The sequence below is a fragment of the Legionella fallonii LLAP-10 genome (genome assembly GCF_000953135.1).
Classification (GTDB): Bacteria; Pseudomonadota; Gammaproteobacteria; order Legionellales; family Legionellaceae; genus Legionella; species Legionella fallonii.
The window spans coordinates 288,358-346,028 of record NZ_LN614827.1 but is presented as its reverse complement, the minus strand read 5'-3'; the positions used below and the strand labels follow the sequence as shown (position 1 = coordinate 346,028).

Sequence of the window (57,671 nt, the reverse complement as noted above, 5' to 3'; positions counted from 1 at the left end):
AGGAACATCCCTTCAAAGAAGGCATCATTACAGACTAATGAAATATCTGCCAAAAAAATGAAATGAATAAAATAATAATAATCAATGCTGGAAGTAAAAAAGACGTAGAGCCGCGATTTATTGGTTTTGCTCCGCGGTTAACATCTACGGTTAGGCTGTCCACATTAGTTGAATCATAAAACGTATCTTTATCGACAACAATAGCTTGAGGAGTAAGTTGTTCTGACTCGGTTTTAATGCGAGAAGATTTTTTTACTGCAGTACCAATAGCTAAGAATTCGACAAGACCATTGCCCAATTGATACACATAGGTTTTTACCCCAATAATGTCATCCGCGCCTATGGCTTTGGCCTCATCGGTGATTAAACCTAAGGCATGTTCTCGTGCAGCATAAATCATTCGCGTTAACTCGTTAATTTCTCCTCTAAAAAAAGATTTTAAAGCAGAGGTAATGCCACCAACCAGCCCCAGTGAATATACGGAAGTACCTAATAGTAACTTCATTGGCGCATATCCCATATTCGCCATATTCCACATTTCAATATTAGTCATATCGCTGCTGACTATATAATCTTTAGCAGTATTAAAATCATCATCACTATCCACACTGCCAATAGTTAATTTCAACTGAGGGTTATAAGAAGCAGTGCCTATCATCAGCATCTCGCTGACCCCACCGAATGGGAGTACCGTAGTTTTTATTCCCAGTACAGCATTAGCTTTATATTGCTTGGCATGAGCAATAATACGGTTTAAAGCCAAATGCCTCGTTCTATTGAAAATATCAGAATACTCTTTTATTTCACCACGGCCAAAGGTTTTTAGAGCACCTAAAATTCCACGCCCTAAGCCCATGGAGTATGCAACGTTACCAAAGGAAAAACAAATAGGTTTATACCCTGCATCTAATTGCGCATAGAGTTCTTGACCATCATCGGAAGTTGAAAATTTCTCTTTGCTTGCGGTACTGCCAGCATTAATTCCAGAGCCTATCGATAAAAATTCAATATTGGAGCCATGAATAATCAATTGACTGGTAACACCAGTAATGCCTGTTACCCCATTCGTAGTCGCCTCCTCTAACATCCGTTTATAGGCTGTTTCTCGCCCCTCTTCAATAAGTGTGGTGATTTGTTGCAGCTCTCCTCCCAGCATAGCTTTTAATCCCGAGCCAACGCTACCAATAATGCCTAAGGAGTGAACACTATTACCAACAACAATAGAACCAGGGGTATAATTTTTCTTTGCGAGACAATAGACTTCATTCCCAGATAAACCCGTAGTGATGGTCATGCTCGACTCCCTTGTCATTTTATATCTAAAGTGTAGACAATAACTTTTAAACCGCAAAAAAGCTTCTTGGATTCTTGTATATTAATAAGAACTAGATATGGGCCTAATGGTACTGCCATTAGGCCAAGAACCCAATGGCGCTACCTTAAGTTTTTGTAGCCTGGATGAGCGCAGCGTAATCCGGGATTTCAGTGCACTGAGCTAGGGTATTCCCGTATTATGCTGCACTAATACGGGCTACGATTTTTTCTTCCTTTTCTTAAGGTAGCGCCATTGGGCCAAGAACCCGACCAACAATAGATTGACTTCATTTAAATAGAAACCGCTACACATCTACACCTATAGTGGTATTACCCTCACTATAAGAATGGGCTCCTACTCCAGCTAAATGACCATGTTGCATAATCAAGTACTCATTTCTTATTGGCTTATTGGTAAACCAACACTCCAATATTTCTCTTACCCCGGCGGCATACCGTGCTTGAGCGGATAATGAGGTGCCTGAAGTATGAGGAGTCATTGCGTGATGGGGCATAAAACGCCAGGGGTGACTACTTGATGGAGGTTGAGGAAACCAAACATCGCCAGCGTAACCAGCTAATTGTCCGGACTCCAGTGCCTTAGCAATAGCATCTCTATCACAGATTTTGCCGCGCGCCGTATTAATCAAATAAGCACCACGTTTCATTTTTTTGATTAATTGATCATCAAATAAATGTTCTGTCTCTGGGTGTAGGGGACAATGAATGGAAACTACATCACAGCGTGTCACTAAAGACTCTACCGTTGGATGGAAGGTAAGATTTAACTCTTGCTCTACTTGAATAGGAAGTCGATGCTTGTCTGTATAATGTAATCCCACATCAAAAGGTTTTAACCGTTTTAAAACAGCCAAGCCAATACGTCCAGCAGCCACACATCCGACTTGCATTCCTTCGAGATCATAAGAGCGGCTTACGCAGTCAGCAATATCCCATCCCCCATCAACTACCGTCTTATATTGAGGTATAAAATCACGTACTAAGGCTAAAATCATCATGACCGCGTGTTCTGCAACACTAATGCTATTACAAAAAGTAACTTCACATACAGTAATGTTATGTTCTTTGGCTGCCTCTAAATCAACGTGATCGGAACCTATACCAGCGGTAATAGCCAGTCGCAAATTAGGGGCTTGCTCTATTCGTTCGCGAGTTAAATAAGCAGGCCAAAAAGGTTGAGAAATCACTATATTGGCATCTTTTAATTCTTGTGCAAAAACTGATTGAGGCCCTTCTTTATCACTGGTCACGACAAAATCATGCCCTAATCCTTCAAGAAAAGATCTTAAACCTAAACCGCCACTAACCGAGCCTAACAGTTCTCCTGGTTTAAAATCTATTGCCTTTGGACTTGGTAGAGACTGGCCATCCGGATAGCGCATCAATTCAGGAATGGAATCACGAGCATAACGTGGTGGAAAACCATTTTTAGGATCGTCATAAAGCACACAGACTATTTTTTGTTTTGACTGATTTAACATGCAATTCTCCTTAATGCAGTTCTCTAAGTTTGATTTGGTCTATTCCGCCATAAACCATAAACCTATTCTATACTTTCATCAAATATGCGCAGAAAAAGTGCCCCAAGAAACCAACAATATCTGCCTCGAAAGAGATATGAAAAACTATATCTGAACCATTAATAATCAAGCTTAGCTCGATATGAGGCCGATAATGGCTTCTCCAAATAAACGAGTAGAATTAGTGTTTATTAATAAAACTGGAATGGCGCACCCAATGAACCTCCATGGACATTTTTTTGAAATCACTGAAATTGATGGCATGCTGCACTAGGCCTTGCCCATTACTAATGAGCCCTTCCGATTTAACTCCCCCTCGACCGTATTGATTAAATTCCTAGGATTGGGGGCTGGGAATAAACCTAATTGTTCCGCATAATCACGTGCGGAAGTGTATTCCTCACTCAATACCAATGCTTCGGAAGGTTCTAGATGGAATCGTTCAACTAAAATTTGCTGCAGCTCTTGTACACTATAATGGACTAGCTCCTGCAATATCAGTCGATTATCAAGAGCATCTGACAAAGGAGTCCTATCCATAAATTTATGATGCGGATTTTGCGCCCCCAGTAAGCAAAAACCTGAAACCTTAGGGGGATTGCCATCAAGATCATATCCAGAAAGCAATGCATTCATCAGTTTCTCATTAACCTTGGTATTGAATTCATCACAAAAAGCCACTAGCCCGTGATGAAAGGCATCCAGAAGTTGTGCTTCTAAGTCTTTAGGCTCCGTTGCTTTAATCACAACATAATCGATACTTTTAGCCCGTAATAATGAAAAAATCAATTGACTCTTACCATGCCCAGGATCGCTCTCAAGAAGCATACCATTGATGCCAAGCTCTTGTGCTAACTCACCTTTTATTTTCTTTTCTCTGAGCTTCATTAAGATGTCGATAGTAAATACAGCACTAACTCGCGAAGACGTCCAGACATACAGTTTATTCTCTGTTTGCGGTAATGACTGCAATGCCATCGCTTTTATCTGTTTTTTATTCCCTTTCCAGCCTGTTATCTGTTTGATGTCTTTGCGTAGTTCCTGGCTTCGTTTTTGATCTAAGGCTAAGGTTTTAATTTCACTTAATAGAGCATAACGCATTAAAAAATCATCTTGCATCATCTTAGTTTGCGGAGACTCTTTTAAGATTAAAAAGCGCAAGCAACTCATTTGGGCATTGCGTGAAGAAATATTCAATCCTGCTTCTTGCGCTTTAGTATAATAATGTTTTATAAGCGCCATTAATTGCTTACTCTGTTCATAATGACTCAGTAATGGACCTATTATTTTTTCTATGGATTCTCCCTGAAAAGGAAAATAATTAGGGAATCGTTTTAACAAATCAGGAGCAAAACGCCCTTCATAGTGAGTAGGATTACCCGCAAAGATAATTTTATGCCCCCTTAATGGATAACACTCTCCCTCAAACCAAAATTCTTTATCACCCCGCACTATAGCCTCGAGTAACAAATAATGTTCGTTAGACAAATTAGCTTCATCGAGAAATAAAATGGGTTGGCTGGTTTCCTGGTGAGCAAGAAACGCTTTCAACGAAGTTAATTCATAATAAATTTTAATCGGCCTATTAATTGATTTTCCATAATTAAACAGTGTTTTTTGCACAAAATGACTTTTCCCAGCCCCCGTTTTGCTGATTAAAAAGGCCATATTCTTTTGCTCTAAATAATCAAATAGCTCTTGCGGTGTTGTCGGCTCAGCCTTATTAGGGAGTGCTCCCGAGCCCCATTGCAAACGTTTGATCAAGCAGTTAACCCAGCTCTCTTGTTGTGCCTCATCTTCGGGCAAATCAAGAAAATGGCTATGACAAGGTGCCCACTTCAACTCTTGATAGGTTTGTTGCAAACGTTGAGCTAATTGCTTCTCTAATCGACGAAAATCATCTTCAGGTTTATAGACATGAGCAATAGGACTAATCGCTTTAAAAGGAGTTGCATCATCAGTGATAATCGTCATATTACTTACAGAAACGGGCTCCCCATTAATCCATAAAAAAGGTGGATTGATAAAAAGTGATTGCAACTGCTGGGCAAGAAGGGGAGAAAACTGTCCTTTAAGAATAATAGGTCGCGCCGATCTAATCGCTGCTAATAATTGAGTTTCCTGCCCTGTGAACTTCCTATTCTTTAAATCAACATGGTAAAACAAACTGTTAAAACTGGTTTTTGTATCCACGTTAATGGTAAGAGCCCCTTTTTTCTTTCTACGCTCTTCTTCATCGTCTTTATCGGTGGAAAGAATCAAAAGATTAGAAGATTCTAACGCAACGATGGGCATCACCTTCTCTCTTAATGGCTCAGGAACAAAAACCTTGGGTGTTGCTTTGATAGTTAAAGCACATTGATGCTCTTGAGCTTCTTTCAACAAGCTATACCACTGGATTTCAGATAAATTATCGGTGACAACTAACTCAAGTGAATGATGTGATGCAAAAAAACCGGGTAAAGGCTTCAATGTCTGCTTGTTCGTAATTTTGTATTGCTTAAAAAACAAGGTCAACGTCGCTTGATTCAGCACACGGACTTGCTCTGGTTCTGCCTTGGGCGGTTGAATGGCAGGATAAACACTTAAATCTGGCATGGCAAAATCAATATGAAAACCGTTAGGTACTTTTTGCCACTCGCCATTAAAGAAAAAACGTTTTTTTACTAATAACTCATTGATAAAAAAACGAAATTTAGGATCATCCAAAGGGGCATTATGTAACGTTAATTTGCAAATTTCTTTTTGAGCAGCGTTCATTAGAGCACCAGGGACTATTCCCAAAACGCCATCATCAAAAATAGGTCGTCCTATTAAAGTAGACTCCCAACCCAAAGAATAAGGGAACAAAACATCATGCTCCTGTATTGGTTGATTTAACTTCACTTCAGGCCAGTTTAACAAAGGAAGCTCTGGTGCTTGGCTTATCGCATCAAAACGAGAATAAAAATCATCACCCATTTTATAAGCTGAGCTTTGATTTGATACCACCACTATATGTACATTAGGCGGAATATCCAAACCATGTAGATTACGACGATCATTATCAATAATGCTATTTAACCCCACATGCCTCGCCTTGGGATCTGACCAATCAACAAACCAGGTATAAGATTGCTTAGGATTTAAAACTGCTTCTTTTAAAAATAAACTCACGGGACTATCTACCCATTGTTCTTTACCTTGGTCTATACGGAGATTTTGCAGACGCAAAGAATCTAGATCACGTGAGAAAAAGGTATTTTGGGCGGCTAATGAAAGATGATGTAGTGTTTCAATTTCCTTGCGTTCTTTGAAAATAAGCCACCGTCTGGCAAAAGCATCTTTAGCCGTGAGCAGTGTCACTAAGTCCTCTGGATTATTCGTAGCAATAGGGACGCTATTCCATGTTTGAAATCTATTGTTAGTAGATAAAGGAAGAACCTGTTTTTTAGCTTTCACCTGTTTTTTTGGCTGTTGCACCCCGTTAGTAGTCACTGCAGGCATGGGTAGCTCCAGAACATCGGCCTCACCGCCACCTAAATCTATGGTAAACGTAGCCTCATGATAATGTACCCGGACAAATTGATGTACATCATTATCGATTAAACTAGCATCTATTCCTAATTCACTCGCTAGAGCAACAAATAATTGCGCCCTATGTCGGCATACCCCAGCTTGTACTTGAAGCAAGCCATTAAGAATATCAACAGTATCTCCGCTAAGATCTTCGGGGGCTGAAGTTTTTTGAAACTGGCAAAATGATGCTAAAACACGGATACGTGATGAAACATCAAGCTGTAACAAGTTGTGATAAGATTCTGAATCGATTAAATTTCCCTGGGGGGCAAATGACAGCTGGGCTATCCATTCAAGATGTTCTTTTGCAATTTTTTCACAAAGAACCTCGTCCTGATCCGAGCCTGGTTTAAGAAGGTAATTTACAATACAAGATTTAATAGGCTGATGAAACTTAATGAAATAATAACCTGAACTCTTATCTCGCTTTAACTCATAATCAGGATGCTCCACTGCATAATGCACTAGTTCATCTCTCGTGCTTAAAGCAGGTAATTGCATCCATTGATTAATTGCTGGTTTTAAAAAGTTAATTTGCCCATAGACCTGTTTAGAGGTCGCTTCTTGCGTCTCAAATGCTTTTTCTAATTGTTGATTGGTTAAATTTAATGATTCATCAACTGACTCCAGATTTATAGACTTAGGATATATGGGGGTAAAGATTCCATAAGACGAATTCCAAGACAAAGAATGAAGGTGATAACTAGAAACAGGGGGTTGCGTTGCTCCTTTTGTTTTAAATAACGTTCTAGCCGGTAAAGTGGGAACTCCCTCCTCCTTACCAATTTTCCCATCGAGTGACTGGAAACTGCTAGGAGAATTATAAGTATTGCTTTGTTCTGCGTGAGCCAACCATGCAACCCAGTCAATGGAAATATGAGGGTAGCTTTGCCTAAATAGATTAAGGGTGTTTAACTCTTTATCATTTGTTGGAGCGATAAAGACAATTCTTTGCAGATTGGGTGCTATCCTAATTAATTGGGTTAATTCCGCAGAAGTTAACCTGGACGATGGGAAATCAATAAATGTTAAAGAAGGCAAAAAATCCGATGGTAAACTCTTGAGAAATTCAAAAAAATTATCAGGCTTATGAATGGTAATTTTACTTAAATTGGGCGCTGCATCCCAAATATTTTTTAATTGCTCGCAAGTAAAATAAGTGTAGGTTCCATCAAATTCAGTTAAAAAAGGAAGAGAGTTAGCTTGCAAATTCAGCTCATTATTAATAATACAACTATGAAATGTCAGCTTATTTAAGAACGGGGCCGATTGTAACAGAGAAAAAAGTTGCTCTGCATCAAATGTAGATGTTGTTATTTCAAGATTCTTGAGCTTGTTTAATTTATTTTTTATGGTCAACAGCGAGGGATCAAATAGGTTATTATTTATTTCCGAAATCGATAAATCTTCAAGATTAGGCGCTGCATCAATGAGTCGGCTTAACATCTCAAATGAAAAAGTCTTATTCCGGATATCAATCTTCGTTAGGTAAGGCCTGGAAGGCATTTGAAAGGATTCATCTTCATCTGTTATATAAATACGACTAAGCTCTAGTTCATTTATATTATGAGCCGCTTGCAATAAATCTTTTAAATTTTGCGTTGTTATGCCTACTCCGCTTCCCAAAACAAGCTTTTTTAAATTGGCTAAGCTTTTTTCATATAAAGTAAATTCATTTTCATATAACCCTGCTAAGTAAATACATAAAGTATGCAACTCGGGCGAACTATTCAGTAGCGTTGATAGCAATTTTGCAGATAATGTTTCTGCTTGAATGCTTAAATATCGTAATGAAGTTTTATGAAGTTTAATATCCTCTTCTTCAGGGAGCGGATCACAATTCTCTACAGAGAGCGCCTTCAAATTTTCTGCTTTATTCAGAAAGGAAATTACTGGCAATGCTCGATTAGTTGATTTTAAGTGACGTAATTTTTTTACTAAGTCAGGATGCTGACTTAATACATAATTGAAATAGAGCCCCTCTCTTATCTCTCCAGAAAGTGGAGAATTATTAGTTGCTGGTAAGAAACAGGGTGGGAATTGATATTTATCGTGTACTTCTTTAATTTTTTTCTCGAATTTCTCTCGCTGTTTTGACCAATCGTCAACCTCCCTTTCATTTTCAGATGAAGCAAAATCCCATTCAATGCCACTTTTATCTTCAGTGTTTATTGCTTCTGAATAGCCCATCTCCTGATAAAGAGCATTAAGATCTTCCAAAAAGAGAAAATTCACAAAATGAAAATAGACATCAGGAGACTCTAAAATTTTAGAGCTTAACTGACTTAACCGAGATTCATCTAAAAAATCAACGCGCTCGCGGCTTGTATTTAATTTTTTTACGACGTCGCTTTCTTGCGCAGGAAGAACAGGCATCACACAAGGAAAAATGGCATCAATATCCGTTGATTCTGTTATAGGTTGCAATCCATCCGCTGTTGGATAGTACATGATAAAGCCATCATCAATTAATTTACTGACGATTCTCTTTTTCAGATACAGCCCATCTGGCTCATCAGACCCGTTATAGTTGAGAACAATCGTTTTCTTTTCCGGGTGGGCGGCACCTATTTTAATAGTCTCCCAACACTCAGGATTATCGCTCAATGCCTTTTCTACATTGAGAGCACCCCCATTAGGCTCAACAGAAGACTCAATAACAGGTAATTGATTTTTTTCATAACATAAATCCAATTCCTGAAGAATATTAATCGTACTTGTCATTTAAAGATCCACAATATAAAATGAAGTTAGCCGTTTAATTAATAGCTTTTTACATCCATATTGCACGTTTAATATTCATTTCCTTGTTTAATAAAAATCAATTTATGGCCAACCAGTATGGCCGCTCATTATACTTCATGAGAACATTTTATACAATGTTTACTATAATCTAACCATACCCTTTAATACACATGATTTAAAAATGACGTTGACCGAAAATCACTTTTCTCAATTACTGAAGGAAATTACGGATATAGGCACCGCTCTATCTGCAGAAAAAGATCATGTTCGCTTATTAGAATTAATTCTGCAAAAAGCGCAACAAATCACTCATGCTGACGGAGGAACTCTCTATACCTGTACTGAAGATAAAGAACTGAAATTTGAAATCATGATCAATACCTCTATGAATATTCATCTAGGTGGCACCAGCAAAGATAAAGTAACATTTGCCAACTTACCCTTGTATGATAAACAAGGTCGAGCCAATGATCGAATGCTAGCTCCCTGGGCGGCAATAAGCAGAAAAACTATTAATATTAAAGATGCGTATCATAATAAGAAATTTGATTTATCGGGAACTAAGAATTTTGATAAATCAACTGGGTACCGCTCTCAATCCTTCCTTGTTGTTCCTATGACCAATCATTTAAATGAAGTCATTGGCGTGCTTCAACTCATCAATCCTCTAGATCCCCAAACAAGAACAATTACTCCATTTTCTCCCTTAGACCAACAGATAGTGGAATCATTGGCCTCCCAAGCCGCGGTAACAATTACCAACCGCCAACTCATCAATGCTCAGAGAGGCCTGTTTGATGCCCTGATACAACTCATTGCCAAGGCTATTGATAAAAAGTCACCTTATACAGGAGGACATTGTCGAAGAGTCCCGGTTCTTGCTCGTATGATAGCTCTAGCTGCTTGCAAAATAGACAAAGGGCCACTAAAAGAATTTAATATGACTGACGACGAACTCTATGAGTTAGAGGTCGCCGCGTGGCTACATGATTGTGGCAAAATCACTACCCCTGAAGCGGTGGTGGATAAGGCCACCAAACTAGAAATGATCATTGATGGAGTATACTTAATCGACACTCGTTTTGAAGTACTAAAACGAGATGCCATCATTCATGAGCTACAAGAACAGCTCCAAAAGATCACCGGTAGCATCTTCAATTTGCAAAGCAATAAAAATCTACAGGAGCAATTGCATCAACTGGACAACGAACGTGCAGTTATCCGTGAATGTAATATCGGCGGGGAACAATTTGATCCACGAAAACTCGACGTTATCAATGAGATTGCCAGGCGCTATTGGATAGGCCCATCCGGCCAGAAGGAGCCCTTTTTATCCGAGTTAGAAGTACATATGCTCAAAATACAGAAGGGCACTTTGTCTCATCAAGAACGAAACATAATTAATAACCACGTCACCATGACTATAAAAATGCTTGAGTCACTCCCCTATCCCAAAAATCTAAAAAACGTACCTCAGTTAGCCGGCAGTCATCATGAAAAAATGGATGGAACGGGATATCCCCGAGGGTTAACTAAAGAGCAGATGCCTTTACCAGCACGTATTATCGCTATAGCGGATATTTTTGAAGCCTTAACTGCCCGCGATAGACCCTACAAAAAGGCGATGTCACTACCGACAGCCTTAAGTGTTTTAGGAACGATGAAAATGGAAGGACATATAGATCCTGATTTGTTCGATGTTTTTATGGATGCCGAAATATATCAACATTATGCTAATGAGTTCCTGGGTAAAACCGACCTTGGCACTATCAACTTAAGCGCCATTCCAGGCTATGCCGCCTTGAAATCGTAGAAACCAGAAGAACCTAATACAACATCATTGAACAATAATGAGTCTCGCTGTACCATATAGGCTCATTAAATGTGAGTGCAACTAATGTACGAAAAACATGACGAAACAGAACAATTAGCCCCCTTTAATTTTTTATCTGAAGAATTAACCGATAATATTCGAACTGAATTGCAGGACAATAGGCTCAGTCATAATATGTTTGCGTTTACTTGTCGAACCTTTTATAGATTGGCTAAAGCAGAGCGCCTAAGAGCCAGACTTGCTGATTGCTTGATAGAGAGGGAGTCATTAGAAATTCAGCACATGTTGACGAGATACCCTCAATTACTAGTAAAACGCGGCTTGATAATAGATAAATCTATACGAATTTTCGAGGAGTGCTCTGTTTGGGAGTATATTTTATGGGCATTAGATGTCAAATTTATGGGGCCCATGATGGTAGATTGCCTGCCTTATGATGAACAAGGCAAACAGATTGCTCTACAATTACTGGCTCAACTAGAACATCACGAGCAGCATGGAATTACTTATTTATTGAACGGTAAAGATCATTGTGAAAGCCATTATGATTTTTCGATTCTCGCCGTATTGCAAACTTTTGTAACTAATTTTAACTCCTGGGAATGGCATGAGCAAATCAACTTCTGGAAAAAAGATATGAGAAGAGCCCAGCTGTATGCTCCTACTCATATAGCGCAACATTATTGTGCTCCTGAAGCATTTAACGGTGATACATTGAGTCATTCATTGACGTTCCTTCATCCAATAACCAAACAAAATGAACCGTGGTGGACAGGGCAACCTATAGAAGAAATTGTAGAAAAATCAGAATACGCAGTCATCAAAGGAGCCAAAGAATGTACCGCTGTTAATTATATGAGAGGTACGTATACTTCTGCGCATAAGGATTTAACTGAACTTACCATACTGAAACAAACCAGGCTTACTAATGATTTACCAGCTCTTAAACAAAAGTTAATTGATTTTATCAAAACGTTTGACATGCAATGCCAATCAGCCAATATCCGCATGAAAGCAGGATAGCTTTACAAGTAAATGCCTGCGCCTGGAGCACGGAGCCAGATATCTCGCTGCCCCTCACAGGCTAAATAGTAAGACCTATTTCAGCCCCTCGCCCCAGAGGTATCCCCACAAAATGATAACTTCTCTCGAATTACCGTGGCTTGACCACGGTATCCCCACGTTGCATTATTAAATCACCTCTATTTCTTCATAATCCAGTCTATTTCTTGGGCTTAAACTAACAATTACCCCTCTTGTAGATACCGGGGTCAAGCCACGGTAATTCGATCTTTAATCAAAATTGGTGGAAATACCTCAGCCCTCACCCGTGCATTATTATCGATTTCTAAACAAAACGTCTTACGCAGGCGAAGGGGCGTTTTGTACCATCGAAGTATTAGCCCCCTTATTATCGCAGCTACCATAACACTACATTATTAATTGTTCATAATCTCTTAAGCATTGATTATACAAGTATTGACTATAATTGAATAAGGTAGCCTAAAAGGAGTTTTTTTCGTGACTGATAAAATTTTTATTGATTATTTCAAAGAACATTTTATTGAACATTTGAAAAAACCACCTAATCCTCATGGATCTCAAAATCAAGCAAGAAAAATTGTGCAAGATGCTGTCAGTACCAACTTAGGCAAATTATCAAGACTATTTGATACTCTTGTAACTCCAATAGTAGACAGGGATGTATTTATAGAGAACTTAGCCAGGGCGGGAAATATGGATGCCTATATGCGCCCTATCCTAAATGATGCAGCAGAGATACTACTTAATAAAAATAAAACTCGCTTACAAGATGATGTCATTAAAGCCATTGGTCTTGAAAATTATGCCACACTGGCTTCCGGTGAAATAGAACATGGGATTGTTGTTGCTAAAAAGGGAGAAGAAGCTGTTTTTGCCGAAAAGGAAGCAGAAATAGCCAGAGTTGTCCTTGATTCTATTACCGTAAATTATGCACAGAGCCTTGAACAATACCAACAATCGCCTAAGGAGCGAGCGGCAGCAGTTCAAGTAGAACGACTGCATGAAAAAATTCTTCAGTTACAAACCGCTACAAAAGATTTTGTACCACGCAATAACGCAACAACGTCACCGAAATCCCATATATCGTTCACTAATATCGATGAGCTCAATCAACAGGTTGCAGATAAAATCCAACGAATCGCTGCGGTATTAGAAAATAAAAACAGCCCTCCTAAAGAATTATTAACCGCTTTAGCGGAAGCCTCTGCTTGTAGAGAGGAGGCACAACTATTCCTTGACACTAATCTTCAGTATTTCCTGGATAAGGTGATGGCGCCGTTAAATACTCTAGCTACAAATTTTAAAATAGAGATATTGCAAGATCCGAAACCCCAACCATCTCTTGCGGTGACTCAAGAAAAAATAGCAACGTTTAATGCCTTAGTTGAGCAAGCGCAGCAGGTAATTAGAGAGCGTAGTGAACAACATATTAAAGAGAACAGTATAGACTCTCCATTACCGCATTATTTAACTTCACTAAGGTCTAGGCTTGGTAAATTACATGATCAATTACAATCAGCCCTATACATCCCCGAAGCATATCCTCATCTTTCTGCTGATGGCATGAGAGACCAAATGCTTAATAAATACAATGCTGCTGTAGAAACCTTTGTAGAACAAGTTGATGTAGATCTTCTAAAAGCTGAGCCGCCAAAGCCATTGATGCACATTATTTTGCGCGTTTTGCGCGCTATCCTCATTGGCAGTCTCACTACCGCTGAAGAAAAAGCGGACCAAGAGCGCTTTACACGAGAGAGTGGTTTAAAAAATGACCTGCTGGATCTAAGAGAGGAATTAAGAACTCCAGCAGAAGATAATGTGGTAGATAATGAACATCAAGAAGCTGAAGATAAAACAGTTAATCTAAATATCCAATGTTGATCCTTGCAATAATGTGTTCCTTAGAGTACTACAACGTCGGGTAGCTTGTTGCCCGACTTACAATAGAGTTCAAGAATTAGCAATCAATTTTTTAACTCTCTTTACGAATGTCGGACCTGGATCAGTTTTATCTGTTTGGTAATTAGGATCTTTCTCTATCCATAACGAGGTGTTTTTATATTGCAAATAATCATTATGGCCAATGACGTATTTTATAGCAGGATATTTTTTCTTTAAATAGCAAACAAGGAAGGCATTAGCCTTTTCTTGGGCTTTTGTTAAATCATCTTTCCCATCGACACCACCAATATTTTCAATTCCTATGGCATAATGATTTAAACCAATGACATGTCGCGCCATCCAAGTTTCAGGCATGAGCTGATAAATACTGCCATCTCTATCCACTATAAAATGACTGGAAACATTTAAATCACCTGGTAGTTTATCATGTCTGTTATCTGGCAAAGTTGATTTATTAAAAATGCGAAAGGTCAAATTAAAATCGGAGATGCAGGTCCAATGCAACACGATCATTTTCGGTTCTATATTAATAGATTTTGAATCAATACCATAATGGCTTAATTGATATTCCCGAGTTAAGGCAATACGTTTTTTATCAAATTGTATGGGTTTTTGATGGATTACTTGTGGCTCATAACAAGAAAAAGCATGAGCAAAGGCACTGATAAAAAATAATAGTGATAAGATAATTTTCATAATTCGTGCAGTGTATCATAATATATGGTTATTAAGAACGATTATTACAGCTCTCGGCTTCTAACTCGTGGCTAATTGAGCAAAGAAACCTTCTTGCTTAAGCAATTGCTGGTAGCTGCCAGCCTCAGCAATGACTCCTTGATGCAACACAAAGATTTTATCTACATCTTTGACAGTAGACAGGCGATGAGCAATGGTAATTCGAGTTATTGCTAATTGATTGATGCGCTTAATAACCATTTCCTGAACTACCTCATCCAAGGAATTAGTGGCCTCATCTAATATCAATAGTTGTGGCTTACCGACTAAAGCCCTTGCTATTAATAACATTTGTTTTTGTCCACCGGACAAAAGATTCATGTGTTGTGCTACAACGGTGTGAATGCCCATAGGTAATGCATGAATAAATTGATGCATTCCTAGTTCAGCAAGCATTTGCCAAGCCTCCTCTTCTGTAGCAGCTGAGTGGCCAATAATATTTTCCAAAATAGAACCATTCATTAATTGACCATCTTGCAAAGCGACGCCAATATTAGAACGCAATCGAGGTAAATCAAGCTCTTGCAAGGGTTTGCCATTGATGGCAACCTGGCCTTGCTGAGGAAAATAAAATCCCAATAATAATTTTATCAGCGTAGATTTCCCTGAACCAGATAAACCGACGAAAGCCACATGCTGTCCTTGGGAGATCTGGCAATTGACTCCCTTTAAAACAGATATTTTGGAATTAGGATACGAAAAATAAAGGTCTCGCATACTAATATGCTCAATAAACTCATCCGTGCCAATCGAATTAGTTGATGTTGTTTCAATGGGAAAATCAAGAATAGGTTGAATACGTCTATAGGCGATCAAGGCGTCGATCAGTCCCCCCGCATTGAGGTAAAACGTGACTATATTGGTCATTAGCAAACATAAGCCACAAAAAAATACGACAAAATACGGAGAGGAGATGCTCTCGCGTTGTAGTAAGCTCACAGCAAAAACAATGAGCAAAAGCAATAGCGGAATGCTATTAAAAAAGGCATAACCTAAAACGCCTTTACTGTAAGTGCTTTGTAGCCTATGACGAGAAGAAACGTACATTGCATTCCATAAAGACGCTACATTAGATTGACGAGAAAATAATTTAATGCGTGTAATCCCATTAATTACCTGATATAAAAAACCATAAGCCCGTCCAACATCCGTTGCATGTTCTTCCAAATACGGCAAAAGACGCAAAGAACTCAATACGGCAAACAAGGTAAAAAGAGCGACTAAGAGAAACACCACGAGTGTCAGCTGCCAATTAAAATAAAACATCAGGCTAAAACTGACGAGCAAACTCAAAAATGAAAAAACAACGCCTAATTGGTTAACCTGCAATAACTGACTGAGTGAAGTGACCCACAAAACACGATGAACTAAATCCCCCGTAGTATAGCGATCAAAAAAATCTAAGGGTAGCTGTAATACCTTTTTCATTGCCGCTTTTTGCAGCTGCAATAGGACTTTTATTTCACAACGCATATAAATGAGCGCTCGTACCGCACTCAAAATAATAATAAATCCATTGCATACTAATAAGGCATACACCGAGTCAGTTATGAGTCTAACCTGTTTTATTTGATAGCCATGAAACACAGACCCGGCGATAACAGGGCGAAACATACTGATTAGTGCCGTCAGAAGAAATAACAGCATCATGCAGCAACATAAGAATTTATTTTCTAACCAAAAAGAATAAAGCAATTTTTTAAGGCTTATCACTTGCTCTTCTGCTCTTATGCTCAACGAATCAGTCTCCTTAGCCACTTTAGTTTGATAGAGCGAATAACTCTGCAAATGCAGGACTCTTTTTGGTAATCAGCTGTTTTTGCGAACCACAATCAACTATTTGCCCGGTTTTGAGGATAAAGAGGGTATCTGCATCGTGAATGGTATTGAGCCTATGCGCCACGACAATTTTGGTCGCAGCATAGCGACGCAAGTTTTTCTTAATCTGTTCTTCAATCAGCGGATCTAAGGAGCTGGTTGCCTCATCTAGCAGTAAAATTGGGGGTTTAGCCAATAGCGTCCGCGCAATTTCCAGTCGTTGCCGCTGCCCGCCGCTGATATTAGTCGCTCCATCCAATAACTGATATTCAAGTCCATCCTCAATTTGTGTTATCCAATCATCAAGACAAGCCATCTGTAATGCGGCCATGATCTCTGTATTGGAATAACCGTCTTGCCACAAACAAAGATTCTCTTTAATACTGCCTTGATAAAAAAATTGTTGTTGGCCAACAACGCCGATCAAGCGCGCTCTTTCTGCTATTGAATAATCAGATAAGGGAATACCATCAATCAAAATGGTACCAGACCATGGCTGATAAAGACCCGCAAGCAAATGGATTAGCGTACTTTTGCCACAGCCCGAAGCTCCAACCAAAGCCACTTGGGTTCCTGGTTCAATAGTTAGATGAAGTTGATTAAACAAAGGCTTGAATTCACGGCTATAACCAAAGATGAGATCAACGACTTGGATTTTACCCATAGATTGTTGCCTCTTAACTACAGATTGCGTTTTTATCGATTCCATAGGGTACTGAGTAATATCAGCAATGCTTTGTAAATCAGCTTCTATTTGCTCACGTTGATGACCCAATTTCATATGGTGCATCAATGCTTCATTAAATGACAAGAATAAAACCTGGCATGCCATCATTTCCCCAAGAGTCATTCGATTTTGGCTAACAAAATAAATGCCTAAGACTAATACACCAAGATAACCTGAGGAGAAGAGCGATAAAGAGATTAACTGAAGCAGCTGTTGCTTACCCGATACCTGATGATGAGCACCTAAATAATTGTTTAGAAATTGCTGCCATTTGACGAAGTAGACCTCCTCCGAACATTGTGCTTTGATTTGCGTCACCGTAGAGAGGTAAGTGGCCGTTAACCCAGTTAACTCGGTCATACGTGCCTTAACGACATGGGCAATATGCTGCCATTTTTTTTGACAATACTTTATTGCAGCAAAATAAATAGTCATACCAACTAAGGCAATTACGCTCAATAAAGGACTATAAAGAAACATCAGTATAAAGGAAATAGTGCTTTGGCTCATGGCAATAACCATAGAACAAAAAGCAGACCATGGCGCCCCAGCGAGACGATCGACAGCTTGTATGCGATAAACTAAATCTCCAGCGCGTCTAAAAGCAAAAAATCGCAATGGTAAGTGTAACAAGTGATGAATAAGTTTTTTACTCAACTGTACTGCAAATCGTGTCTCTAAAACACGAAATAACTTTCTACTGCTGTAGGACACCAACAACTGCAGTATTAATAGACAACTCATTACCGCTAAAAGCCAACTCGTACTATAGCTCCCATGATGGGAAACGATTTTATCCACAAATAACTTAGTAAAAATTAATGGGCTTACATTAAGCAATGACAGCATGATAACACTCAAAGACAACCAGGCTAATGAGCGTCGCTGCTCACGAAAAAAAGGCAATAAATCGACGGCCCCGTGTCTGGGCTTGCTGGTTTTTCTAAAATCAGCATTTACTTGCAATTGAATGACTATTCCTGAAAACTGCTTGTTGAACATCTGCCAATCAATCACCTGCCGGCCTTGCTTGGGATCATTGATATAAACCTTATTCCCTTTACTTCCTTCAAGAACTACATAATGTTTGCAATTCCAAAATAAAATGGCAGGCAATTTAATGTCTGGAAATAACCCTTGTTGATAAACAGTAGCATCCATTCCATAACGGCGAGCAGCCTTAATAAGATTAGATACACTTACTCCGTCGCGAGCGACTAAACATTCGGTACGGAGTACTTCAAGAGGCATATAACACCTATGGTATGCCAAAATGATTCCAAGGGCAGCAGCACCACAGTCTACTGTTTCCATCTGCATCAAAATAGGAGTTTTGACACGTTTTAAGTGAAACTGCGGCATTATGAATAAAATCTAGAATTAAAATACAGCGGAAACACCAGCAGCAACTGCTGCTCCTGTCGTTGTTGTACTGGTAGCACTCCCTCCGCGAGTATCAATCAAATCGTCGAGATCAAGTGCCTCGAGAGATGGGGCACAATATCCTACGCTTTCATTTAACTTTTGCTGATTCTCACTACATTGTTTTAAAAATTCTTCTGTCTTTTGTGACATTTTAATATCCCTCTAGCAAGTTCCTGATTGCTATTCTAACCCAAATTTAAAAATTGAATCTACACAAAATCATAGCAATATTTAATCTTTTCATATAAATAACAATGCCTTAATCTATAATCACATAACTTCTCAATAAATTGGAGCTCCCTCACTTCGTTGGGATGATATTTTTTCTGAGGTTAAGAAGAGACATAATCACACGGCCAACAGGAATGCTCATGCTCAATGACTCTGGTTTAATAAAAATAGCTATAGTGGGAGGGGGACCTGCAGGAGTGTCTTTATGCCTACAATTGAGTCAGGCATTAAATGAGTTAAACCTCGAAACAAAAATCCACATCCTTTTATTTGAAAAAAGCTCAGATATTGGCTGGGGAACGCCTTATAGCTTGAGGGAAGAAGCCTTTTGCATTAACCTGCCTAAAGAATATATGACGTTAATCCCGGAAAAATATCACCATTTTTCACAGTGGTTAACTGCACGATATAAAGAACAATTAACAACATTTCCTGCACGACATTATTTTGGTCAATATGCTCAAGAGCAATTTGCTACCCTTCAAAATAGCAACGCATTAGAGATAATTCCCTGTATAGAGCATGATGTATTGGATATTTTTCCAATAGATTCAGCTCATTACCAAATTCATGCTCGTCATAAAAACCAAGAAGTGACCTATCAGGTCACCCAAGTCATTTTAGCCATAGGTCATTTACCTTCCAATTTATTCGCCCATCTTCATCTTATTCCCCATTATCAAATTAATCCTTGGGATATGCAGGCGTATCAAAATCTGCCAACCCATTATCACGTGGGTATTATTGGCTCCCGTTTAACCGCCATTGATGTAGCACTGAAATTGCGGCAACAAAAACATCAAGGACCAATCACGATGATTTCACGATTAGGATTATTAAGTTCTGTAAGAGGCTCTCATCCTATTCCCATGATGCGGTATTTAACGCCTATTAATATTCAAAATTTGTTGCTTCATCGCCATTCGCAACCTCTACTACCCTCGCTAATTAGCTTGTTCGAACAAGAAATAACACCCTATTTACCCGAAGCGCTTGACCTTTCTAAGACCATCAATTTAATTCAAAGCCTAAGTCCATTAGAGCGTATTCGCTATGAAATACATCACGCAGTGCGGCATAAAACGGCTTGGCAATCCGTATTATCTTGTTTTTATCAAATTACTTTCAGGCTTTGGCCGCAATTTCCCGTGGAGCAGCAACAACTTTTTTTGCAAAATGATGCTCGCTTAATGTCGACGTTCCTTTGTTCCTTTCCCTTGAATAAAGCCCAGATCATTTACGCGATGATGCGGAGACAACAATTATCTGTTCATAAGGGATTAACTGACATTGTAAAAACACCTACTCATTTTTCCGTTGCGCTAGAACAAGAAAAACCCATCTTATGTGACCATATTATTCTTGCAGTAGGCTCGGGAAATAATCCTGAAACAGTGCCGCTGCTAGTTAACCTACTCAAACAGAAGCTGATAAAAAAACATCCTCTAGGCGGTATTTGTATTGATACCAAGACCCATCAAGTGCTTGCTCCAAACGCGGCGGGCTCTTCGCGCATATTTGCTCTTGGAGAACTGGTCAAAGGCTCTCATTTTAAAATGATTGAGATAGGGCAAGTGGTGGAGCAAGCACGTATTATTACTCATCAGGTTATAAAGCAAGTGATGGAGACAACAACGGTTTGCTGACAATTAGCTAATCGGCATACTGCAAAAAGCCTTTCTCCAACATGAGCAAAACGAATAATTGCACATCAGAGAATACTTGGCTGTGCTCTAAACCATAATAATCAGCAATAAATTCAACAACTGTTTGCACAGAACATATTTGGGATTCAAGAAAACTCCAGATCTGAATGCCTGATGCATTAATACGATAATAAACATTATCCTGACTACTCATCACTACTAATTCGTTATCGATGACGGTTGCACAGACGAGTGGATGCTTTTGAATTTTACGCTGAAGAATCGAGGCTTCCATTGGCTCCCTCCTTTAATTTTAATACCCCTTGAGAGCGAATTGGTCGATTGTCTTCGTCTAAATAACCAAAACGACGCATCACTGTCCCATGATCAGCAATAATACGCGCTACTTGGCTCTCCTTCAGCGTATTTTCCCAATCCCCAACAATACCTTTTCTAAAGAAAGCTCTATTGGCAGCGGCACTTTCCCTAAATCCATATTGTTGCTCCTCCTGTCTCAACTGTTCAAACTGGCTTTGTTTTAGCGCTTGCACAATAGCTTCTGCATCAACATGCAACTGTAAGAAATCCAGAGCCTGAGAAAAGGTCGCGAAGGGAGATGCATGCATATCTTCATAACGCAATACTAATAGCTTAGTATCACATGCTGTAGTCCAACTATCTACGTGGAATGACCAGGAAGAACAAAGCTGACGAGCTTGTGACATTGGTTTTGCTGCCGCCCCTTTTAATGCCAAAAGGGGAGAGTTCATCATCTTAATTGCATCATCAATAGAACTATTCATATGATGAGCAAAAGAAATCACCACATCGAGAGGATTACGGATAAAATAAATGACCGCAAGACTTCCTTCTTTGGGGACTATAGGAACGCCCTTAGATGGCTCATGGTAAGCATCATGGATTTTAAAATATTGCACTCCTGGTTGTTGTCCATGCCAGGTATAAATTGCGGGCCGTAAGTCTGCAAGTTCCTCATCAAGCAATAACCGGCTGTCAAATCCCAAGGCTTTATCCATGACAAAACGCGCAGCAGAGCCTGTACCGACAAGTGTATGCTTATTCAAGCTCAGAGCGAGGGAGTTTCCCTTTAAAATATGCGTCAAAAACACTCTAAACCAAGTGTTACCTGATTTGGGATAAGAGGCTAACCATACTATGCCGCTGTCACTAGCCATTAGCAGACTCCAACATACAAGCAATCATGTCCTGTGTATTAAACTCCATTACGTTGAATGTAACTAAAGCCATTTGGATTTGCCGAGCCAAACGTGCACAGTAATTAAAATATAACTGGTTTTTCTTGAGGCCAGACAAAAAAGTTTTGTTATAAATATTTTTTTGCAAAAAATTAATTTTTTCACTGCCGGTTAAATTCTTAGAGTGTAATAAGGTCACTTTCTGTAAGTTGATGGCATAGACGTTCTTTAATGGTAAAGGGTGAGTAGAAAATGATTCGTGAATAGGCAATCGATATTTTTTCAGCCCAGGCCTTATATTTTGTAACCCATGCAGAGGAATATCAAGAGACTTTATACGGTCCTCCCATAATTCAATATGAGCAGGCCCCGAGAAAACCAAACCATCCTGGTTTACTACACATAATCCATCAGACATTAGCGAATACCCTTGTTGCATTAAAGCCGCAACAATTGATGATTTTCCTGAGCAATGTTCGCCTAAATAAGCAATCGCAGTGTCATTGATTTGTAACACGCTACCGGTCAATACAAATAAACCGCGTTGCATTAATAAGGCAACCAAACAAGGATCACTCAAAAATAAAGCCAGCGTATTTTCATCGACCCCTAATTTAGGCTCCATAATAATACACTCACCATTTTGCACCAAAAAACGAGCCACATTCGGTATGTTAAACCATATTTCATTAGGATTGACTTGAAAAAAAAGCCCTTGCTCTACAGGATTGTTAATCCCTTTAGAGGATACTTTTCCCTCAATAATTTCTGCATCAATCTTTAGCGCTTCCATAAACTCAAGATGTTTATATCCTGGCAACAAGATGCTACTACGTAAGGTTAAACCATAGGATTGAAAATGGAACATATTAGGTACTCAACAATCCGTTTGCGCATAAAGCGTCATTGCATCATAAACCCAATGAAAATAATTGGGTATTTTAGCTAAACCCAATTTAAAATCTTTCACTCCATGATGGATGTAGGTGATTTTCATATAAATCATGACAAAATCCAAGGCTCGCTTAATATCAAGCACCTCAGACGAGGAATCATGCGCATCATCTCTTCCTTTATGCTGCTTATATCGCCGCCAAAAATGAATTTCCTGTAAATGCTCTTCAAAGATGCTTCGTTTTATAGCTAATTGTTCGTCATTGAGCTGTTGATGCAGCAATAAGATAAACAGTAAGGTGTAGGATAATAACTCTAGATTAGATTGAGAGTCCAAGATAACGTCACAATCAAAATAAAACGCCATAGCAGGCAAATAACTTTTTATTATTTGCTCCGTGATATTTCCTAAACAGGTGTAATGCAACATCCAGAAATATAATGCAGACAACTCTTGATGATGACTAAAAAATTGATACAACTTTGGGGGGAAATAAAGCTGATGCTCTTCTATATAATGCAGGTAGTGCGTGTCGTTGTCTAATAGCTCTTCTGCATTAATCACAGAATAGGCATTTTTAATTAGCCTAGCCAATTCGGTGATTAAGTGGTAAGTCTCTGGATTTTGCAGAGACAATAAAGTAAGTGTTTTTTCCTTATCAGGAAACCATGATTGCACCGTTGAAAAAGCTGTTGCCACTACATCATCCACCAAAGAGGCAATAAACTTCGTATAGGGTATCGCACCAGTTTTTCCTTGTTTCGGCTGCCTATCGGTTAGCGGCAGAGGAGCTTTCTGTACATATTCCAGCACAGCAATAGCATCCTGACGTTTTACATCAATGATGCCATATTGATTCAACCAATCACATAGATTAAGGCGCTCTTCTTGATACTCAGCATCCATTTGCATGATGGCGCGTTTTAATGATCTATTGAAATAAAATTGCGATTTACAGTGCGTTAATAATGCTTGTTGCATAGGACTACTAATGATTTTTGCTTGATAAGCCTGAGCTAATGTTTCACGAATATTCACCATAGCATCGTTTAATGGTAATGAGCCCTGAGCAATATCTTGGTGTAATACAGCGACCTCATCATCATCAGTTAGTTGATTGGTGGCAAAGTCCTGAAATATTTTGCCTATACCAATCATCCCGTATCGATGCAATTCGGCGGCACGCAACGCCCCCATACTAGCTGCACCATAAACCTCAATCCCCTGTTCTAGTGCCAGCATGATTTCTTTATGCCACACAGCCGGTACTTGTTCGTATAATCCATCAATCAAAATAATTCGCTTGGGTTGCAATCGTAATAAGCGAATCATATCGCCACACTGAACTGGTGGATGATAATGGGCATCGTTTAAATAGCTTTTAGCTGTCTGCAAATCAAGCGTAGGTCCCAAAAAAACGTGTGTTTCATATGCTGACATCTCTTGCCTCACTTAAGATACTCGGGATAAAGAGCAAGAAAAACAAGTCCCATGCAGATAACGTAGTCCTGGAATCATTACATGCACCACCGGAATATTAATATCATCACGGGTGTGATTGTAAACAATAACTTGCTCAAACCCATGTTCTCTTACAATGTTTAATAAGTCTTTAAGACATTGAGAGAAACTGTAATCCTTCGGAAGCTTGGTTTCAATAAATGGTGTCTTGTGCATGCTGGTTTTTGCAAACATCTTATCATAATCACCGCGAACTCCTTTTATCTTTTTATATACGCGCGGAGTCTGATCGTCTCGTGAACCTGAAATAATAGTTAAACGGGCCTGAATCGCCTCGGTAATAGCGCGTGATAGGGCGACCACACTAGAAAAATGAGCCCCGGTTCCCATCATCATTCCCACATTTCTTATTTCATCGGGATTATGCAAAATAGTGAGATAAGCGGGAATATTCATTTTGGTACTTATATCCCAAACTTCTAAGCGAAGATTTTTACGTTGAATACTGTTAATTAAAGCAAGCAAATGTGGCGAGGTGATGCTGGTTAAATCGACTTGGTTGTATTGTGATACAAATAAATTTTCTACAGTAAATTCACGCTCTAACACTTCAAATACCCCATGACAAATCGCTTCCTCAAGCGTATTTCCAGAGGCCAAGCCATTAGTTGTTGGCGGAAAATAGCGATATCCGGGCTGAAAAAAAGTGGTATTTACATAAAATGTTGTATAGGGAAAATGTATTTCCTGATTGCTAATAAGTTCCCTGCCTTTTCCCCAGGGCATGGCCAAGGATTGGATGTCCCCCCAGGCAAAAGGACCATGATTAATATGGGGGCTCAAGGTCAGCATAGGATAATGATCATTCAGTTTCTGATAAGAACCAAATAAAGCAGGAGGAGCCATACGTTCACAATGCCACCCCTCAATCGATTCCATCATGGCAGAAACTTTAGCCAGCTCGTGAGTAATGCCTTTTCCCTGAGCTGTGGTTAACAATTTAGCACCAGGTCTAATAGCAATATAGGTAGGAATACCAATATCATCTAATCCTGTGACATTGGCCACTCGAGTAATACCAAATTTGTCCCAGAGCATAGGCTCAATGTTCATTAAGGTTTTTTCAGCGCTGACCGCACGCACCGTGCCACCTAAGTCAATCATCTCACTCATCGTGCGTGTTCACAAAAAAAATCAGGGACATACGCTTGTGTTTTGTGCTTAAACCAGTCAAAAGCCATCCCAGGAATAATGACATGAACGACAGGAATACCTAACTCGCTACGCGTATGATTATACACAATCACTTGCTCGAAGCCTTGTTGCTTCAGTCGTTGCAGTAATTCATCAATACAGCGAGTAAAATCATCAGGAACCTTCGTTTCTACAAATGCTGCTTGATGCTTTGAATGAAAACCTGCTGTGTCATTACGCGTAAATTTTTTCTTAAATTGATAGTTAGCAGGAAAAATATCATCCCTTGAACCAGAGATCATAGTAAGTCTCGATTGGATAGCTTCTGTTACCGCACGAGATAAGGCAACCACACTAGACAAATGGGCCCCTGCGCCAATAAAAAAATCCAGCTGTCGAGTTCCTCTCCTATCAAAAAGGACTGCGCTATAAGCCGGTACCCCAAGCTCAGTAGTCAGCTCGCAAATTTTAAACTGGATGGAGTCGCTATTCGCCTTATTTAAAAGAGCCAGCAGATGTGTGGCCTTAATAGTTGCACTATCGATATAGCGTGGAGCAGAGTGTTCGGCAAGCGCCCAACAGTGTCGCTCTATCACCTCGAAAATACCATGACAAATAGCTTCGTCTAAAGAGTTACCGGAAGCCAGGCCATTCGATGTCGCTGGGAAACAGCCTAATCGATTGTCGTTTAGTATATGGGAATCTAGATCAATTAACGAACTGGGAAAATAGATTTCTTTCCCAGTATTTAATTCAACACCGCTGGACCAGGCTAACTCTTTTTGCTGTAGTGCATCTAGAGTAAAACCAAAATTGCCATTCACCAAGTCCTCAGGCGCTATCATCGAATGTTGTTTACATAATTGTCGGTAACATCCAAATAGTTTAGGCGGTAAAAGTCGTTCAGCATGCCAGCTTTCTATAGACTCCATAATGGCAGAAATTTTAGCAAGTTCATGCGTCACTCCTTTACCTTGTGCTGTAGATAAAATTTTTGAGTCAGGCCTAATGGCAATATAAGTGGGAATATTCAAATCATCAAGACCAGTAATATTCGCCACTCGCGTAATGCCAAAAATGGGCCATAACATCGGTACAATCTTATCTAAAGTTTCTTCAGGACTTACCGCACGATACGTTCCGCCTAAATCCAACATCTCATCTATTCCTTCATTCACATCAACATTTATGCGAATTGATAAACCAATCCAAATAAAAGGCTATCAAGTGAGGGGTTCTGTGTATTAGCTACAGAAGAAATACTTGTTGTTGCAGAAGGGTTTGAAAAAGCACCGGAGACTGTTGCTGCAAAATCGTTATTTCCAAAGACATGCATATACGCGAGGGTAAGACTAATATGCTCATTAAGAGAATACAGACCTCCTACCTTAATTTCGGGTAAGACATTGGTAGCGATGGCATTAATGGTATTCGTTGAGACATAACTCTTACCATTATTGACATTATTGAACACCGCCAAACCCTTAGTACGGCGATTCTCCGCCATTGCTCCGCCTTTTAAGTACAATTGGAACGGATCAAAGTTATAAGTTACCCCGGCTAACAAATCAAAACCATATAAATAACTATCATTAGAAATGGTTAAGGTTCCGCCAGTAGACGTACCGGAGTTAGATGATGAGGTGCTACCATAGTATCCCCAACCAATCTCAGCAGTATAGCCAAAACGATTAGGGGAGGAATGAGCGATACCAACAGCACCACGGCCACCCCATAACTGCTTGTCTAGGCTTGGAGGATTTCCGAAAATGCTCACAGACTCTGTCGTATTCCAAGTGACCGCAGCCTCCCCTACGACGAAAGGAATAAAGTAATCTTTAACGGCTACATCACCCATAGTGCCAGCATAAGCACTGTTAGCTAATATTCCCATCACACAAATAAATAGTTGCTTTTTTTTCATAATGTTAGTCCTTTATTTTTGGCGACTAATACTCACATAATTTGACAAAATAATCTATAATCTTCTGACATTAGGACTATTGTTTTTATTTTGGACATCCCCTCATGCATGCAGCTCATGTATTCTTAGGCCCATCACTGGACATAGAAATCGCAGTTAAATTGTTCCCCAACGCCAATTATCATCCACCTGTTCAATGCGGCGACATCATTAGGCTATTGCGCTTAGATCCGGCACTTATTGTGATCATTGATGGGTTGTATGAAACAACACCTGCCGTTTGGCATAAAGAGCTATTGTTGGCCCTAGAGAACGGCATAGAGGTTTGGGGTGCTGCCAGTATGGGGGCTTTGCGCGCTGCCGAATTACACCATTATGGCATGCATGGTTTTGGCGAAGTATTTGTCGATTACAAAGAAAATATACTGACTGATGATGATGAAGTGGCCGTTTTACATCTTGATAACAATGGACAGTTTCGTGCCCTTAATGATGCCATGGTAAATATCCGAGCAACCTGTAAGAAAGCCAGGGAAGAAAACGCCTTAACTCAGGAAGCTCAAAATCAGTTGCTAACCTACTGTAAAGCCCAGTTTTACCCCTATCGCTCCTTAACTAAAGCACTTCAGCATTTATCTAAAACTGATAGCAATCAATATCAAGATTTCTCACAATGGCTAAAACAGCACGGCCTAGTTGATGTGAAAAAGAATGATGCCATATTGGCTCTGCAACATATTCACTCACAATATTCTTCGATGAAGAAAAAATCAGCGCCGCAAAGCAAGCACAGTGTCATGACCTGTTTCTTAAGAGAGTTGATTTTATTCGCCAATACAACTCCCTTTAAGCATAATGCAGATTGGCTACCAACCATCGAACAGCAGATTTATACTCTGCATCAGCAATCCCCTCTAGATTATATGTTGCGCGCAGAAGTCGTTTCATTCCTGCAAAAATTAGTTGTTTTTTCATCTGAGGAAAAAGACGCTATAGATAACACCGCGCTTATTCATTATATCGATGAAAATCAATTATATTCACCGGAAAAAGATTTCGCTATTTACAAAGACCACGCCTCATTATCTGCGGTTTACTCTTTAATCTGTCAATCGATCTGCCTACTTCATTTGACTGACCGGCAATTGCAGGAAAATCTACCGGCTCTCGCACATTATTATGATCTTCCTGAACACATTACCGCCGGTGCCCAAAAGGTTCTAAAGGTTATCCTGGTATTACTCTTTGCCATTAACCAACAGATGAAACAGCCTAATTTAATTATTTCAAAACATTATTTAACACATCATCTCAAGCAATTAAAAATCTGGCGTCATTATACCCAACAGCAATTTAAGATGTGGCTTGCCAATATCCCTGTTAGCCGCCCCCTGTTTACTTCTCTACTGCATGCCTATTTAATGGCCTCTTCTGTGCACGCGCTAAGTTCTGTGAAAGTTGAATATTATCAATGGATTTATGATGCGCAAATCATGTTTAATGAACACCACCAATAAAGCATTAGACCTCGTTGAGAGACGGATGCTTTTTTCTTTCTGATTGACATACCGCCCTAAAAAAATTAAATTGAAAAACATTTAAATTCAGCGTAGTTAAGTATGGCTAAAGTCAACGTGCATTCCTCTTTGGTTCGTTTCACCGACAACCAAAATCAACTTGAATTACCTATTGATAATACATCTCAACTCATTCCCTTACTGTGCCAATATTATGAAAAACTTCGGGCTAATATTCTCGACAGCGATGGTGCATTAACCCCTTATGTGAATATTTATGTGAATGGGAAAAATTTAAATCAACTGCAAGATATTCCTATCAGCGAAAACGATAACATCGATATTGTCACCGCTCTTGTGGGAGGGTAAAAATGCACTCATTAAACCAGGAAGAACTGCTCCGTTACAGTCGCCATTTACCGGTTATTGGCAAGGAAGGACAAACAAAACTCAAAAACGCCAGAGTATTGTGTGTAGGTGGCGGAGGATTGGGTTGTCCCGCATTGCAATATTTAGCAGCCAGTGGCATAGGCACTTTAGGGATCATGGATGGAGACCAAATTGAATTAAGTAACCTGCAACGACAAATTTTATTTACTGAACAAGATATTGGTCGTAATAAAGCGTTAGTTATAGGGGAACGCTTGCGTTCGCTTAACTCCCATGTCTCTATAGAAATTTATCAACACTTTTTGTCAGCAGCCAATGCATCGAATATCGTTGCTGATTATGATTTGGTACTCGACGCCAGTGATAATTACTCTACAAGATACCTGTTAAATAGCGTTTGTCGCTCCTTAGAAAAGCCGTTGATTTCCGCAAGTATCTATCAATATGAAGCCCAGTTAAGTGTTTTTAATTATAATCGTGGTCCATGCTATCAGTGCTTATATCCCGCCCCTCCTCCAGCGAATATGTCACCTAATTGTTCTCTATCGGGTGTTTTAGGTGTCTTGCCAGGCGTCGCGGGCTGTTTGCAAGCGATGGAAGCGATTAAAATTATTTTAGGCAGTGAACACGTTTTATCGGGTACCTTATTAAGCATGGACTTATTAACCATGCAATTTAAGCATTTTGATATTACCAAACATGATTGTACTCAACACCCAAGCATTGAATTTCATGAGCATATGAACCAATGCCAAGCCTTTTTAGCTGATATTCCCGAAATAACAGCGAGCGATTTGGCACAGCTGTTAGCCGCGGACTCTGATGCCATACAATTACTCGATGTTCGAGAGCCTTATGAACGGGATATATGCCACATTGGAGGCACACACATGCCCTTATCGTCCTTCTCCAGCCAACTAGCACAACGCGTTTTACTGCAAGATAAACCAATAGTCGTGTATTGCAAATCGGGTATGCGCAGTGCAACAGTGTGTCAGCAGCTAAAAAATGCGGGGTTTCAACACATAAGTAATTTACGTGGAGGGATCATTAGTTGGATGGAAACGGTGAATCACCGCTTAACACGCTATTAACAGTGTATCGCGGACAAAGTTTGTTCTAAAGAATCTTATTGGCATGGTAGCGTGCCCGATACGACTCCTTAATTCTCAAGAGTGAATCAGGCTTGCTTACCCCGCCGAAAGTTTATTTGCTAATTCAGTACTTATTAAAGCTAATTCATTGTCAAACTAATTTAGTTTTTCAATGGAGTCTGTTGGTATTTGTTCTTTAATCGCAAAGAACGTATTAGTATATCCTTTTGACAGCGCCCCCCAAACAATCATTGATAGTAATTATCAAATAAAACCATTATTTTTGCAGAACTATCTCACCACTGCCATTAAGTTAAGATATTTCGAATCCCCGCGGCATCGACCGCGGGGTCCATGATGTGGCTCAGTTATGGATACCGCGGTCGATGCCGCGGTAATTCGGTATTAAATGCTCCCTTAACTTAATGGCCATGAGGTGTCTCGCTGGGCCATAGCTAATTTTTTGTTTTTATACACATTTGGTTGAACTTATCTGTAAACTCATCCAGCGTACTTTGCTTAAACGTGGTTTTTCCTGCAGAAGTATAAGAAAGTAATAATTTATTAAAACAAGACTGCTCAACTCCTTGCTGTGGTAGTTCGTCTGTATTTTTAACATTATTTAACTCGACATATTTAAGTTGTGCCAGAGCCTTTGCATCTACTGTATAGAAGGCCTTAGCAATACAACAAACGGCACATGCAGCTAAATCATCATATGGCCTAATCGACTGAGATGATTTTTTTGATAAAGTGACCAAGTCATAAACAGTGAGATTGACACTAAAAGTCAATTGATTGTTGGCCTCAGAAACGTCTTGTACACCCCCATTACAACGATCACCGCTAAATAAAGTTTTAATGTCTAAGGTATTGGGACTTGTTCTTTTAACTAAATGGATGGCAGTAAATGTTCCACTTCCCCCGCCACTGTTAATGGTATAAAGCCAATATAAGCTCTTACCTGCATTGAAGTATTTATAATAACTATATCCTTCCGTGGCATTTTGAAACTCAGGATCCTGCCAGTTATACCCGATAAATCCCTTGGTTATTAGTTCAGAATTACGTCCTTTCTGTACGTATTTTTTCTCTGCTAACCCACATTTGTTAAGATCAAGCACTTGAGACTCACCTTCCCTGTTATAAAAGCACAAAGGGTCAAGTGGTTTATCGTGAAACATGAGAGGTTCAGGAATCGCAGCGCAAATTATTCCGGAGAATAAGAATAAAAATATAAAAAATAGCCTAACTGTCATTTTATGGTCATCTCTTAAGGTTGTATCGGCTTATAGAAGATATCTCAAATGAAATCCACTTAAGATAAGCTCTTTATTCAACGCGATAAATAATACCTGTTTGTGCTCCCTCGACACTTTTACTGTACGCTAATGCAACACGACTGGCAGAGACGGGCTCAAACCCACGAAAATAGGGCGCATAACTATCCATTGATTCTGAGAGCACTGTAGGACTTACTGCATTAATACGCAAACGATCGGGCATTTCAATAGCCGCGCTTTTTACAAAAGAATCAATAGCCCCATTAACCATAGCAGCAGAAGAACCAAAGCGGATTGGGTCATTGCTGAGAATACCACTCGTCAGCGTGAATGAGCCCCCATTGTTAATGTATTGAAACCCAATGAGCACCAATTTAATTTGCCCCATTAACTTGCTATTCAAACCAACATTATATTGTTCTTCGGTAAACTCTGTTAAAGAACCAAAGTGCACCTCTCCGGTCGCAGCGACTAAGGCATCAAAAGGGCCCACGGCCTTATAAAGCGCCTCTATTGATTCAGAGTCTCTGATATCAACTTGAAAATCACCACGTGTATGGCCAACAGAAATAATTGTATGACGTTGTGCTAATTCTTTAGAAACGGCCTTGCCTATCGTTCCAGTACCACCCACTATAATAATTTTCATTTGCTCTTCCTTTTGCTAGAGATTTTATCATTACAAACCATTCATCATTTATTTTCTACTGTTTTTTAAAATTTACTTCTATTGTTTATTAATTTATCATCCAGAAGTCTCAGGATAATGCAATATTATTTAAGTGAGTAAAAATGAAAAATGATTCTCCTTTATTCAATGTAATTAATTTAGATACATGGCCAAGGAAACCCTATTTTGATCATTATTCTCAACAAGTTAAATGTACTTACAGCCTGACAATCCACATCGATATCGGAAAACTCTTATCTCTATGCAAGAAAGAGTCAATTAAACTATATCCCGTAATGATTTATCTTATTACGACTGCTATTAATCAACAGGAAGAACTACGCATTGATTATAGTGAGCAAGGTGAGCTTGGTATTTGGAATTTTAGGTCTCCTTGCTATACCCTATTTCATGATGATGATAAAACATTTTCTAATCTATGGACGCCTTATAATAAAGATTTTTCAGCTTTTTATCTTAATTATCTTACTGATATGGAAACCTATGGGGCGACAAAGGCTTTTACTCCGAAAGAAGGAGAGCCTGGAAATACATTCCCTATTTCATGTGTCCCTTGGCTTGATTTCACAGCATTTAATTTGAATATTTATGATGATGCTCGTTATTTAGCGCCTATTATCACTATAGGTAAATACACACAACAAGCAGATAAAGTAGTGCTTCCCATAGCAGCACAACTCCATCACGCGGTATGCGATGGATATCATGCTGGGATGCTCTTTGAATTGATAAAAAAATTATCGTCTACACCGGAAGAATGGATTAATCTTTAAAAAGCAATCGATGGGCTCCTGTTGAGTATTCCGGGTTTACAGCAAAAAGAGCTCTTCTTCAATATGATCATTTATGGTACAATAAGCCCTCGATTTGTATTTATCTCCAAGAATTAACCTATGCCTGGCCAAACAAAGAATACCGAAGAAATGATAGCTGAAGATAGCGATCTATTGGAAATGTCCTATTCTAAATTAAATCTCACTTATCCCCAGTTTACCAAGATAAAAGTTGGTGACTACGTTGCTTATATTGGTGGCGTACTGAGTCCGTGGAGTAAGCCTAATACAGCAGAAAATAGAGATAATGGCCAATTATCAGAGAAAAATACTGATGCTGATGCGTTTGCAGCCTTTAAATTGGACAAAATGAAGGGTTACAAAGACTCTGCATGGAAAATTCATTTAAGTATACATCCAGCAGATCTGGACAAGGCATGGGATCTGCTCTATCCCATGTTGCTCGAACAACGAGTACCTTGTTTTAAAACGGCAAGAATCAATGCGGCTCAAAGGTTGCTGCATGAGATCAGCCAGGTAGATGAACAATTTCTTAGCGACCACGGACTCACGAGACAAAAGAAAGAACTGGCTATGCGTGATATTTTACGCGTATCCAACGGAATGCAAATTACTATTTACATTCCTGAAGGTAAAGAGCAGGAATACAATAAAATTTTAGCAGCTATTGAGCCGCGATTATACAAAGCAGGGGTGCGACCAGGTATTATCGATCAAAGTGATAGAACACTAGGCATATATAGTTCTGTCCGTCATGTGGGTGATGAGTATACGACCCATGAAAAAGTAAGCGGGTATAAGTCCATAGGAGTAAAAGACCCGTTCATCCCCGTTAAGTCGCTACAGGATGAAATACAAATCAAGTGGTACGGCCTAGCTTACGAAAGACATATTGAAAAGATCCAAATAGCGCTGCAGCAAGTTATTGATGCTGAGCTAAAATATAAAAATGGCGTACATACTAAAAAAGAATTTGCTCAAGTTTGTGATGTAGCGATGGAGTACTTTGAGCGTTGGCATGAATTACTTAAACAAGCAAAAAATTTAACAGCGTTATCCGCCAAAGACAAACAAGGATTCGATAATTTCAAGAAATGGATTGATGATGGTTATCGTTTGATCCCCACTTTAAGAAAACATGACAACAAGAAAATTAAAGAAGCAGAGGATGCTCTCCTTTCTTCCCTTAAAATTAATAGCACACCATTAACTCCCTTTCGACAGCTTAGAAGGCAAAATGCCCGATTTGGTTTAAATAAACGGCTAACACCTGTTGCAGACATGGAACAAAAGGGAAATACGAAACCGCTTGCACTAGTAGAACAAGAAATACCATCGGCAACAGTGCTCCAAGAACTATTCCTGCATAGGAAAAAATCATTCAAAGAATTGCAAACAGGGCATTTATCGCAGATAAGCCCTTTAATTATAGAGCAAGAACCAACTAATAATACATCAACTACCTCTCGTGAACCCTCTGTTATAGAGGAAACACCTCACTATCATTCCTATCTATGGAAACTTTTAGGTGGATTACTTGGATTGTGTCTTGGATTAGTTGTAGATCTTTGCCTTATTCCATGGACATTAGGAGTCAGTTTAATTGTTCTACCATTATTAGGAACAGTAACGGGTGGTTTAATAGGATGGGGCACTGAAAGTTTATTTGTTAAACATCCGGCAGAACATGAAAAAGAGCAGCCCATAGCCAATCCTGCCCCACAAAACAGGAGAGAAGATGAATCGGGACTAGAGCAACAACTAAGCGCCTCAAGAGGGGTAAGAAAACTAAGAATGTTTGATGAAGAGAAACAACCACTGTTAGCAGATAAGGAAGTAGAGCAGCAAGTTGCTCATCAATCTATAGCCCCCTGAATAAGGCGGAAGTGGTAGCATTCGGAGAAATATACACAGACCCGTCCTCGTAATTATGTGGGGTTATTTGTGTCGCATCAAACTAAGTATTGGAATTTAGTCGAATCTCATTTTCGTTTTCAGAATCTTCTATTGGTAACTCTTGTTCTAACGTTTTAAATCGTTCACTAATTTTTTCTATTTGCTTTTGACCATCTGTTTTACTAAATAAACCATATGAATGACCTGTAGTTGCATATGAACTTATACGCATCCCAATATCAATTAAACCGCCAATAATAGTCAAGTAGAGCAAAATATTTGCCAAAACATTTTTATGAAATGTTCTATGCTCAGCAAGCTTCTCAATCAAAGGATCGTCTATTATCTTGTCAAATTTAGTTTTCATTGCATTAAAGTTATTTTTAACGTAGGTCTCGTTTTTTAGATCCGCACAAAAGTCTTTAAGTTGGATATATAAAGCGTGCGCCTCTCTCTCTTTATTAGGACTAACTCCAGAGTGCTCTTTAGAATAAACTTCTAAATCTTCGATGGCTTTTTCTAACAGTTCAATATTATTTCTTAGTTTTTTCAACGTTGTCGTACTTTCTTTATTAGAATCTTTATCACTTTTCAATGATGTAATTTCTTCCTTAAAGTCAAGAGTACATTTCAATTCTACTGGTTCTCTTTCAAGACGTTTCTGTATATAATTCTTTCCTATTTGTTCTTTCAACTGCACCGCTTTATATTTGCCTTGATCATGATATATAAACCCAGAGACTACTAAGTCGGTTATTTCTAATTTATTTAGATCTATTTTATTGTCACACTCTAATAATCCTTGCTTATCAATACCTTTAATTTTAAACATAATTTCAAAGAGACGCTTTTTTTCTTGTCCATGTCCCGGTTTTGAAGGAAGAGTATCAGTCATTCTACTATTTAAAAGGGCATTTTCTTCATCTTCAAATAGAAACTGTTCAATAGTATATTTTGAAGTTAGGATCTTATTAAAAACAAAATCCATAAATTGTTTTTGTGTTAAATTTTCTAGATCCAATCCACTAAAATTATTTGCGTTCCATGAGCTTGCAGCAAAATAACAAAATTGACTCATAATAATCTCAAAAAATTTCAAAGGCACACATGGAGTATAATTATACTGTGTTTACAAAATTAAATCAACATGGATTCCCTATGAACTCAAGCCCAGCGTTACTTCCATTGATGTAAGGAATTCAACCTTCTCTCTACGTCGCGCAGCTTGTCTCTGAAAGATCCTCAAAAAATATAGTTAGGTAAAAGAATAAAGAGCATTCTAAGTCCCTAACCCGCTCCCACGATTAACTATCTATTTCCAAACAAAGTTCCGCGAGCGGGCGCAGGGGGCATTTTGACTCAACCTACTGGAATGGGGACTCTTACATGAACAGTTACCAATAGGATTGAGATCCTATTGGTTTTATTAGAACTCGTCGAAAACGCTACTAAGGAGGCGAATTAATTCGTCGCTCCTCGCACTTCCCCCTCCTCAGCGAGTTTCTGAAGAGGGCTATTGTGAACTTACTGTCGCATAAAATGATCGTAAACAGCTCTACTTGCCAGGGCAATAGCTCGACTGCGAGGATAATCACTCGCTGATTGCGATTTAACGTATACTGCGATAGCAATATGCCCTTTATTATTGGGTAAAGTGATAATACCCACGTCGCTGGCAAAGCGGTATAATTTTTTAACGCCTGGATACCTCAAATAATCCTGCTCATATATTGCCCATGTTCCGGTTTTGTGAGCTACTTTCACAGAGCCGGGCAATAAGCCTCTTATCCTGCTTCTACCAGTTCTGCATTGCTCCATAATATTCATCAGTACTTTGGTGCTTGCCTCAGAAAGCGCTTGCTTTTTATATACTTTTACTAGCAATTTAGCCATATCTTCAGGGGTTGTGGTATCACGTGTATCGTTTTCAAAACGCTGCCAAGCTAATTTTTTTTGCTCAAGAGGAACCTGGTTAAAGGTTTTTTGCCACGCATTAACCGGTTGAGGTTTATTTAAATAAGCATGATCCACATGATTGGTATCTAAGAACATTTCCAGGATAGAGCGGTTGACGTAAATATTTTTAAATCCCAATGCATCCATACGTTTTTTCACATATTCCGGTCCATTCACTGCATGCAGCACAGTATCACTCGCACTGTTATCACTATTTCTCATCATGTATTTGAGTATTTGTTGCATGGACATATTGAGCTTTTTCTTCTCAAATAGATGATGCAAAGATCCGGAACCAGGGACAGAATTTTTCATATCCATCTTAATAACACGATTCAAAGAATCTTGTTTTTCATCCACCCGGTGCAAAAAAGCTAAGGCTATTGGGAGTTTGATAGTGCTTGCCATAAAAAAACGTTTGTTACTGTTATGCCCAACTATCTTATTTTTCTCGATATAAATAGCGGTAATGCCGATTACTGATTTTGATTTTTTCTCAATCGTGTCAATTTTTTTGGCCAGCTCAGCATCACTGCTAGTAGCCCAACAGCTCATTGACAACAATAGACTAAACAACCCGCACTGCCAGTGTTTCTTTATCCTAAATAGATTGGTATATTGCGCGAGTAATTTGATTTTCATAAAGTACTTAATCCTTTCGTCATTATTATTAATAATTTTATCGCGACTGATCAGCAACATGCTCATACATAGTACGCTGCTCACATAACTAATTGCACCTATTTTAGGATTAGTACAGCAATGATCAGTTGATGCTAATCCTATTATTACTTTTTCCAGAGGTTTGGAAAAGCCCCTTGATGAGTTTAAGAGCGGCTTAAAGTGATTTCACAAAGGCTCTGTGCTACTATGCCCTCCATCATAAACTGCGAGATTGTTATGACAGATTCCGTTACAACTTGGGCCGACGTCTTAGGAGATGAAAAGGCACAGCCGTATTTCAAATCTATTTTACAATTTCTTGAGCAAGAAAAAATGGCAGGAAAAACAATTTACCCGGCCCAGAATGAATTATTCAACGCATTTAAAGAAACGCCCTATGAGCAAGTCAAAGTGGTGATTTTGGGACAAGACCCATATCATGGTCCAGGACAAGCTCATGGTCTTTCTTTTTCTGTAAAACCAGGGGTTACGCCTCCTCCGTCATTGAAGAACATTTTTCAAGAATTAAAAAATGATTTGAACCTCCCTATTCCGACCCACGGTTGTTTAAAAAAATGGGCCAACCAAGGTGTTTTATTGCTCAATACCTCGCTCAGCGTGGAACAAAGCAAGCCGCAGTCTCATTCTAAAATAGGCTGGACTACTTTTACTGATAATGTCATTAAAAAATTAAATCATCATACTCACCCACTAGTATTTTTATTGTGGGGAGCTCATGCAAAAAATAAAAATGTTTTGATTAGTGATAAAAAACATCTGGTGCTAACTGCGGCCCATCCATCACCATTTTCTGTTCATCAAGGTTTTTATGGCTGTCGTCATTTTTCAAAAGCAAATACTTTTTTAGCGACACAGGGTCGAGATCCTATTGATTGGAGCTTATAAAAAGCATGGGATCCTCCCTCACCGATAGTTATTAGGCTATAGATGAGGGGGGTCCAACGTTTACTGCGAAGAGGATGATGGAGTTTGGCTACTGTGCGGTACCTCTGGCTCTTTTGACAAGTCTTTTGCTTGTTGACGAACAGCCCTTTCCTCTTTGAAAAAGTTATCTCTAGGAATGCTTTTTCCTGTTGACGATGATTCTTCCTCAATGGAGTGAGTCACTTCTTCACTAGAGGATGAAGGCGTAGCTATTCGAGGAGACAGTGACGCTTTAGATGATTTTCTAGGTGATATTAAATCTTTAAACATGGAAAAGCGTGGCAATACTTCTGATGACGAGGTCTCTTCTGACTTTGTTACTCTTGGATCAACAACAACGGGTGAGCTCGCTGTTCGATTTCGTTGAAATATCGTTCTTTTTTTCTCTTCGGAATATCCTTTTTTTACTCGCACACTTGAAGATTCCTCTTCAGTCGGTCGCTTTACAGTAAACTCTATCTTCTTCTTCGATGGTGAAAGAGATTCTCGCGATGTTGCAGGTTGTGGGGCTTCAGGCTCAGCCGGGACATCCTTTATCTTTTTGTCAATAACAGTAGAAACACTCACTGTTCGATCTTTCTGAAATATCCCTCTTTTTTTCTCTACAAAATTGTCTTTCCTTTTCTTCACTTTTGGACTTTGTCGTTCGTCTTCAGCAACTACCTGAGATGATGACGGCATAGCTATATTTCCATCAGCGGAAGCAGAAGAACTAGCAATTGCTTCATAAGAACTCTTTCTCGGTCTGAGTAAGAGCAATGCCCCCTTCAATGCACAAAGTTGTTTAAGAGCAGCCTCAAAGCTCATACGACGGCTTCTATCCGCATTGATAAAAGATTGGATGATTTTTTTTAACGTGGAGCCAACTTCTTTTTTAAAAACATCCAACTCAAAACTCATTTCATCATGAGGCCGCTTCTTACTGAGCCTTTGATATTCATCCTCTTTAGTATCATATTCCGTCTTTGCCCGCGCGATCTCTCCTGCGGTACCATTTTTCTGAATTTGATCGTAATGATATTTTGCTTCTTCTCGCAAATTGAATGCTATTTTTTGTTTTTCTGCTAAAGCGATTGCAACCATCTGGCCTGTTGCCAATTCGTATAAAGTAACCCCAACCATATATCGAGATTTTAATTCAATTTCATCAATACTGATGGTTTTACTGCGAACAGAACCAAAAGATTCGCTCTTGGCTAATCCTTGCGAAGCCCTCATTAACCCGCTGCCAGATTCATAAATGGGAGTATTCATCACCTCCCCTTTAAGAACAGATGTTTTATCGCGTATATCTAATAATGTTTTGATATCCGCAATCACTATACGCCCATCATTAGTAACGAGAAAATTACTGGGTTTAATATCGGGAAAAACAATGCCTACCGCCTTAAAATCAATCATGATCTGCAGGATATTTATTGAATAGCTTAACAAAAGTTGTTGTTTATTCTTGAGGAGTTCAGCATTATTTCGTGCCTGTAGCTCTAAACTTCCTTTGTCACAACATTCTATCACTTCTAGATGATATGTTTTGTCTCTATATTTTAACTTATTAAAGAAATATTGTTTGGGCAAATGTTCTTTAGTCTGTCCTTCTTGCAAATCCTTATAAGAAGTGATGTATGGCCCCTTGGGTAACAAGCGAAAAACAAGATTAACCTCATTGAAAGCCGCTAAAAAAACAGGAATAGCACTGCCTCCTAGATGCTTTATGGATATCTCACCACTCTTATAATCCGGATCTCTTACTATAGCCGCATTTAAGGCAACCTCTAGTAGACCAAACTCTGTTTCTGTATCAATTAGAGCGGCTAAAGGTTGTGTCTTATTTCCCTCACTCTTTCGGCTAAGGACGCTGGTATTATTCTGACCATCAAACCTTGCATTTATAAATGCTCTTACCAATATATCTATTTCTTGTTTAGTCTTGGTTTTGCCCATTGTTACACTGCTCCTGATATACTGGATTGACTATGGTACTGAGACTAAGATGTTAATCGATCCAGCGTTGTATTTCTGTCAAAAATTGAGGTTGTCTCATAGGTGAAATGCTCTTCACTTTGCGTTCGTATCATGACTTGATTGATTGTGCCTAGGCTATTGTTTTATTAGGGACTCATGATAGCAACATGACTCTCTTAATTAGGTGATAAAGATTTCAGCACACCAAATTCTGGCCAATTTTACAACATGAGGGACAAAATATCAACAAGACGATAGTAACTACTTTTTGACGACATTGATCATAATCATGCTCCAGGTAGCTAGTATATGAAGACCAATGAGGTATTCTAAAACCTGCGTCATTGATGCGATATAAGAGCAGAAAATTACAGCGTCGTTATTTCACTGATAAAATTGATATTTTTCTCTTTACTCACCCATATAGCCATTCAAAAAATCTGTCTAAATAGCTATTTCAATTTGCATATTTACGCCTATCGCCTATGATCAAATTAAACACACAATGTTTTTTATAATTACAGAGGAACAAAGGCAAGTTTTCCTTCCTTTCAATTTCAACAAGTAGGTGACCAAATGCGAGGCAGATCAGAGGCAGATCCTGTAGAAGGATTAGTGAAAAAACAGGCCGAGCTGGCAGGAAAAGTTTCATTGCTACAGGGTGAAATTAGAAGGCTCCGTGATGAAGTCACAAACGTTGAAACAACGAAAAGGCAAGTAGATAGCAATGCGGTCGCAATTAATGGCATAGTGAAAGAAATTGAGGGCTTGCAAAAAAACATTAAGGATGAAATAAACAAACTTACTGTAAAATCCAGAGAAATAAAAAATAGCACAACCGAATTATCTTCAAGCATTCAATCCGTACCTGATGCGCCCCAGTTTGATGGTGTACCACCACCTCCACCTCCGTTTAATTTTACTCCTAAAGCAAAAGGGGATAAAACCGGAAATACCCCTACAACTAGCACTCCAGAGAGGCCCCAAACTAACACGGATCCCAGTGGGGACATGGTGCAACAATTAAAAGATGGAGGGACAACGTTAAGAAAATCCGGTGGAACACAAGTAACAGAAAAAACTCAAGAACAAATTGAACAAGAAAAACGGGAAGCAATTCAACGCTATGAACAAAGCATTAGAACTAAAGAAGCAGAGATAGAGCGTTTGCTGAGCCAATTTGGTGAATTATCAACAAAATTAAAAACTGCTCAAGCAAGTCAAGGCGAATACCAACAAGCCCTAGAAAGCCAAGAGGGACTCCTCACACAATTAAAACAAAAAAAAGAGGCGATGGAAGGTAAATTAAAAGATGTTAAAGGCCAAGTGGGTACAGAATTAGAAAAAATTGAAACTAAAAGGAAACTTGAAGAGGAAGAGAATCAAAGAAAAGCAGAGGAAGAAAGAGCAAAACAGCAAAGTTCTTCAGAGGAAGTCAGTCAAATACCTGATGCGCCGCCACCTCCTCCTGACATTAATATACCACCTCCACCTAAATTTAATGTTCCACCACCTCCAGCTAAATTTAATGTTCCACCACCGCCCCCCATGGGAGGTTTATCATCAGCGAAAAAAGAGAAAGTGACTCTTTCCTCAGATAATAACAAGGTACAAGAGCCTAGCCCCTCGACCACTACGCCCCCCGTTGGGAAAGGTGATATAGATCTAGGGGAGCTCCAAAGAAAGGGTATAGAATCCCAAAAGAGGCAAGAAGCAAGAGCAGAGAGAGAATACCTAACTGACAAGTTGATAGATTTAGCAGTAACAATAGGTGATGAAGACCTTGATGAGGTAGAGCTTACAGAAAATCAACAGCAATTATTAGATTTGATAGGTGAAGATGGATTAGATGATTTACGAAAATCTCTAAGTGAAGGCGTAGCGGAGATACGTAAAAAAAATAGCACCCCAGGTATGATAGATCCCAGTAAAATAACTGGACGAAGGGCGGCTATATCTGGAGGAAATTCCGATGTAACAGCCGCAGTACAGAAAAATAAAGATAAACGTGAAGTGAGAGACGCCGTAGAAAAATTTATTGCTCAATCGCCCCAAAATACGACTTTATTGGAAACAAGCAAGGAGATAAAACAACGTGAAGAAGCTGAAGCAAAAAGGCTAGAAGAAGCACGAAAGATAGATGAAGCAAGAAAATCGGAAGAAAGAAACAAACAATTAGCCGAAGAAAAAAGGATAGCCGAAGAAAAAAGAGCCCGAGAGGTTCAACAAAAATTAAACGATATGGGGGCAAAAGAAGGTATTGTAAATCCTACTGGTGTACAAGAAGCCGAATCATCTAAAGCTAGAGTAATTCAAGAGGTTACTTCTAAACAGACAGCGCTAGATACGACAGATGAGTTTCTTCAATCCATAGAGAACGAATTATCTAGCGGAATTCGTGGGCTACAGGAAGCAGAATCTTCTCGTGATTCAGCATTAGAGACTGTTGCCGCAATGAAAAAAGAAGAAGTGGTTACGACAACGGTTCAGACAGAAAGAGTAGTTGATGTACCTCAACAAAATATCCATCAAGAAGTACAGCAAAGCGTTGTAATCGAGCCCCCCAAAAAAGATGAGGAATTAATCGCTGAAGCGAGACAAGAAGAAATAATAGTACAACCAACTGAAATCAAAGATCCTACTGAAGTAGTAGTGAAACAAGAAGAGCGAGTACCCGACCTCAAAGATCCTAATGTGACAACAGCGAAAAAAGAAGAGGCAATTATCGATATAGCGATAAAGCCTCAGCCTGACACACCTGAAATAAAAGCTCGCAAAGCGACAATACACAATCTAGGAATTGATGGAAAGATAGAAGGAATGATGAAGAAAGCCAATGCCTTAGAAAAAAGTGGCTTTACTGGAGCCGCCAAGGAAGCACAGGTGATCTGTAACAAATTAATTAATTTACGGGATGATTACATTTACGAGAGAAAAGGGAAGAACGATATTATAAAGGAATGTGATGATTGTGTTTGTCCCGAGAATACAAAAAAATTATCTGAGTCTAGAGGAATATTGGGTGCCATCCATAGATTTGTACAAAGCGTGAAAGAAGCATTCACTGGTGTTTCAGCTGTTCAAGATTCTAAGAAATCATCAATGGAGCGAGTTAGTGAGTTAAAAGGCTCAATAAATGCGTTAAAAGCAGAAATTGAAAAAGAGCAGCTAACGTCTGAAGCTAGTGATGAGGTAGAACATCGTTCTAGCATACAATCATCCATGTAATGCGAGAAGGAGTAGAACAATATTAAAGAGGTGTATCATTAACGACACACCTCTTTATTTTAAATTAAAATGGAGAGAAAGCTGCCCAAGCTTATGAGTCTCTTGAGCCGCATCCGTTGGCTTGACACAAACATCAAATAAAGATTATTCAGAGTAGTTATATGTGCCTCAAAGCCATGATGCAATGCTCGCTGAGGATTAATTCTCTAGATTGGACAAAGTGCAATTAGCACATACCCCTTTGATTTCTACAGTACAATTTATAATTGAAAATTGAATAGCAGCAGCTGATTCGGTTACCGAAGTGAAATCAATCATACATTCTAGTTCTTTGACAAAATCGCATCGGTTACAAATGAGGAATTGAGCCTGCCCCACATGATGTCCATGCAAACAAGCGACGTAGGATTTGAGACTGTCAATGCAATGAATAAATCCTTCTTGATGCCAAAACTGAATGGCACGATAAACTGTTGGAGGCTTAGGATTATCAACCTCCATTGATAGTCTTTGCAATATATCGTAGGCGCCGAGAGGTTTTCGCTCGTCCACCAATATTTTGAGGACACGCTCTCTTGGCTCCGTAAATCTATAGCCGTGGCTCATACAATGTTTATAAGCTTTATCCAACAAATTGTGTTTCATCAATTCTTTTTAAATTTAATCGTTCAAGTGAGACATTGTAGCACAGTCCTGACTTCACAGAAAAATAATTAAACAACTCCCTAATTATTTAACACAATACTCCTGTGGTTTAAAAATTACTTAATGCGTCTTGTTCTTTATCAATAAAATGTTACAATGTAACACTTTTAAAAGCCATAGCATGCTCTGTAGCGTTATAGGTCAGATCGTTCATTCTACTAGCCCTCTTTAACGCCTATACAGTCCTTTATAATGGAGGAAACCAATGTATTATTATAATTATCGATTCCGCCTTTTGGATACTCTCCCCTTTCTCGCTCCCGAACAAACTGCAGAGAAAATTAAGCATATTTTAAATGAGGACCAAGAGCTGCCATTAATACGAGTGGCCATAGACTTGACCACCACGAATAAAAGCATCAGCCTATTGTGTACCTCCGAAGATGCGACTGCCATACAAAACAAAGTCAACCAACTTTTGTTGGCAGAAGAGATTGTGCTTGACGAAAAAATGGAGATGGAAACGCTTTGGGATGATGAGGAAACGGGACATGAAGAACATGCACATGCTTCTATGCCTGCACATCCTGACCGCCCCAAGAAACGTAAAAAAAATAGAAAGCATGGTAACACTCATGACCACTGCGATAACGATTGCCATGGTCATGACCATCATCACGACCATCATCATGACCATCATCACGACCATCATCATGACCATCATCACGACCATCATCACGACCATCATCACGACCATCATCACGATCATCATCACGATCACGATCACGATCACGATCACGATCATGGCCATGATAATCATTGGCTTAAAGCCACATTAGGACTAATTTGGGGAGCAGGCTTACTGATCCTTTCTATTGCCAGTTTTAATATTCCTGTTATTGCTTATTATGTCATCACAGCACTTACTTCTTTGATGACCCTGTATTTGGGATATAATGTTTATCAATCAGCCTTAGATGCCTTACTTAAAGACAAGTGGAATACCTCAACCTTATACGCAATTAGTACGGTGACTATTGTCGTTGTCTCTATCGTTAGCCTTTTTGTTCCTGGATTACCCATGATGTTTGAGGCCGCGCCTCTAGTTTTAGGCTTTTGGCATTTAGGTGAAGGCATTGAACATACTTTAAAAGATGAAATTAAAAATAAATTAGATATACGTGACTGTGCGCCCCAACGAGTATTACTGAAAGGTAATCCTGATAAGAAAATCTCTGTCAAAACATTAATTCCTAACGATATCATTGTAGTGAAAAAAGGAAATGTTATTCCTGTCGATGGGGTATTAACTCAAAAAGCACTTATTTATACTACGCGCGTCGATGGCTCGCCCTATCTCAAAGAGTTTAAGCCCGGCGACGCAGTTAAAGCAGGCATGCGCTTAGCAGATCATATCCCCTCGTTGGAAATGCGTGTTACTAAAACCTATCAAAACTCTTATCTCTCATTGATCGCCAAAAACATTGAAAAAGCTAATGATGAAAAAGCACCTGTTGAGGTTTTTGCTGACACTGTATTGAAATACTTTATCCCTGGATTGCTCTCTATAGCACTTATATCAGGTCTTGTTATCGGCGTAGTGTTCACCCCTGCCTTGGCTATTCAATGTGTGGTTTCTGTTTTGGTCAGTGCTTGTCCTTGTGCCCTGAGTTTGATTACTCCTATGGCAGTTAGAATTGGGATGAAAAAAGCATCTGATGAAGGGATTCATTTTAAAAATGGAAAGGCACTACAAGCAGCAGCAGATATTGACATCATTGTTTTTGATTTAAACGGCACGCTAACGCAAGGAAATATTGAGGTTAATGCATTGCATACTGCAAATAAACAGTTTTGGCAAGATAAAAAGCTATGGCAACATGTGGCGTTATTAGAATCTCAATCAGATCACCCCGTAGCCCAAATTATTAAGTCGCATGCAGAAGCTCAGAACACTACCTCCAATCATCCTTTAGAAATAACGGCTATTGATAAAAGCCATCACTCTGGGATAAGCGCTTTGATTAATGGCGAGCGATTTATGATAGGCAATAAAGATATGCTGTTAGCCAATGGAATGGCAGAAATCAATGAGCCTTATGATAATCCTGAAAATGGTTCCATTTATATTGTGTATAAAAAAGAAATCATAGGCCAAATTGCTTTAAACGATCCTTTACGTAAAGATGCCAAAGCAACAATCGACCAGTTAAAGCGCCAGGGTAAAAAAATACATCTTTGCACCGGTGCAGATAAAGCTACGGCAGAAAAATATGCCGCATCATTAGGTATTGACGAAGAAAACATTTGTGCCAACACGGTAGGTGCGGTTACCAAAGAAGGTGAAGTTTCTAAAACAAGTTATATTGAGAAGCTAAGACGCCAAGGCTATAAAGTGGCCATGGTCGGTGATGCTGCCAATGATGTTACCGCAATTGCCTATGCAGATGTTGGTGTTGCCGTGCGATCAAGTATTGGTGATGATGTTACCGAACAACACGCAGGTATAGTAGTGCAGGAAGGATTGTTATTTCCTATTGCTACAGCATTTGATGTTGCTGAGAAAACTAAAAGCAATATCTTCCAAAATTTATTCGTAAGTTTAAGCTATAACTCTTTGGTTACTTTAGTTGCAGCAGGATTGTTTGTCGCATTAGGTTTTGCTCTTAATCCCGCACTAGGTGTTGCTCTGATGGTGCTTGAGTCGACTATTGTTTTAGCGAATTTATATCGTTTTAAACAACAGGAGGTTGTTACTGCTGCAGCAAATACTAACCATGAGGTATTAGCTGAAGAAACCCCAGGAAATACAACTGCAAAAATGTTGAATGCTCTTGGTCATACTCCTCAACCAGAGGAAAAATTAACCAGTGCAGCAGAATCTATTCCAGTGAGTTCTAAGGTGGTCAATTTATTCGCTCCCCAAGAACATCTTGCCCCTTATACTCCTGAAGTAGCAACAGAAGAAAAAGCATGCCGATTTGGTTGATCTGGTATAGCCCTCAGGCTAAGAATGAAATATCCGTCTAGGCCCTCTCCCGTGATTGAGTATTTGGTTCTAATCAAAATATCTCACGCAGGCGAGGGAACTGTTTGTGCCATCTGAATATTATTCAGCCTCTTATTTCCTCTCCATCGAGGGAGAGTAACTAGTACCAATAGTCGCTACTAAATCTTGATGGACTCATCTTTTTACTCCACTTAAAATGATAAAATAGTTATATTAATCAAAAAGAAATAAAGAACATTATTTTTAATCAAAGGAATGTGCCATGAGTCAGGATTTATTCCGTTATAAGACCTATTTCTTAACGTGCCTATTACTATTTAGCTACGTTTATATGCACCTAAAATTAACGTTTATTTATGCCGACGTAGTGCTGGATCAATTAGTAGATTTTTCTGCACGGCTCCCTTTTGGTCAAAGACTCTTAGTCCCTGCATTGGTTCGCGGTTTACATGCTTTTCTTCCTATGGATATTCCTAATTTGTTTTTTCTTGTAGAGCTTATTTTTGTTGGTCTATTGTATGCTGCGATGAAACAGTTATTGCAACAAGAGTTTTCTCCACGATGTGCCACCTGCCTTAGTTGGCTTTTTTTATTACTATTACCCCTAGAAACGGCCATTAATTATGGCTTAGCAAAAAACTACCCCGCTCCGTATTACTATCCTTATGACAGCGCCTCACTCTTTTTTATGACGGCTGGATTCTTGCTGTGTTTACGTGCTCAATGGCTTCTCTTAACCTGTTTCATCGCATTAGCTACGTTAAATAGGGAAAGCAGTATTTTGTTAGTACTTCTTATCCCCTTGGTGCATTGGTCACAGCTAAAACAAGTGCTGAAACCTTTTTCTTTTGCCCTGCTAGCTTATATGATCACTAGAGGCTTGGTGCTCTTTTGGACAAGGAACTTACCTGGTGGTCTTGTCGAATGGTATTACCAAGCATCAGAATATACTTATTTCGAAATCAATCTCTATTGGCTTTTAAACATGCAACATATTTTTTTATTTGTGTACTGTTTAGCAGGACTGCCATTATTATGGTTTGCCTTTTATGATTATATTCCTGCGAAATACAGACCCATTCGCTATCTTGCCTTATTTTATTTTTTAGGTTTATTGCTAATTGGCAATTTCCCTGAGGCGCGAATATTTGGTGAGATCGTCATTCTTCTTTATTTGCCAGTCTGTGCTGCTCTTAAATGCTGGGTCAACCAGGAGGTTATACCTCTTTCGAAACTCGCGACAGAGAGAGAAGGACGAGGAGGCACGGGGCGTCAAACAGGAGTGTACACGAAACAGGAAGATTCACGCACTGCAGCGACGCAACCATTCTCTTCTGCAAAAGAGTTGCGACAAAGGTCCAGTGAGCGTAAGGGGATCCTATATTACCTCAATCGATACGCTGTATTAGGAATTCTAACTCTCGTTGCACTCAGTCGACCAGTGATCTTGAGTCTTATCTAGTCACCGAGTAACAACCTTTTTCTCGTTGCGCAATAGTTGAGTCACACCGAACAAAATTGCAAATAAATAGGATAATGCGGCTAGAAGTAGCGCTATATTATAACCAAACATCATGGACGCAGCCATTGCAATAATAGAACCTAAAACAGACGACGCCCCATTCAATGCCCAAAACCAAGGTATATTATTTGTAAACCGCTCTTGGGCGAAACGAATACCAGCAGGTAGTGCAACACCCATAAAAAAAGCAGTGGGAGCTAATATTAAAATAAAAAATAATACTTTTAAAAACCAGGGCTGCACTTCTGTGTAATGTAAAAACCAATTAAAGTAACAAGAAAGTAATGTGGCAATTACCACAACAGCAACAAGACTAATAATCAATAAATATTTTAGACTGGTCTGTTCATAACGCCCAGTCGTCATACTGCCTAGACCACCAAAAAATAATAACCCGCATAGACTGATGGATAAACCATAGACAGGACTTGTTAAATAAACAGCTCCTTGTTGTATGAAAGGAATTTCAATAAACATAAATCCTAGGCCTAGAAAAATAAAATAAGCACCCCAGGAAATGGACAATTGACCTTTATTTTTTGAAAAGCACGAGGGAACAATATAAAATAAGAGAACTAAAACAGTAGAAGTGATCAAAAGAAAGAAAAGAACAAAAACCCCATAAAAATTAAATACTTGCCCTGTAATTTCTTTGCCATTTAAGATATCCATAACTTTGGAGAAATAGAACATTTGAAAGAAAAATGGCCTATTATCGCTATTAGGGCGAATGTCATAATAATAGTTGTCAAGTAATTGGTTTAAGTTATTCGTCGTCAATGCATTTTCAAATAAAGATTCATTGTGCATTCCGTGAGGAATATAGACCATACCAAAATGTAAGCTATCAGCTAACTGTTGAATTTGCTTTAGTTCACTGTCGGTAAACGGCTCTCGCTTGACCAAAACAGTCGCTACAGTATTTCTTTTCTTTACGCTACTATTTTTAATAACAACAATATTATTTTCTATATTTTTAACTCCTATTTGTTCCAGAGCAACTCGCGCAAGAATAGCCACTTTAATCGTTTGATTATCAGGAGTGAAATAAAATCGCGAGACACTGAGAATACCTGATGGTGATAAGTGATTGATGTAATTTAAAAATGCTTCTTTGGTATATAAGCTGTTTTCCGTCATCGCAAATGCTCCGGCAACGGTCGCTGCCCAGCTGTCAATTAGAGGAATCTGTATGATGTCAAAATGAGAATGGCTTCTAGCCAGGAAACTTCGACCTTCAGCTACTACAATATTCACGTACTTATTATTGTAAATGTTACCGGTAAATTGGGCATATCTATTTTTGATTAAATCCACAATGACAGGATGAATATCAACACCAGTAATTTGTTTATTATTAAAAATTAATGCGGTTAATACATCACGACCACCGCCTACTCCTAAAATAAATACGTTTGCATCGCGCTTCAAATAATAAGGAAGGGCAGTAATGTCGTATTTTAAAAAATCAACTTTTGCATAATCGCCGTCAAAAGGAACAATAGGTGTCCCAGCACTGGCATCCTGCTCAATCCACAGTGTTTTATATTGATGAGTCGTTTTATAGGTGTCACTCATCCCCCAACCAAAAGGATTGGTATTATTTGCTCCGCCATACAGAAACTGCGGATATACTGTAATTCTGGACAGCGGGGACCACTTTTGAAAAAGAACTGTATTGTCTTCACTATAATAATTTTTAGGCTGATTTACTTTAAAAGCAGAATCGCTGAAGAACAATAAAATTAAAGTAATGAATAAGAGGAGAAAGGGAACTATTTTAACTCGCGGTAAACCAAATAATAATGCAGCAACAGTACATGCGAGACTTGCAACTAGAATCACCTGTGGCGCAGTCAAATAGCTGATGGCAATAATACAGGCAATACACCCTGCAGCGGCCCCCAACAAATCAGCACCATAAATCATCCCTGATCGATTGGGCCAATTCAGAAATAATATAGATAAAATCATGCTGCCCAAAATAAAAGGCGCCGTGCAAAACAAATAAAACAATAAAAAACTAATGATATGTGACGTATCTAAAAAATTGGGTAGTCCATAAGACAACGCAGCCTTTAATCCCAAAATAATACTCAGCCCTTGCGCCATACTGAGAAAATATAAATTTTCATGCACCAAAACTTTAAAGTGCTCTTGAAAATGATAGACCAATAATCCACCAAACCCTACGCCAAAAAGAGCCAGTGATACCGTAAAATACGAAAAATGGTACCATAGCGTTACCGAGAATATTTTCGTTAAGGTGATTTCCACCATTAAGATCGAAAGACTAATTAGAAAAATAGCACTATAAATACTTTTGCATCGCATCAAATTACTCATCCTTTTCCTATATTCTTAGCTCTCTGGTTAGAGTTAATTAAATCTACCCTAGATGCCAAGATAGTCACACACAATGAACAATAATCACAGCAAATTTCTTTTTATTTTCCATATATTTTTACATAATACATAATACTTAGTGCCCGTTCTTTTCACTAATAAACGCGACAAAATAGACCGCTCGCATAACCCCAGCTTGTTTCAATTTATAATTGCCAAAGACACAGAGTTGACTTATTATTGGGCATCATTATTAATTACACCCAAGCACGGATATTCCTCGTTATAGTATTGGTGCTTGTTCTATGGAAGGAGTATACCTTATGCTTTTTAGCCAAGCCCTATTAGCCGCTACATATCAAGGTGGCAAATATGGTAAACGTACCGATGAGCATGAAAAAGCTGAGTTTCATCGCTTTAAAACAGAACATCTTTTTAAGAATAAAAAAATCCCCGAAGATTTATATGTCGCTCGTTTGATCCAACACTTTGTGATCATCAAAGCTATAGAGACACAATTAAAGGGATTGGAAGATAAAACCCCAATTAGTGCGTTTTTTGCTTTAACTTATATTGAGCAGTTATGGCGTACTTCAGGGATACGGGCTGACTTAGAACAATTAGACGTTAATGTTGATGAAATTAAAGACCATCAGATAGCCCCTGCTACTCAAAAATACCTTAGTGACATCAAGCAATTACCTCCGAAAGCATTGCTTGCGCATTTTTTAATGCATGTTGCCGGTTTTATGCATGGTGGCAATGCTATTATCAAAAGATACATTGAGCCTAGTAACGCGTTAACCAATTATCAAATATCGACTCACCAATATGATTTTTCGTCTATAGTTAGCGGGGGTGGTTCATCACTCAATGTTTACAATGACATGATGAAACAAATGGATACGATAGAACTAGAAGAGGATGAAGCTGACGAGATCCAGAAACAATGCACAGAGGTCTATTCAACGATGACCAGCATCTATGACGATTTATGCGATATGTATACCAAGCAATCAAAATTACCTTATTACCTCGTTGCGGTAGTGACCATTGGCATGATTGCCATTGCTTGGTTTTTTGACGTCTTGAGTCCAATTATGAACGATACTAACTCGTATAACCCGAGACCTGGTTAAAAAGGTAGGTCGCTGGTTTCTAGTATTCATAGCGACATTCGCCTAGGAAAACATCACGTAATAGGGCATGTGTCGGTGATTTTTTCAGATGGGGGTTGGGGCGACGATGTTTTGTCGGGCAATTTGTTGCCCGACCTTGTATCTTAAAAATCTTATATAATCTCTTAGTTTTTATTATTTTAGCTAAGTAATAAAAATGGGAAGTGATAGATCGTCCCGACCTAGGGCTTTTAGCTACGCCGTCGTTTTAGAGAAAGCGGAGATATTCTGTTGCAGCTTATTGATTAATAGAGGATCCGTTTTACCCTCCCATGACCACAAGGTGCCCTTGTCAGACTCTTGTTTTAGTACTGCTGCTGCCATGGCTACGCCTTCTTTAAAAAGCTGAGGATTTTTGCACGCCTTTCGAAATGCTCTTTCCGCCCCCCCTCCTGGATTTGCTAGTCCAGCTACGTCATTGAGCAATCGGTGAGCTACTAATTTGATGAGCTCATTATCATCCAGATCGGTGTCGGCATGATCGCCGACCCCATGCTCTGCATGAGCAAATCCGCCGACCTCTTTTACGGTTTGCAATTGAATACGATAAATTTCTTTTTCTTGCTCTTCTGTGAGAGCACCGAATACCAACCATTCATTATGGCTAATTTGCTTTAAATCATGTCCATATAAAAAAGGGCCTGATAGCTTAACCGCAAGATTTTTTTCTATTCTCTGACGTAATAAGGTGGTGTATTCGTGGGTCATCGTGCCCGGCATCAAGGCGTCATCAAAAGGAAATAGAGTCGCTTTTTCTTTTAGTGAGAGTGACAAAGTTGTGGCGGCGGAGATTGTTCGCATTTGAATTATCATACGCTCATTAAAAGAGTGGGGCTTTATTTTAATGATCTGCATTATCTCAGTATTCTTATCGTAAAAATGATTTAGTTTTTCTGTAAAATGAACAATGTTTGTTTGACCTTGCTGATAATCCGCTACTTGCACTATGACCAGTTCCTCATAACTCGTGTTTCTAATTTTTGGTGGAATGAGGAACCGGGAAAAATACCTTCCTATCCAGGATTCCAGGTTAATATAAAGGGTAGGTGCGAAGCGAATAAGAGCGTTACGTAAACGCATGAGTTGAGTAATATGTTTGGGTACCCATCTATAGCTACTGGCCAGAAGAGCCGCCATAATAAAGCACACGCCGTTATTTACTATTTCATTGACTATTAGGGCATTCATCGATTCGCATAAAATGGGTAAGGAATTAGGATGATCTGGCCCTTCGGCAAAGAGAACCTCTTTATAAAATTGTTCTTTTTTATCTTTAGCATGAAACAATAATACATAAGTCTGAGTTATTTCTGGCTTTTTATGGACAAGATACATCTGATAAACAACCGCTTGGGAGCCCTCACCCCCATCGCCAGGAAAAATAAGATCCCCCCGATGATTCCTTATGGGATAGCTTTTTTCAAAGAAAAGTTTTTTTAGAAACTCATCAATCTCGTTGAGACAAGGAAGTTCGATGTCGTCGATTGTTATTTCATTATTATCGATACGCTGTAATAAATCTTCACCAGACGTCATAGCACTAGATCGAATAAAGCCATTATAGATTGCTCCCTCAGAACTAATTGCCACAACGCCCATATTACCTGTATGAGTTAGAGATGGGCGACCATCTCTATTATTAACCTCAACCCCACCACAGGCATTAGCGCAGCTTGCTCCAAAAGTATTTCCGAGATCATGCGAGCCTGTTTTATGGGGAAGACTAAAGTTAATTTTGTTGAGTTCAATTTCTGCGTCCTTTAAAGCTACACCAGGTTGCACAAGAAGTATTTTATATTCTTGCTGTTGCGGAATATCGAGAATTTTAATCTTCTTTAATTTCAGTGTCTTAATAATAACTACGTCACGCTCTTCACCATTAGGTGTTCCCTGCCCTTTTAAGGCGGTATTAGCTCCTTGCAGAAGATAACCAACATTCATCTGTCTATATAAACTTATTAATTTATAAACATCGGTCACGGACTCAGGATATACTGCTGCTATTGCTTTTCCTTTTTTTCCTCTAAAACCGACCAATAACGGTTGTAAGGCTCTACCAGTGTTAATTTCTATATTGGGTAAGAGACGTTTGCTTTCCTCAAGAATATTCTTTTGTGTTGTTGATAACATAGACATAGTCCCTATAAAGCCCCGTCATATTGGTTAGTATTTTGATTTTGCGTTTTTAAAAACTGCCAATCTTCCTTTGTAATATCGAGTTTTTTGCTAACCTTACTCTGTTTTGAAATGAATGAACAAGACGAGGTGAACAGCATCGCTAGCAATAACCATCGATGAATCCACATTGATTTATTCCTTGTTATTTCCATAGCCTTTCTTCGGTTTTCTCGAGCAATCTATTGCTTCGGTTGCACACCAACTGTTGATAGTTGCCAGGTCACTTTTTTTGCCTGGCTGCTGTAAGTATAAGTATATTTCTTCAGCTGTAACATGACGACTGAGAAAATTATTTTGTAATCCCTCTACAATAATCTTCTCTTGTCTCGTCTTTTTCAATCCTTATCGTCCGCAATTAGTAGCAGATATCAAGTCCATAAAATACTTCGCTTCATTTTGTTAATAAATACATGAAGTTCTTGCCCTATAAAATAGTTTTTTATCTATCGGACCAAAAGGCATTGACGTCATAAATCCTTAATAATCGGTGTATTACAATGAAAGTGCAGAACAATTTTATGCCTAAATTAGGATAAGAGAGATTGCCATGAAAACTAATTACCTGTCAGCTAAAAACAATTCCAAAGCAGTGAATGACATTAAAGAGGCAATTCAGAACATTCTAACATTAGACGAAGAAGCAATTAGCCTCTATTGTCCAAAAGTTTTTAATAAATTAGATAAAGTGCACAAAAATTCTATTTTTGAAACGCTCACTGAACAGGACTTTTTAGATATTATCAATGAATTAAAACAATCATTGCCTAAAATTTCTGCCGATATAGAAAAAATAAAAAAGAAACTAGAGCCGCTGGAGCAACGTACCTTGGATGATCAAGGGCTTAGAATAATGGAAAAAATGCAAGTTAATTCTGCAAGAATGCATTCAATCCAAGATCAATTAAAAACTCCTATGCCAGAAAAACCCGGAGCTTGGAGCCGTTTCATCGCGGATAAAAACCCAGGTTTCTTAAAAAGCATTTTCTTGTTTTTTGTACCCCAAACAGCCATTGAAAATGCACAGAAGGCTTGTGATAACTACGATAAAGAAGCTATTAATCGCTGGAATTTAACTGTCGAAAGGAGAGCTCTAAACTCGGAAAATGAGAAGCTGAAAACGAGTTACCATGCTTCGGAAAAGCAAATTGAACAGCGAGACGCAATGCAGCAAAATTTGCAAGAGTTAAGTGGAGGACAACTGATATTACAGCAAGCAACTCAACAATTAGAGGAGCATTTTAATAATTTAGTACCTAAGGCTGACGCAGCGCGAGCAGAGCAACAACTTGATCTTAAAGAGCTTGAAGAACTTGAAGAACTTATGCAAGAACTTGAAGGACTTGACGATGAGTTACAGTTTTCAATGGAGTTATAGCAGGATTAGAATAAAAAAGTCATACTTACAGGATTAAAAGAAGTTGGCTTTAAATAGTATGAGATAAGAGGCTGGATTGTACGATCTGGCCTTTCTTGTTACCTATTTTATTAAAATCTCCCAAGGATGGTCATAACAATGAATGACATACTGATTGTTTATGCAAAAAAAATTCAAGACTACAAAAAGCATTTTGTTAGCTTACTTGAAGACTGCTTAATACAGAAAGACTACGAGCTGACTGTTTGTACCTCACTAAGGGATGCCTATGAGGTAAGTAGCTTAAATCCACGTATTGTAGCTATCTTGTATGATTGGGATGATTTTGGCTTTAGTGAACTACATCATTTTGCAGACCATAACAAATTACTACCTATTTTTGCTATAGCGAATAAACATACCTCAGTAGATATTGAGCTTAGGGACTTCGATCTTACCTTGGATTTTTTACAGTATGATGCCAGTTTGCTTAAAGAAAGCTTTAAACGCATCTTACTGGCTATAGAAAAGTATAGACAAGCCATTTTGCCACCATTCACTAAAGCCTTGATGAGCTACCTTGATGAATTGAATTATTCATTTTGTACTCCAGGACATTTAGGAGGAACCGCCTTTCAAAGGACACCAATAGGTGCCACATTTTATGATTTTTTTGGCAAAAATATTTTTTCTGCTGACTTGTCGATTTCGATTGAGGAACTGGGTAGCCTCCTAAACCATTCTGGACCACAAGGAGAGGCGGAAGAATTTATTGCTCATGTCTTCGGTAGTGACCGCTCTTTAATTGTGACTAATGGCACCTCAACATCAAACAAAATAGTAGGCATGTATTCAGCCACATCTGGAGATACGGTTATTGTTGATCGTAATTGCCATAAATCAATTGCTCAGTTTTTAATGATGGTTGATGTAATTCCCATTTATTTAAAACCAATGCGCAATACCTATGGCATCCTTGGAGGTATCCCTGAGTCCGAATATACCGAGGAAGCGATACGAGATAAAATTGCGGAACATCCCGATGCCAAAACCTGGCCTGTTTACGCAGTGATTACCAATTCAACTTATGATGGCATCTTGTATCAAGTCGAAAAGATCCAAAACCAGCTCAAAATACCTCATTTGCATTTTGATAGCGCATGGATACCTTATACTAAATTTCATCCTATTTACGCCAAAAAATTTGGTTTATCCTTAACACCAGACAAAGAACAAGTGATTTTTGAAACTCAATCAACGCATAAATTACTAGCGGCTTTTAGCCAATCAGCAATGATCCATATCAAAGGTCATTTTGATGAAGACATCCTCAATGCCAATTATATGATGCATACCAGCACCTCGCCTTTTTATCCCATTATAGCAAGTTGCGAAGTTTCTGCTGCCATGATGGCAGGGAATACGGGATATTACTTAATTAATGATGCCATTGAATTGGCTTTGGATTTTCGTAAAGAAATAATCCGGCTAAAAAAGCAAAGCTCTGATTGGTTTTTCGATGTTTGGCAGCCGGCTCAGATAAAGCACGCTGAATGTTTTCCCTTAAAATTCGATGAAACTTGGCATGGTTTTCACCATGTGAGTAACGATTATTTATTTTTAGACCCCATTAAAGTCACAATTCTTTTACCAGGAATTAAAAACGATACCTTAGATGATTGGGGTATTCCTGCAAGCATAGTGGAACAATACTTAGAGTCCCATGGTATTGTTGTTGAAAAAACAGGCCCTTATTCCATGCTGTTTTTATTTAGCTTGGGAATTACTCGCGCTAAATCTATGGCTTT

40 protein-coding genes (1 of these 40 running past the window's edge) are annotated in these 57,671 nt (G+C 38.9%); 17 read left to right on the top strand and 23 right to left on the bottom strand.

Features of this window, described 5'->3' with window-relative positions; translation table 11 throughout:
* Positions 1 to 34 precede the first annotated feature (34 nt).
* Together LFA_RS01280 and LFA_RS01275 are read right to left on the bottom strand one after the other, a co-directional pair.
* Positions 35 to 1,294 carry a heavy metal-binding domain-containing protein gene (locus LFA_RS01280; protein WP_045094585.1) on the bottom strand — a complete coding sequence of 420 codons (1,260 nt, stop codon included), beginning with the start codon at positions 1,292 to 1,294 and terminating at the stop codon, positions 35 to 37.
* A gap of 325 nt (positions 1,295 to 1,619) precedes the next feature.
* A complete protein-coding gene (locus LFA_RS01275; RefSeq protein ID WP_045094584.1) occupies positions 1,620 to 2,816 on the bottom strand; it encodes an NAD-dependent formate dehydrogenase in 1,197 nt (398 codons plus the stop codon).
* Positions 2,817 to 3,009: 193 nt separating this feature from the next.
* Here LFA_RS01275 and LFA_RS19300 point away from each other — a divergent pair, with 193 nt between their 5' ends.
* Complete coding sequence (locus LFA_RS19300) at positions 3,010 to 3,129, top strand: multicopper oxidase domain-containing protein (RefSeq protein ID WP_172653446.1); 120 nt, start codon at positions 3,010 to 3,012, stop codon at positions 3,127 to 3,129.
* On the opposite strand, the gene LFA_RS01270 is transcribed toward LFA_RS19300, so the two are convergent.
* Entirely contained in the window at positions 3,126 to 9,137 is a 6,012-nt protein-coding gene (locus LFA_RS01270; protein WP_045094583.1) for a hypothetical protein, read from the bottom strand. The genes LFA_RS19300 and LFA_RS01270 overlap by 4 nt on opposite strands.
* A gap of 202 nt (positions 9,138 to 9,339) precedes the next feature.
* Between LFA_RS01270 and LFA_RS01265 the strand changes: the two genes are divergently transcribed.
* The 3 genes from LFA_RS01265 (at position 9,340) to LFA_RS01255 (ending at position 13,917) form a co-directional block, all read left to right on the top strand.
* Positions 9,340 to 10,971, top strand: a complete 1,632-nt coding sequence (locus LFA_RS01265; protein ID WP_045094582.1) for an HD family phosphohydrolase — start codon at positions 9,340 to 9,342, stop codon at positions 10,969 to 10,971.
* Between the two features lie 84 nt (positions 10,972 to 11,055).
* Positions 11,056 to 12,015 (top strand): hypothetical protein, encoded by a 960-nt coding sequence (locus LFA_RS18705; RefSeq protein ID WP_052673810.1) that lies wholly within the window; start codon positions 11,056 to 11,058, stop codon positions 12,013 to 12,015.
* Positions 12,016 to 12,513: 498 nt separating this feature from the next.
* A complete protein-coding gene (locus LFA_RS01255) occupies positions 12,514 to 13,917 on the top strand; it encodes a hypothetical protein (protein ID WP_045094581.1) in 1,404 nt (467 codons plus the stop codon).
* Between the two features lie 69 nt (positions 13,918 to 13,986).
* Here LFA_RS01255 and LFA_RS01250 read toward each other — a convergent pair whose 3' ends face one another.
* Genes LFA_RS01250 through LFA_RS01235 form a run of 4 tightly spaced genes read right to left on the bottom strand, consistent with a single transcriptional unit; the run spans position 13,987 to position 18,793 of the window.
* Complete coding sequence (locus LFA_RS01250) at positions 13,987 to 14,634, bottom strand: N-acetylmuramoyl-L-alanine amidase (RefSeq protein WP_045094580.1); 648 nt, start codon at positions 14,632 to 14,634, stop codon at positions 13,987 to 13,989.
* A 60-nt stretch (positions 14,635 to 14,694) separates the two neighbouring features.
* On the bottom strand, positions 14,695 to 16,410 hold the full coding sequence (locus tag LFA_RS01245; protein WP_157010242.1) for a peptidase domain-containing ABC transporter: 1,716 nt from the start codon (positions 16,408 to 16,410) through the stop codon (positions 14,695 to 14,697).
* Positions 16,411 to 16,432: 22 nt separating this feature from the next.
* Positions 16,433 to 18,580: a peptidase domain-containing ABC transporter gene (locus LFA_RS01240; RefSeq protein ID WP_045094578.1), complete on the bottom strand. Its 2,148-nt coding sequence runs from the start codon at positions 18,578 to 18,580 to the stop codon at positions 16,433 to 16,435.
* Between the two features lie 18 nt (positions 18,581 to 18,598).
* Entirely contained in the window at positions 18,599 to 18,793 is a 195-nt protein-coding gene (locus tag LFA_RS01235) for a hypothetical protein (RefSeq protein WP_045094577.1), read from the bottom strand.
* Between the two features lie 221 nt (positions 18,794 to 19,014).
* Here LFA_RS01235 and LFA_RS01230 point away from each other — a divergent pair, with 221 nt between their 5' ends.
* On the top strand, positions 19,015 to 20,520 hold the full coding sequence (locus LFA_RS01230; protein ID WP_045094576.1) for an FAD/NAD(P)-binding protein: 1,506 nt from the start codon (positions 19,015 to 19,017) through the stop codon (positions 20,518 to 20,520).
* A 7-nt stretch (positions 20,521 to 20,527) separates the two neighbouring features.
* On the opposite strand, the gene LFA_RS01225 is transcribed toward LFA_RS01230, so the two are convergent.
* From LFA_RS01225 to LFA_RS01195, 7 genes are read right to left on the bottom strand one after another with little or no spacing between them, the layout of a single operon-like run.
* Positions 20,528 to 20,815 (bottom strand): PqqD family protein, encoded by a 288-nt coding sequence (locus tag LFA_RS01225; RefSeq protein WP_045094575.1) that lies wholly within the window; start codon positions 20,813 to 20,815, stop codon positions 20,528 to 20,530.
* Complete coding sequence (locus LFA_RS01220) at positions 20,790 to 21,716, bottom strand: sulfotransferase domain-containing protein (protein ID WP_052673809.1); 927 nt, start codon at positions 21,714 to 21,716, stop codon at positions 20,790 to 20,792. Before LFA_RS01220 ends, LFA_RS01225 begins: the two co-directional genes overlap by 26 nt.
* Positions 21,709 to 22,605 (bottom strand): hypothetical protein, encoded by an 897-nt coding sequence (locus LFA_RS01215; RefSeq protein ID WP_045094574.1) that lies wholly within the window; start codon positions 22,603 to 22,605, stop codon positions 21,709 to 21,711. The genes LFA_RS01220 and LFA_RS01215 overlap by 8 nt, the downstream gene beginning before the upstream one ends.
* Positions 22,606 to 22,614: 9 nt before the next feature.
* The gene (locus LFA_RS18700) at positions 22,615 to 24,072 is read right to left on the bottom strand and encodes a TfuA-like protein (protein WP_052673808.1); all 1,458 of its coding nucleotides are present in this window, start codon (positions 24,070 to 24,072) and stop codon (positions 22,615 to 22,617) included.
* A gap of 12 nt (positions 24,073 to 24,084) precedes the next feature.
* Positions 24,085 to 25,257 carry a YcaO-like family protein gene (locus LFA_RS01205; RefSeq protein ID WP_172653445.1) on the bottom strand — a complete coding sequence of 391 codons (1,173 nt, stop codon included), beginning with the start codon at positions 25,255 to 25,257 and terminating at the stop codon, positions 24,085 to 24,087.
* A 5-nt stretch (positions 25,258 to 25,262) separates the two neighbouring features.
* Positions 25,263 to 26,444 (bottom strand): YcaO-like family protein, encoded by a 1,182-nt coding sequence (locus LFA_RS01200; protein WP_045094572.1) that lies wholly within the window; start codon positions 26,442 to 26,444, stop codon positions 25,263 to 25,265.
* Positions 26,445 to 26,473: 29 nt separating this feature from the next.
* Positions 26,474 to 27,211, bottom strand: coding sequence for a hypothetical protein (locus LFA_RS01195; protein ID WP_045094571.1), 738 nt, complete (start codon positions 27,209 to 27,211; stop codon positions 26,474 to 26,476).
* A gap of 104 nt (positions 27,212 to 27,315) precedes the next feature.
* On the opposite strand from LFA_RS01195, the gene LFA_RS18695 reads away from it, so the two are divergent.
* From LFA_RS18695 to LFA_RS01185, 3 genes are all read left to right on the top strand, one after another.
* Complete coding sequence (locus LFA_RS18695; RefSeq protein WP_052673807.1) at positions 27,316 to 28,728, top strand: TfuA-like protein; 1,413 nt, start codon at positions 27,316 to 27,318, stop codon at positions 28,726 to 28,728.
* 102 nt (positions 28,729 to 28,830) lie between these two features.
* Positions 28,831 to 29,097: a MoaD/ThiS family protein gene (locus LFA_RS19295; protein ID WP_052673806.1), complete on the top strand. Its 267-nt coding sequence runs from the start codon at positions 28,831 to 28,833 to the stop codon at positions 29,095 to 29,097.
* A gap of 2 nt (positions 29,098 to 29,099) precedes the next feature.
* Positions 29,100 to 30,212, top strand: coding sequence for a ThiF family adenylyltransferase (locus tag LFA_RS01185; RefSeq protein ID WP_052673805.1), 1,113 nt, complete (start codon positions 29,100 to 29,102; stop codon positions 30,210 to 30,212).
* Between the two features lie 455 nt (positions 30,213 to 30,667).
* On the opposite strand, the gene LFA_RS01180 is transcribed toward LFA_RS01185, so the two are convergent.
* The gene (locus LFA_RS01180) at positions 30,668 to 31,336 is read right to left on the bottom strand and encodes a hypothetical protein (protein WP_231865884.1); all 669 of its coding nucleotides are present in this window, start codon (positions 31,334 to 31,336) and stop codon (positions 30,668 to 30,670) included.
* Between the two features lie 208 nt (positions 31,337 to 31,544).
* Entirely contained in the window at positions 31,545 to 32,144 is a 600-nt protein-coding gene (locus LFA_RS01175) for a short chain dehydrogenase (RefSeq protein ID WP_045094569.1), read from the bottom strand.
* A gap of 143 nt (positions 32,145 to 32,287) precedes the next feature.
* On the opposite strand from LFA_RS01175, the gene catA reads away from it, so the two are divergent.
* Together catA and LFA_RS01165 are read left to right on the top strand one after the other, a co-directional pair.
* A complete protein-coding gene (gene catA, locus LFA_RS01170) occupies positions 32,288 to 32,959 on the top strand; it encodes a type A chloramphenicol O-acetyltransferase (RefSeq protein ID WP_045094568.1) in 672 nt (223 codons plus the stop codon).
* Between the two features lie 120 nt (positions 32,960 to 33,079).
* Positions 33,080 to 34,855, top strand: coding sequence for a hypothetical protein (locus tag LFA_RS01165; protein WP_045094567.1), 1,776 nt, complete (start codon positions 33,080 to 33,082; stop codon positions 34,853 to 34,855).
* Positions 34,856 to 34,937: 82 nt separating this feature from the next.
* On the opposite strand, the gene LFA_RS01160 is transcribed toward LFA_RS01165, so the two are convergent.
* Positions 34,938 to 35,954 carry a hypothetical protein gene (locus tag LFA_RS01160; protein ID WP_045094566.1) on the bottom strand — a complete coding sequence of 339 codons (1,017 nt, stop codon included), beginning with the start codon at positions 35,952 to 35,954 and terminating at the stop codon, positions 34,938 to 34,940.
* 446 nt (positions 35,955 to 36,400) lie between these two features.
* Entirely contained in the window at positions 36,401 to 37,474 is a 1,074-nt protein-coding gene (gene bla / locus LFA_RS01155; protein ID WP_045094565.1) for a class A beta-lactamase, read from the bottom strand.
* A 258-nt stretch (positions 37,475 to 37,732) separates the two neighbouring features.
* Between bla and ung the strand changes: the two genes are divergently transcribed.
* Positions 37,733 to 38,401, top strand: a complete 669-nt coding sequence (ung, locus tag LFA_RS01150) for a uracil-DNA glycosylase (RefSeq protein ID WP_045097328.1) — start codon at positions 37,733 to 37,735, stop codon at positions 38,399 to 38,401.
* A gap of 60 nt (positions 38,402 to 38,461) precedes the next feature.
* On the opposite strand, the gene LFA_RS01145 is transcribed toward ung, so the two are convergent.
* Positions 38,462 to 40,381, bottom strand: a complete 1,920-nt coding sequence (locus LFA_RS01145; protein WP_045094564.1) for a protein kinase family protein — start codon at positions 40,379 to 40,381, stop codon at positions 38,462 to 38,464.
* A gap of 597 nt (positions 40,382 to 40,978) precedes the next feature.
* Between LFA_RS01145 and LFA_RS01140 the strand changes: the two genes are divergently transcribed.
* A complete protein-coding gene (locus LFA_RS01140; RefSeq protein WP_045094563.1) occupies positions 40,979 to 43,630 on the top strand; it encodes a coiled-coil domain-containing protein in 2,652 nt (883 codons plus the stop codon).
* A gap of 198 nt (positions 43,631 to 43,828) precedes the next feature.
* Here the strand turns inward: LFA_RS01140 and LFA_RS01135 are convergent, their stop codons facing one another.
* Entirely contained in the window at positions 43,829 to 44,275 is a 447-nt protein-coding gene (locus tag LFA_RS01135) for a Fur family transcriptional regulator (RefSeq protein WP_045094562.1), read from the bottom strand.
* A 265-nt stretch (positions 44,276 to 44,540) separates the two neighbouring features.
* Between LFA_RS01135 and LFA_RS01130 the strand changes: the two genes are divergently transcribed.
* Complete coding sequence (locus tag LFA_RS01130; RefSeq protein ID WP_045094561.1) at positions 44,541 to 47,264, top strand: heavy metal translocating P-type ATPase; 2,724 nt, start codon at positions 44,541 to 44,543, stop codon at positions 47,262 to 47,264.
* A gap of 283 nt (positions 47,265 to 47,547) precedes the next feature.
* A complete protein-coding gene (locus tag LFA_RS01125) occupies positions 47,548 to 48,747 on the top strand; it encodes a hypothetical protein (protein ID WP_045094560.1) in 1,200 nt (399 codons plus the stop codon).
* On the opposite strand, the gene LFA_RS01120 is transcribed toward LFA_RS01125, so the two are convergent.
* Complete coding sequence (locus tag LFA_RS01120; RefSeq protein ID WP_045094559.1) at positions 48,748 to 51,153, bottom strand: spermine/spermidine synthase domain-containing protein; 2,406 nt, start codon at positions 51,151 to 51,153, stop codon at positions 48,748 to 48,750.
* A gap of 323 nt (positions 51,154 to 51,476) precedes the next feature.
* Here LFA_RS01120 and LFA_RS01115 point away from each other — a divergent pair, with 323 nt between their 5' ends.
* Positions 51,477 to 52,292 (top strand): biliverdin-producing heme oxygenase, encoded by an 816-nt coding sequence (locus LFA_RS01115; RefSeq protein WP_045094558.1) that lies wholly within the window; start codon positions 51,477 to 51,479, stop codon positions 52,290 to 52,292.
* A gap of 234 nt (positions 52,293 to 52,526) precedes the next feature.
* Here LFA_RS01115 and LFA_RS01110 read toward each other — a convergent pair whose 3' ends face one another.
* Both LFA_RS01110 and LFA_RS01105 read right to left on the bottom strand, forming a co-directional pair.
* Complete coding sequence (locus LFA_RS01110) at positions 52,527 to 54,461, bottom strand: FAD-binding protein (RefSeq protein ID WP_045094557.1); 1,935 nt, start codon at positions 54,459 to 54,461, stop codon at positions 52,527 to 52,529.
* Between the two features lie 180 nt (positions 54,462 to 54,641).
* On the bottom strand, positions 54,642 to 54,848 hold the full coding sequence (locus tag LFA_RS01105; protein ID WP_045094556.1) for a helix-turn-helix domain-containing protein: 207 nt from the start codon (positions 54,846 to 54,848) through the stop codon (positions 54,642 to 54,644).
* Positions 54,849 to 55,056: 208 nt separating this feature from the next.
* On the opposite strand from LFA_RS01105, the gene LFA_RS01100 reads away from it, so the two are divergent.
* Positions 55,057 to 55,884, top strand: coding sequence for a hypothetical protein (locus LFA_RS01100; protein ID WP_045094555.1), 828 nt, complete (start codon positions 55,057 to 55,059; stop codon positions 55,882 to 55,884).
* Between the two features lie 138 nt (positions 55,885 to 56,022).
* Positions 56,023 to 57,671: the 5' portion of a lysine decarboxylase LdcC gene (gene ldcC, locus LFA_RS01095; RefSeq protein WP_045094554.1), read on the top strand. It continues 502 nt past the right edge of the window; only the first 1,649 of its 2,151 coding nucleotides appear in the window; it begins with the start codon at positions 56,023 to 56,025; the stop codon falls past the right edge of the window.

Bases quoted from the DNA above. Each gene is read 5' to 3' on its own strand.
- LFA_RS01115 (WP_045094558.1), top strand. From the start codon at position 51,477: ATGCTTTTTAGCCAAGCCCTATTAGCCGCTACATATCAAGGTGGCAAA.
- LFA_RS01225 (WP_045094575.1), bottom strand. From the start codon at position 20,815: ATGGAAGCCTCGATTCTTCAGCGTAAAATTCAAAAGCATCCACTCGTC.
- LFA_RS01235 (WP_045094577.1), bottom strand. From the start codon at position 18,793: ATGTCACAAAAGACAGAAGAATTTTTAAAACAATGTAGTGAGAATCAG.
- LFA_RS01280 (WP_045094585.1), bottom strand. From the start codon at position 1,294: ATGACCATCACTACGGGTTTATCTGGGAATGAAGTCTATTGTCTCGCA.
- LFA_RS01270 (WP_045094583.1), bottom strand. From the start codon at position 9,137: ATGACAAGTACGATTAATATTCTTCAGGAATTGGATTTATGTTATGAA.
- LFA_RS01110 (WP_045094557.1), bottom strand. From the start codon at position 54,461: ATGTTATCAACAACACAAAAGAATATTCTTGAGGAAAGCAAACGTCTC.
- LFA_RS01230 (WP_045094576.1), top strand. From the start codon at position 19,015: ATGCTCAATGACTCTGGTTTAATAAAAATAGCTATAGTGGGAGGGGGA.
- LFA_RS01145 (WP_045094564.1), bottom strand. From the start codon at position 40,381: ATGGGCAAAACCAAGACTAAACAAGAAATAGATATATTGGTAAGAGCA.
- catA (WP_045094568.1), top strand. From the start codon at position 32,288: ATGAAAAATGATTCTCCTTTATTCAATGTAATTAATTTAGATACATGG.
- LFA_RS01265 (WP_045094582.1), top strand. From the start codon at position 9,340: ATGACGTTGACCGAAAATCACTTTTCTCAATTACTGAAGGAAATTACG.
- LFA_RS01140 (WP_045094563.1), top strand. From the start codon at position 40,979: ATGCGAGGCAGATCAGAGGCAGATCCTGTAGAAGGATTAGTGAAAAAA.
- LFA_RS01135 (WP_045094562.1), bottom strand. From the start codon at position 44,275: ATGAAACACAATTTGTTGGATAAAGCTTATAAACATTGTATGAGCCAC.
- LFA_RS01200 (WP_045094572.1), bottom strand. From the start codon at position 26,444: ATGTTGGATTTAGGCGGAACGTATCGTGCGGTAAGTCCTGAAGAAACT.
- LFA_RS01205 (WP_172653445.1), bottom strand. From the start codon at position 25,257: ATGATTGACTTAGGTGGCACGGTGCGTGCGGTCAGCGCTGAAAAAACC.
- ung (WP_045097328.1), top strand. From the start codon at position 37,733: ATGACAGATTCCGTTACAACTTGGGCCGACGTCTTAGGAGATGAAAAG.
- LFA_RS18705 (WP_052673810.1), top strand. From the start codon at position 11,056: ATGTACGAAAAACATGACGAAACAGAACAATTAGCCCCCTTTAATTTT.
- LFA_RS18695 (WP_052673807.1), top strand. From the start codon at position 27,316: ATGCATGCAGCTCATGTATTCTTAGGCCCATCACTGGACATAGAAATC.
- LFA_RS18700 (WP_052673808.1), bottom strand. From the start codon at position 24,072: ATGTCAGCATATGAAACACACGTTTTTTTGGGACCTACGCTTGATTTG.
- LFA_RS01120 (WP_045094559.1), bottom strand. From the start codon at position 51,153: ATGAGTAATTTGATGCGATGCAAAAGTATTTATAGTGCTATTTTTCTA.
- LFA_RS01100 (WP_045094555.1), top strand. From the start codon at position 55,057: ATGAAAACTAATTACCTGTCAGCTAAAAACAATTCCAAAGCAGTGAAT.
- LFA_RS01125 (WP_045094560.1), top strand. From the start codon at position 47,548: ATGAGTCAGGATTTATTCCGTTATAAGACCTATTTCTTAACGTGCCTA.
- LFA_RS01250 (WP_045094580.1), bottom strand. From the start codon at position 14,634: ATGAAAATTATCTTATCACTATTATTTTTTATCAGTGCCTTTGCTCAT.
- LFA_RS01195 (WP_045094571.1), bottom strand. From the start codon at position 27,211: ATGAAAAAAAAGCAACTATTTATTTGTGTGATGGGAATATTAGCTAAC.
- LFA_RS01215 (WP_045094574.1), bottom strand. From the start codon at position 22,605: ATGTTCCATTTTCAATCCTATGGTTTAACCTTACGTAGTAGCATCTTG.
- LFA_RS19295 (WP_052673806.1), top strand. From the start codon at position 28,831: ATGGCTAAAGTCAACGTGCATTCCTCTTTGGTTCGTTTCACCGACAAC.
- LFA_RS01160 (WP_045094566.1), bottom strand. From the start codon at position 35,954: ATGAGTCAATTTTGTTATTTTGCTGCAAGCTCATGGAACGCAAATAAT.
- LFA_RS01130 (WP_045094561.1), top strand. From the start codon at position 44,541: ATGTATTATTATAATTATCGATTCCGCCTTTTGGATACTCTCCCCTTT.
- LFA_RS01165 (WP_045094567.1), top strand. From the start codon at position 33,080: ATGCCTGGCCAAACAAAGAATACCGAAGAAATGATAGCTGAAGATAGC.
- LFA_RS01240 (WP_045094578.1), bottom strand. From the start codon at position 18,580: ATGCCGCAGTTTCACTTAAAACGTGTCAAAACTCCTATTTTGATGCAG.
- LFA_RS01220 (WP_052673809.1), bottom strand. From the start codon at position 21,716: ATGGCTAGTGACAGCGGCATAGTATGGTTAGCCTCTTATCCCAAATCA.
- LFA_RS01175 (WP_045094569.1), bottom strand. From the start codon at position 32,144: ATGAAAATTATTATAGTGGGTGGTACTGGAACGATAGGCAAGGCCGTT.
- LFA_RS01275 (WP_045094584.1), bottom strand. From the start codon at position 2,816: ATGTTAAATCAGTCAAAACAAAAAATAGTCTGTGTGCTTTATGACGAT.
- LFA_RS19300 (WP_172653446.1), top strand. From the start codon at position 3,010: ATGGCTTCTCCAAATAAACGAGTAGAATTAGTGTTTATTAATAAAACT.
- LFA_RS01185 (WP_052673805.1), top strand. From the start codon at position 29,100: ATGCACTCATTAAACCAGGAAGAACTGCTCCGTTACAGTCGCCATTTA.
- bla (WP_045094565.1), bottom strand. From the start codon at position 37,474: ATGAAAATCAAATTACTCGCGCAATATACCAATCTATTTAGGATAAAG.